This window comes from Gordonia effusa NBRC 100432, from assembly GCF_000241305.1.
GTDB classification, from domain to species: Bacteria; Actinomycetota; Actinomycetes; order Mycobacteriales; family Mycobacteriaceae; genus Gordonia; species Gordonia effusa.
Genome location: NZ_BAEH01000073.1, coordinates 57,672 through 104,275 on the forward strand (window position 1 = coordinate 57,672; position 46,604 = coordinate 104,275).

Genomic DNA, 46,604 nt, shown 5'->3' on the forward strand with positions numbered 1-46,604 from the left:
CGCCAAGATCTCCCAGTGGCTCAACGGTTCCCCGACGACAATCGCGAAACTGCGCGGCAAAGTCGTGCTGATCGACTTCTGGGCTTACTCGTGCATCAACTGCCAGCGCGAGCTCCCGCACGTCGAAGCGTGGTGGAAAGCCTACGCCCCCTTTGGGTTCCACGTCATCGGCGTGCACACACCCGAATACGCCTTTGAACACGACACCGGAAACATCGCCTCGGGAGCCGCGAAACTCGGCCTGACATTCCCGGTCGCGGTCGACAACGACTACGGCACCTGGACGGCGTATCAAAATGTGGCCTGGCCGGCTGGATACCTCATCGACGCGAAAGGAGTGATCCGGCATGTCAGCCTCGGCGAGGGCAAATATGACCGCAATGAGAAGTACATCCGCGACCTATTGACGACGGCCAACCCCAACGTCGAACTCCCCGCCGCCACCGACCTCGCCGACAAGACGCCGACCGACCGGCAACGCACTCCCGAGACATTCCTGGGGATCTCCAAAAAGCAGTCCTACAGCGGCACAGGCGTTTACGCATCCGGGCCACAATCATTCGCCGACGAAGGCACACCGGCTGCCAATACCTACCGACTTAGCGGGACCTGGACACTCGCCGACGACGACATCATGGCCGAGGCCGACGCGCAGATCACGCTGACCTACCGGGCGCGGGAGGTCTATCTCAACGTCGGCGGCACGGGCACACTAACGGTTACCGAGAATGGATCGACAAGGACAATCGGCGTATCCGGTCCACCCGACATTCGCACGGTCTCCGCCAATACCGCGTCGCAATCCGGAACTGTCACCATCGCATTGTCCCCGGGCTTACACGCCTACTCATTCACTTTCGGTTGATATGCCCAAGACTTTCGTGGGAGTTAATGCGACGGCGCGCCCACTAGAAAATCGCACTAACGTCAACATAGTTCCGCATAGTTATCTCGTGGCGCCACGCCATGTCGTCTCGAAAAAGTTTAGGTATACCTTCCTTCCTAATTCGGTTAGTGTTTGAACGTGCAATCACATCGCTCAGACTCCTCACAGGTTTCGCGCCGCACCTTCCTGCGCGGGGCCCTCGGCACATCAGCGATTGTCGCCGGCGCGGCTGCTGCGGGGTCGCTTGGCGCCACCCCCGCAGCAGCAGCTCCTGATGGCGCGACCGCCATTGTGATCGGCAGCGGGTTCGGCGGCGCTGTCGCCGCACTGCGCCTGGGCCAGGCAGGTATCAAAACCACCGTCTTCGAGCGCGGCCGCCGCTGGCCAATTCGTAAGGACGGCAACACTTTTGCCACCTTCGAGGCTCCTGACAAGCGCGCCGCGTGGTTTAGTCCCACCGCCGGTATTTCCAGCACGCTGCAAGTACCTGTCGAGCCGTACCCTGGCGTCCTCGACGCCATCAAAGGCAATGGAATCGAATCGGTCTACGGCGCAGGTGTCGGCGGTGGATCACTGGTCTTCGGCGCCTTCTCCGTTCAGCCCGACAAAGTCGACTTCAACGAGGTCTTCCCTGGGGGCACGGACTACGACCAACTCGCGAGCGTCTACTTCCCACTTGCTCGCAAGATGCTGAACGCGACGCACCTTCCCGACGACATCCTCGCCCATCCCAACTACACCGGCGCGCGCACTTGGCTGAATACCGTGGCTCGTTACGGCACCAAGCCGAAATTTGTTGACTACCAGATTGATTGGGACCTGGTACGCCGCGAACTCGCCGGCAAAGCGCGCCCCGGCGTCAGCGTCGGCGACCTGTCGTATGGTGTCAATAGTGGCGCCAAGAACTCTGTCGACCACAACTACCTGCCAGCAGCCGAAGCTACCGGCAATGTGACCATCAGACCGATGCACGAGGTCTTCGACATCCGGCCGCGCAGCCGAAAGAAGGGCTTCGTCGTACGGGCGCGGCTGATCGACGACAAACATCGCACTATTCGCACAGTCACCGCCGAAGCCGACTACCTGTTCATGGCAGCGGGCTCGTATCACACGACGTCCCTGCTGGTCCGTGCTCGCGCGCAGGGTGCATTGCCCAAACTCTCGGGCAAGATCGGCGACGGATTCGGCGGCAACGGCGACTTCCTCATCGTCCGAACCAACCTGCGCGATGCCCAGGGACCGCGCCAGGGTGGCCCCGGGTACGCGCGTATTCGCGACGATCGCCTGCCCGGCGGACCAGCGGCGATGATCTACCAGGCTAGCCCGTTCCCCGCGCCACTGGGCGGCGTGGCCACCACGCACCTGATCCAGGTACATACCGACGAGCGCGGCACCATCGATTACGTCCACGGCACCCGCGGAACCGAACTGAACTATCCGTTCGGTGAAGGCACCAGCACACTGGACCGACGTGCCAACGCATTCGCGAATCACTTCCACTACCAAACCGAAACCCGCCACGGAACGCCGAACAACGGAATCGTAATCTCTTCTCGCGCCGCCGGATTCGGCTCCGGTTCGACATTCCACGGACTCGGCGGCGCGGTAATCGGCAAGGCCGCCAACCCCGACGGCACTATCAAGGGCTACGACAACCTTTATGTCGTCGACGGTTCCTTCTGCCCCGGCGCGGTAGGACTTGTGAATCCGTCGCTGACCATCACCGCACTCGCCGAACGGACAATGGATCGATTCCTTGCCTCACGTGGCTGAGATCAGTTCCCCGGCACAGTGATTCACTCTGGATCAGTGCGCCAAAGCGAGCTGTCGACGTCGGGCGTAATTGGTGTTGTGCGGGTCCGACCCGGCATCGAGTGACGGAACGGGCCTGCGCCACTGTCATTTCCGCACCGAAGGGCTGCAATGAATACTCCATCTCCACGTACTGACCTCGACACGAACCCTCCGCTCGACGGCGTAATCCGAGTCGAAACCCACGGTCGCGCCGAAAATACCTACCGCGTCGTCGACATGATCCGGTCGGTCTATCCGCATAACCAGATCTACGGCGACTTCTGCACCGTCCAGGGATATGTCGACGCTCCGCCGCGCGAACTCTACGAATGGCTTTCTCACACACAGTCTCTCGAAGAATGGACGTACAGCACCCGCGGCCTGACCCCGGCCGACGAACCCGATCTGTGGGTCGGGTTTGACAAACTCAACCCCGATACAAAACTCTTCGTCCGCACCGTTGCCAATCCCGACGCAATGACCGTCGACTATCACTGCGCTTGGGATCAGGGCACCGACCTGTGGATGATCTATCTAATGCGCGTAGTCGACGCGCAGTTGGTACTCGGCAAGCCCGGTTCCGTTGTGCTGTGGACTAATTGCCATCACCCCTACTACGACGACAACCCATACCCGGAGGCCGCTCCCGCCGACCGTGAGGAATGGGTCGGCGACCTCTGGGACATGTTCTGGGCCGGGCACCAAATCGAACTCGACAACCTCGTGCGCATTGCCGAATACCGCAACCGCAACGATCTGCCGCTCACTCCCGATTGGATGCGCCGATGAATTCCGCTGCTACACCGGTTGTTTCGCTAGCCGATATCGCCACCTACCGACCCGCGAATAAAGTTCCGGCGTCGTATTTCGCCGACTTCGCGCAGGACGATGAACTTGCCGACAACGTAATGTTCCGTGCCCCCGCGTTCCGCCATCATGCCGCCGACGGAGAAACGTCCGCGGATATGATCCTGCGTGCGGCCACAACTCTCACCGAGCGGCATGGCTCCGACTACCTCAATGACGTCGACGTCGTGCTCACACACAGTCAATTGCCCGAGGTCCCGGTACGCGGGTGCGGCGGCGAGGTCGCCTACCGACTCGACCTGCGCCCATCGACGGTCCTCGATGTACACAACGGCGGTTGCGCGGCGTTCGCACACATGATTGACATCGCTGCCGGGCTCCTCGCCGGGAACGGCGGCCGCAAGGCCCTAATTGGATTGGCGCAGAACAGCGCTGGACAGATCTTCACTCAAGAGCAGGTTCGCGGCAAGCCGCAAGCGGCGATCCCAGGTGATGGTGCGGCAGTAGCGACCCTGACGTTAGGGCCCAGCGGCAATCCGGTGTTGACCACCGTCTGCCGCTCCCTCGGTGAATATGCCCCGGACATGACGGCCGTGTCCGAGCCGCCCCGCAAATACTGGGAGGCCGGCCCGGGTCAGATTCACGTGGGGTTCACCAACGCGAAAATCGCGAAGGTGCTCTCCCGAGGCAACCGACTCGTACCCGAAGTCGCATTAATAGCGGCCGAACGTATCGGTGTCGCACCCGCCGACCTGGACTGGTTCATCACAAATCAACCCAACCGCGTCTTTCTCCGCAATTGGCGTGAGGCACTTGAGCTTACCGCTGAACACCATCCCGACACTTTCGACGAATGCGGAAACCTCTTCGCCGTCGGAGTGCCGATGACGCTGGACGCGCTCATCGACTCCGGCCGACTGGAGTCAGGCCAGATCATCATGACGGCCGCGTTTGCACACGCGGGTGATTTTGCCGCAGCAGCAGCGATCAAGTGGAACGGCAGGGCATAGCGCTCAGCGCTGCGGAAATCCGCCCGCCCGACCCAACAGTGCCGGAACGTCCTTCTCCAGTGCGATGCCCAGCCAGTCGGCGGCCTTGACCAGGGCGTCCATGTCGACGCCTGTCGTCACCCCACTGCGATCGAGGGTGTACAGGAGGTCTTCTGATGCGATATTCCCCGTGGCCGCGGGCGCGAACGGACAGCCACCGAAGCCGCCGATGCTGGCGTCGAGTGCGCTCGCGCCGACGTCCAGGGCAGTCAGCGCATTCGCGTATCCGGTATTGCGCGTGTTGTGAAAATGCCAACGCTGCGGGATCCCCGGCGCGTTCGCGGCGGCAATTTCGGCCAGTGCACGCACCTGGGCGGGTACACCGACGCCGATGGTGTCGGCGAGGGCGATCTCGTCGGGCGCCGCACCGCCGACCAACTGCGCGATGATCTCGCCGATCCAGGTAGCGGCTACCTCTCCGCTGAATGGGCAGCCGAATGATGTCGCTATGGTCACCGTGCTGAACACGCCAGCGGCACGCGCGTCGCCGACGATGTCGATTGCCGCCGAAATCCCCTCTGCCACACTGCAACCCTGGTTTCGCTGACTGAACTCCTCGGTCGAGACGACTACCACGTTTACCTCGTCAACGTCGGCTGCTAATGCCCGCTCAAGTCCGCGTCGATTCAAGACAAGTCCGATGTAGGACACTTCTTCGCGGCGCGGCACTTGTGACATGACGTCCTCTGCCCCAGCCATCTGCGGCACTCGCTTTGGGTTGACGAAACTCACCGCCTCGATGCGGCTCACTCCGGCGTCGACGGCCCGTGAAATGAGTTCGACTTTGGCGTCAACACTGAGCGCCTTCTTCTCGTTCTGCAGGCCATCACGTGGACCAACTTCAACCAGTTGCACAGCGGACATTTCTCCATGCTGCCCGCTGACGGCGTTGGTGCGCAACGCTGAGCGAATCTGCCTTGGCGGTGTGGGTCATCGTCTCTCGCCTGCACATGGAACCGTTCGGCCACGCGCCGCGTCCAACCCCTATGACGTCCGACCACTCATCGACAGCCCGACAACTGGCCTTTCGTGGCCGCTATCTCGAACGCATCCCGCTGCGATGGAAACGGGATCTCGCCGAGGACATTCCATTGCCACCCTTTTCGAGTCCCCGCGAGTACGACAACTTTCTTCGTAGGCTGCGATGCCAGGCGAACGCTCAGGTCCGCACCACTGGGTCGCCGACCGCACAGGCAGTCACCGAGATGCTCGGAAATGGCCGCGATCGGCGCGATCCTCATGATCATCAGATTCAGTTGACGGCAACCGAACTCGCCGCCGCGTTCCTGACGCACCTACCCGCGCCGTGGACCGCTGACACCTTAGCTCCCGCGCTGAGCGCGGCCGGCATGTCAATGACCAGAGGGGCTCGCGGCCGCTGGATCGTCGACGGAGCATCTCGGTTCTCCGCACACTCACCAAACGGAAATAGCTGGCAGGTAACAGTTTTCGAGGAATGCACCAGGCACCGCGGTGTCATCGATGACGACGAATTCGTGCTGTTGCTGATGCAGCAGTTCCTCGCGAAGAATCAGGCTGGCCCGCCATGTCCGATGGGGTGGGCATTCGCCCCGAACGAATTACGTGCATTGATTCCTGGAGCGGTCGCCGTCGGGCTCAAGTACGCGGCGGACATCTTGGAACCAATACCGGCCACGTGGATTCGAGACCACGCGCTCGCCTATGCGCACGACCCGTCGTCACTCGCGCCCGAGGACCAGGCCGAACTCTGGCAGCTGCGATCACTGACCATCGCCCGGGCGCGAGATGAGTTGAGGGTCAAGACCGTTGCCCGACGCGGCGTCGGCGCACATCTCGCCAGATAACGTCAGTGCGCCAGCCATGCCTTCGCGATGTCGAGTCGCTGCCAACCACCGTCGTATCCGGTCTTGTCCAATGGATACCCCGCGGGCAGAGCGGTACGCGCCAGAAGTTGACGCAACTGCCCTGTCGACATATTGGGATGCGCGGCCCGAATGAGGTTCTCCGCACCCGCGGGCACCGCCAGGACGCGAGTGGTGTTACCTTCTGCGACAAAGGAATACGTCGCACGCTCGCGGTAAGACTTCAGCGCGTCGCCGGTCGATTGGTATGGCGTCTGACATGCGACGGCACGCGCGATCGGAGCACCCACGCGTGCGGTCAGTACCGCGCGAAGTTCCTTCTTTGCCTCCGCCAGCAGTCCAGCGAATGTCGAGTCGGAAAGCACCTGCGCCACAGTCGATTCGGCTTGCATGCGACCGCCGACTACGTCGAGAGGGTAATGCACGCCCAGCACCACTCGGTGGTAACCATATTCGGCTGCGCGGGCCAGCAACTGCGGACCGGCCTCGGGGATCATCGATGCGATCAGGAACGCCTGAGCGAATCCCCAGGTGGTGTGGCCTGATGGATAGGAACCAGTGCCACGGACTGCCTCGTAGAGATCTTTGCGGCCGTCGCCGTAGTGCCGAATCAGTTGCGGCGCAACCTCAAACGGGCGCGGGTTGTGGAAGTACTTCTTCTCCTTCGACGTACCTACGCGCTCACCGACGAGCGCGTCTTCGCCGAGTAACAACGCCGCAGTCTTGGGAAGTTGACCAGCACGCAAGGCGGCGTAGAAGGCCGGCGACAACTTGGACCCGAGAGCGTTGAATATCGCCGGTCCTTCGATGTCGTAGTTATCGTTCACGGCGTAGCGCGCAACTGCTGGCGACGACGTCACGTTGATCGCGATGGCATTTGCGAGATTCTGCTGTCGAACAGCCTCGGAGATTCGGCTGAAACCGTCGAGCACGCCAACATGATTGGCTGGAGCCGTTGTTGCGAACGGCGACGCCTTCTGCGCGGCGCTATAGCCGACACTCGTCGGCACCGCCGTCGGGGTAAACGAACATGCCGAGGGCGCGGCGGCGACATGTCCGGGGGCAAGCAGACCACCTGCGACGATCAATGCCGCTGCGACTGCTTTCAGAGAACTTCCGATGACCTTCACCGCACGGAAATTGCCAGAGACTCGTAAACCGAGTCAGTTAGCAAGGTGAACAATTGGGTGGTATCAGGTGACAGGTCTTGCCACCATGTCAGTATTGACTTCTATGACCGACTGGCAGACTCGAGCTGTGCACGTGGTCCTGCAGCCATCCTGTTCGGCACCGTCGCATATCCGTACTGTCGCATTGACATAGGCATCGACTCCCAGACAGGAGCATTATGACTTTCTCCGGTTTTCCCGAGGCAGCCTTCGACTTCTACGACGATCTCGAAAACGACAACAGCAAAGTGTTCTGGGATGCGCACAAGGATCTCTACCGCAGCGCGGTTGTCGAACCGATGACCGCACTCACCGAAGAGCTCGCGGATGAGTTCGGTCAGGCTAAAGTCTTCCGTCCGCATCGTGATATCCGATTCTCGAAGGATAAGACGCCATATAAGACTCATCAGGGAGCGTTCATTCCGGTTGGTCCGGCCACCGGCTACTACGCGCAGATCGCCGCTCCGGGTTTCACCGTCGCGGTTGGCTTCTACGATGCCAATGCCGAACGACTCGCCGCTTTCCGCAAAGCCATCGACCACCCGCGACACGGTCCGGAACTAGAGAAATGCATCGCGTCGCTGAAGCGGGCCGGATGGAAGGTCGGCGGCACCACACTCAAGACCGCGCCACGCGGATGGGACGTGGAACACCCCCGCATCGAACTACTCCGGCATAAATCATTGACCGTCTCTCGCGACTATGGATTCGACGAAGTCATCCACACACCCAAACTCATCAATCGAATTCGCACGCATTGGCGGCAAGCCACGCCGCTCATCGACTGGTTGCAACAACACGCATAGGCGGCGCACAAATGTGACGCGAGCCATCTCTGAGCTCTAATTCCGAAGAATCTCGTGTCCACAGGACATAATTCGGGAATGCGTTCTCAGGCTCCGACCACGGTTATCGCGGTCCTCATCACGTTATTCACGTGCGCAATCGCGTTTCTCGCCTACCTCATGTGGAACAGCAAGAACGACGCGCCTAGCGCGGCAAGTCCAACGACCACTGTGACCACCACCAGCGTGCTCACCGAAACCACCACCGAAACACCGTCGACCGTCACCGTGACGAGTTCGCCGTCGACATCCCGGCGCAGCTACGGCAGCTACGCCGCCGATGGCGAGCCGTGTACCTCAGACGAGGTGAACACGCAGGTCAGCATCGATGGTCGCACGCTGGTCTGCACCTACCAAGGTGAAGATTCGCCCAACGAATACGAGTGGGAGTACCTGACGAGCAGTTACTGACGCTTGCGCCGCATCCGACCGCGCCGGGCGAAGGTGGCGCGCACCGGAAGGAATAACCGCGCCGTCGGGACTCATTGAACCAACCATGGCATCAACACAGAGTTCGATCCCGTCCATCAATCTCAACAACGGCATTACCATTCCGCAGCTGGGCTTCGGCGTGTTTCAGATACCCGCCGCGGACACCAAAGCGGCGACGCTGACCGCACTCGAACTCGGCTATCGCCATATCGACACCGCGCAGATGTACGGAAACGAGGCGGAGGTCGGCCAGGCAGTCCGCGAATCAGGCATCCCCCGCGACGAGATCTTCGTGACCAGCAAGCTGAACAACAACGCCCACGCACCTGAGGCCGACACCGCGGCCGCCGCACAACGCACCGTCGACGCGCTCGATATCGGTCCGGTCGATTTGTACCTGATTCACTGGCCACTGCCCGAGGTCGGCGACTACGTCGCAACCTGGCGCATCCTCGAGGAGGCATATCAGGACGGCAAGTTCCGCTCCATCGGCGTGTCCAATTTCCACCAGCCACACCTAGAGCGCCTGCTGGCCGAAACCGATGTGGTTCCGGTCGTCAATCAAATCGAAGTACATCCGTACCTCTCGCAGAATCCCTTGCGGCAGTTCAACTCTGAGCATCAGATCCGCACCGAGGCGTGGTCGCCCATCGCGCAGGGTGATGTACTCGACGACCCAGCGCTCGCACCGATCGCCGCCGAGCTGGGCCGCTCGGTCGCACAGGTGGTGTTGCGCTGGCATATCCAGCGCGGCGACATTGTCTTCCCCAAGTCGGTGACGCGCGCTCGGATCGCCGAAAATCTCGAGCTGTTCGACTTCGAGTTGTCTGACGATCAGGTCTCCACAATTGATGCTCTCAATGCCGACCGACGTCGCGGCCCCAACCCGGATGAGTTCAACTGGGTGCCGTGATGACGCGCCCGGCGTGCCGGAACCGCAGGTCGGCACGTCTACTCTGGATTGGTGCAATACACGAGTACTGAGCCGGTGTCGATCGACTCACCCCGGCAATACTCAGTTCGTCGGTGGGTTGCGGCAGTCGCGATAGGTGTAGCGGGACTGTGCTATTCCTCGTGGGCCTTGGAACATTTGTGGGCCGGCGGCCTCGACCCGATGCGCACATTCCTGAGCGAACTCGACGCGGCGGGCCGGCCGCACCGAGGAATCTATGTTGCCGGCGACATCATTACCGCCGTCGCCGCGATGGTCGCGATGCTGGTCCTACTTCTACCAAGGCCGGCGGTTCGGGGTTATCAGTCGCTCGCCGCTGTCATCGCGTTCGGATGCTTCGGCGCGGCCACCCTCGCCGATGCACTCATGCCGATTGAGTGCATCCCTGGCGTCGACGTCGACTGCCCATGGGAACCGAGCGGTATCTTCCCTCAGTTGCATCACGTGCACGCGCTGACCAGTTCACTCGCGGTGATCAGCCTGTTCACCGCTATCGTCGCCGCGACCCTCGCGTCGTTTACGACCGGTCGGTGGAGATTGTTGCGGGTCGTCGGCTCCACCATTTTCGGAGTGATCATGGTGTCCACCGCCTGGATGCTGATCGCCGACAACCTCAGCGGCGACTATCGATTGGGTTTGGCGCAACGCATCCAGGTCGGAGCGATGTCGGTGTGGATGTTGGTCTGGGCGGTGGCGTTGGTTCGGGAAAGGCGGTCCCCGTGAGTCGGGCATATGCCCTGCTGGCATGTGCTCGCCCACGGGGACCAGTTTGCTAAGTTAGCCGAGATCTACCACTCCCGACGACGTCGCTCCTGAGTACAGTGCCTCGATCCGTTCGGCGTATTTGTCGGCAATTGGCTTGCGCCGCAACTTCATTGTCGGGGTCAGCTCGTCGCCTCCGGGGTCCCACGCTGCCGGCACAATCGCAAACCGTTTGATTTGCTCGACGCGGGACAGCTTGTCGTTGCCCTGCCGGATAGCGACAGTCACTTCGTCGATGACCGCCGAATGTCCCGACACAGTAGCGATATCGTCGTCGCTTAATTTGTGCAGATGCGCTCGGGCAGTCGCGGCGTCGGGATCAAGGACGACCAGCGCCGACACATACGGTCGCGCGTCACCTATCGCGACGACCTGACCTATCAACGACGACGCGGCCTTCATCGCGTTCTCAATGTTGGTCGGGGACATATTCTTTCCCGACTCGGAGATAATGAGTTCCTTCTTACGATCCACGATGGTCACATTGCCCGCCGCGTCGACCGTGGCGATGTCACCGGTAGCGAGCCACCCGTCCGCGTCGATCGTCTCGGCCGTCTTCTCTGGCTGACCGCGATACCCCTCCATGACGACCGGGCCGCGGATCAACAATTCGCCGTCGTCGGCAATCTTCACCTCAACGCCATGGACCGGTTTGCCGACCGTACCGATTTTCAAATTGTCCGCGGTAGTCATCGTCGAAACTCCGGTCGTCTCGGACATCCCCCATACCTCCAGCACCGGAATGCCAAGGCCGAGAAAGAATTCCAGCACTTCCGGAGGGATCGCCGCCGCACCAGACGCGGCAAAGGTGACCTGATCCATGCCAATCGCACCACGTACCTTCGACAACACCAGTTTGTCGGCGAGCGAGTGTTGCATCGCCTCGACTGCCCCCAAACTACGTCCGGCCAGTCGCGCCTTTGCCGCCGCTGCGCCAACGCCCAGCGCCCACGCGCCGAGTTTGGCTTTCACCGGGCTGGACTCCTCGGCGAGTTTCGCCTCGATACCCGCCTTGATCTTCTGCCACACGCGGGGTACCCCGAAAAAGAAGGTGGGGTGTACGTCGGGCAGAGCCGCCGCGATCTCACGCGGGTCCGGCACCGTCGTAATCTGTATTCCGCGAACGATATTCGCCGCGTGAGCCGATACCCGGTCGGCGATGTGGGCCGCTGGCAGATAAGAGACAATGCGATCGTCGAACCCGACGTCGACGTGTTCGGCCAGGGCCGCCAATTCCGCGATGATATTGCGATGGGAGATCTCGACGCCCTTGGGCGGACCGGTTGTACCCGAGGTATAGATCAGCGTGGCTAAGTCGGACGGACGCACCGCTCGCCACCTGGCGTCGAAGTCGAAATCGGGAGCTGGGCTATTTTCGACGTCGGCGAGAGAGAGCGTGCCATCGGGCGAACCATCAATCACCACAACAGTTTTCACTTCAGAATTTGCCGCGGAGATCACCGGCAGGAAAACCTGTTCGGTAACCACGACGGTATTGCCCGCATTGCCGAATAGATACTCCACCTGATCAGGTGAGCTGGTGTTGTAGATGGAGAACGGAACTGCGCCCAGATGCAGACATGCGGTGTCGACGAGGTGAAACTCGGGCCGGTTAGTCAACATAATTCCAACCCGATCACCATGTCGCACACCATGATTGGCTAGTCCAGCGGCGATCGCACGAACCCGTCGGGCATAGTCCGCCCAGGTGATCGACGTTGTCCCGCCTACTGTGCGCAACGCGACGGCGTCGGGTCTGATCTGGACTGTGTGCTGGAAGGCTTCGGGCAGCGTCGAAACTTGTGCGCCACTCTCGTGCGGAAAGGTGATCGGTGTATCAGACATGTGTGAACCTCGAAGGCGTCGATCGGTCATGTTGCACGTCACAGTAGCGAGATTAGGTCACCCCTGGTGTCCGAATTGCCGTTTATCTCTGCTAAGGACTTCCTGGTCCCGCTACCCTGGGATGCCATGCCCGCCGCGAATACGTCGAACTCGTTGTTGTGGATCAACGGCGCATTCGGCGCTGGAAAGACACATACTGCTTTCGAATTGCACCGACGCCTGCCAAACTCGTTCGTCTCCGACCCCGAACTGATCGGTTTCGGCATCCACCGCATGCTGCCGGAGGTCGCTCGCGATGATTTTCAAGATCGTCCGCAGTGGCGATCCGCGGTGGTTGCCACCCTGGCCGACGCTGTTGCCGCTTACGACGGACCTGTCATCGTGCCGATGACTCTGGTCGAACCCGACTACTTCGACGAGATAATGGATGGACTCGCCGACGCAGGTGTCGACGTGCGGCACTTCGCACTGACCGCGTCGCCTGAGACGCTACGAAAGCGACTGCGTCTTCGGCTCGGCTACGGCGTCGGAAAGCTGTTGGGCCACGATGAGACATGGGCGATGCAACAGATCGATCGCTGCACAACGGCGTTGTCCGACAAGCGATTTGATATCCACATCGGAACTGACGACCGCACTGTCCACGACGTCGTCGAGGAAATCGCCGACCAAGCCGGGCTGACGCTGATCAGACCCCGACTGAGCGCCGGGCGATATCAGCTACGGCGTATTCGGGTGGGCTTGGCTCATATCCGGTAGAGGGGCACTCCGGTCTCCCCAGCTCAGCTTCCCAGAATTCTGGACATAGTCCCGACGTCGGGGCAACTTGCCCTCGGCGGGGTTCCTGAATCCAGAATTTGAGGGGCGGCTATGAAATCATTCTCGCCATGAGTGACCGGACGTCGGGAAAATCGTCCGAATAGTTGGTCACCAAGGGCAATTTGCCCTTGGTGAGGAACTATTCGGACGATTTTCACCGGAGCGGGGCCATCGGCGGGCGTCCCGGGGCCTACGACGTCGGCTTCACCAAATCGGTCAACGTCCACTCGCCGTCGCCAACCAGTTGCAGCAACTTGGTGTGGTGCTGGTCGGTGGTACTGCGATGGCTTACCGAGACAATCACCATTTCTGGCAATTCGGTCCGCAGCAGCGAGTACAGCGTGTACTCAAGTCCCTCATCCACCGCCGACGTCGCTTCATCCATGAACACCGCCTTGGGTTTGGTCAGCAACACACGCGCGAACGCGATTCGTTGCTGCTCCCCCGGCGAAAGAACCTTCGACCAGTCCTCTTCCTCGTCGAGCCGTTCGGTCAAGTGGCCCAACATAACTCGCTCTAGAACGGCCTTGAGCACATCATCGGGGAAGGCGTCCGACTCGGACGGATATGCGACCGCCGTCCGCAGATCGCCGAGCGGAATATACGGCACCTGAGACAGGAATAGCGTGTCATTGCCTCCGGGACGAACGAACTCGCCGTCAATGAACGGCCACAACCCGGCGAGCCCTCGAAGAAGTGTTGTTTTGCCTGAACCGGACTGCCCTTTGATGACCAGCGCTTCACCGAGACCGAGCCCGAGGGTCAGGTCGTCGACGAGCTTACGCTCGTCAGGAGTCGCTATCTCGACCTTGTCCAGACCAATGACATCCGGCGAACCAGCCGAAGCCTCCTTCGTCAGCATCGTGGGAAGTGAGCGTGAGCGCACGTTGGCGTCTTCGAGGCCATCGAGACGGATGAGCGACGCTCGGTAGCCGGTGAACGTAACGTACGCATTCCTGAAGAACGAAAGCGAGTCGTGAAGCTCACCGAAGGCTGAAGCAGTCTGAGTCATGTCGCCGAGCTGAATCTGTCCGGCGAAGAACCTCGGTGCCTGTGCTACCAGCGGCACAACCACCGAAGCTTGCGTGATCGAGAAGTTCCACGACGTAAACTTCAACGTCCGGAAAACGATCCGCCAGAAATTGTTGACGATCTGCCCAAACCTACTGAGCAAGCCAACATGCTCGACGCGCTCACCGCGATAGAACGCGATGTTCTCGGCGCCGTCGCGAACTCGGATAAGCGCATAGCGGAAGTTGGCGGCCAGCCGCTCCTGCAAGAAGGTGAGGTGGATCAGCGGTCGACCGATCCAGAACGCTACGAGAGTCGCTATGAGGACGAATGTCATCACCAGAAAGACCATCGCGCGAGGTACTTCCGTCCCAAAGACGTTCATCGGCCCGGAGAGATCCCAAAGAATGATAGTGAACGAAACGATACTGACCGTCGCGGGAATCACACCATTACTGGACGATCCATTCGAACTGAACATCATCACCCGCGATTGCGTAGCAACCACTTGGATGTCTTCTTGGACACGCTGATCGGGGTTATCGACTCCGGCCTGCAAGAGTGAGTCGCCCGCGCCGGCCGCCTGGCCGACGAAACGGTTTCGATAGAAGGCCCGGTCACCCAGCCAGTCAGCGGTGACATGTTCAGTCATCCATGCGCGAAACCTGATCTCGAAGGCGCTGCCGACATAAATCTCGATGAGTGTCCTAATCACATGCATCGACGCGAGCAATACGAATAGCCAAATCGCCTTCCAGAACGACGACTTCGCCTCGTCGAGAGCTCCGTTGTCATGCTGGGCGAGGGCTTGAGCACCATATTGCAATGACGTGTAGAGATCGTTGCTCCAATAGGACAACAACACCGTCAATCGCACGCCGAGGACGGCAAGAAAGGTCAACGCGAACACCAGTCCCCAGGCCAGCACGCGCGTTGCCGGATCTGTGAAGAACCCGCCACCGATCCGCCAAAATTGCTTACCCCACACGGTAAAGCGGGCGATCAAATAGCCGATAATGAGCAAACTGACGAGGCATATCGCCACCACGATGGCGAGCCACTTCAACGACGCCCAGATCTCGTTACCCCAGTCGATACTGGTTTCCACGCACAAACTCCCACTCGCCGACGTTCTGCAGTCGCAGCAGTCTAACCGAGCGTGACCTGGGCCACCGAGTAGCCTCGATACCTATGTCCGAACTGGTGACCTACAACGTCGTCGGCGACGTCGCACACGTCGTGCTCAACCGTCCCGACAAACTCAACGCGCTTACCCTCGATATGCTCGACTACCTCGGTCGGTGCGCTCGCCGAGCCGCAAAAGACAAGTCACTGCGAGCTGTCCTGCTCTACGGCGCCGGGGATAGCTTCAGCGCCGGGCTCGACTTCGGCAGCACCTCCAAACAAGTTTCCCGTGTCGTGAGAACCTTTGTGCCGCAGATACTCTCGGGCAACGCGAACGGTTTCCAAAAGCCAGCGTGGATGTGGCGCTCGGTGCCGGTACCGGTTATCGCAGTCGTCACCGGCCACTGCTTCGGCGGCGGACTGCAAATCGCACTCGGAGCGGACTTCCGGATAGTCGCGCCGACCGCCGACTTTTCCATCATGGAAGCCAAGTGGGGTCTCATTCCCGATATGTCGGCGTCAGCGAGCCTTTCGCAGTTGGTCGGCATCGACGTCGCCAAGAAACTGACCATGACCGCAGAAGTTTTCGATGCCGCGTATGCGAAGGACATCGGGCTCGTCACCGAGGTTGCCGACGACCCACATACGGCCGCCGATGCCCTCATGGAGAAAATTTCGCAGCGCTCCCCGGACTCCGTAGCTTCCGCGAAGGCACTCTTCGAACGCACCTGGGAGCGCAACTCACGCTGGAGTTTCCCGATCGAACAGATGCTGCAGATGCGGTTGCTCCGCGGCAAGAACTCGACGATCGCGCGGGTGGCCGGATTAACGAGGTCAGTGCCGGAGTATGTTCAGCGCCAGTTCTAGTCGGTCAGAACGGGTGCAACACCACACCATCTCGTGACTTGAGGGCTTGGGCGGTCACAAATTGCGTAAAAGGCCCGACGCTCACGTCGTACCCGGCCTGATCCGCACGCACCTGCTCTACTTCGAACTCCGCATAGCACACCGGCGATCCGGACTCGGACTTGCCGACCTGCTTCGGTCCGAGTTTCGTCGTTCCCTCCAGGCGCCCGTCTTGCGCCCAGATTTCGACTTTGGTCCCGGTCTTGATCATGTCTTGAATCACCGAGCCGGATTGGCACGCGACGATGACGATGCCCTTAGCGGTGAACACCGAACTGTTCACCGACCCGACGAGCAGCGCGAACACCGCTATCACGGCCATCAACGCTCCGACAACGGAGCTTCCCACGATGACCGGCATCTTCCAGCGCTTACGCCACGTACTCTGCGTCAGATACGGGCCCGGGGGCATCCACATTTGCGCCGGTTCACTGGGAGGTGGCGGCATGACGCCATACGGCTGGGCCGCACCATAGGGTTGGGCCGCACCATAGGGTTGCGGCGCACTGTACGGCTGGGCCGCACCGTAGGGCTGATCACCGATGTACTGGGCTCCACCATGCTGCGGATCACCATACTGACCATCGAAATGCTGTGGCGCACTTTGATATTGCGGCGCACCCGAGTATTGGGGACCCGTCTCGTAGTTGCCTTGTGGATAGGCCGAGGGCGCCATCCACGGGTCAAACGGATGTGAAGACTGCGCCGGCTGAACCGTCTGATCGGACTCGGCCGCCTGCTCAGGCTCGGCTGCCTGCTCGGACTGTGGCTGCTGAGCACGCTCCCACGGCGCAAACTGTTGTGCCGCAGCAGGTTCGACCTCGGAGGCCGAACCGTCGGCCGTTGCATCAGCCGTCTCGTCGGTTTGCGGCTTCTCGTCGGGTCGATCCGATTCCATCTTCAGTCCTTCTTTTTCGGCGGGAAGTATTTGATCAACGCTTCTTGCACAACCGAAGTCGCCAACGTGCCGTCGCGATTGAAGAATCGCCCGGAGCCGATGCCGCGGGAACCGGCCGCCGTCGGCGACTCCGTCGCGTAGAGCATCCATTCATCGAACCGGAATTCACGATGAAACCACATCGAATGATTCACCGTGGCAGCGAATAATCGATCGATCCCCCACGACAACCCGTGCGTAGTGATGATCGAGTCGAGCACCGTCGTATCCGAGGCGTAGCACATCGCGCCCACATGCAAACTCGGATCGTCCGGCATCGTCCCATCGGTCTTCATCCATACCCGGTTGCTGGTAAGCGTTTCGCCGGCCTCGCGCATCTTCCAACTGGGGTCGTTGGCGAATCGAATGTCGATGGGGTGCAAGGCGTTTACGAACGCCGCTACGCGATCCTCGAACCCCTTGAAATGCTCGCCGAGAGGCGGCAACTCCTCGGGGTAGGGCACCTCGGGAATCTCGACGGCATGATCCAACCCAGCGGTGTTGTCCTGGAAGGCGACCAACATGGTGAAGATAACGTCGTCGCCCTGGACCGCGGTCACTTGCCGGTTAGCGAATGACTTACCGTCGCGATAGCGGTCAACCCGATATGTCATGGGCTGCTTCACATCACCACCGCGGATGAAGTGGGCATGTAGCGCGTGTATCGGCGGATTGCCACGGGTCAGGGTGCGTGACGCGGCGACAACCCCCTGCCCGAGTAACTGGCCGCCGAAGGTACGGGCGGTTACCTGCTCCGGGTGCTGGCCGACGAATTCATTCTCGTCGACCTGCGCGACGTCGAGCAGTGCGAGCAATTTGCCGAGGTCTTCTGACTCGGTCCGCGTATCAGTCACGTCAACCACAGTAGTGACGCGTTGGTGGTGGAGTCACACCCGGCTGGTGTGGCGTCGACGTTGGTCTCGATACACCCGACTCGGCTGGCGCCTCGCCGGGCACTCGACCAGCGACGTAGATACCGCGACTCGCGTTCGCCGGGCACTCGACCAGCGACGTAGATACCGCGACTCGCGTTCGCCGGGTACTCGACCAGCGACGTAGATACCGCGACTCGCGTTCGCCGAGCAACTCGACCAGCGACATAGGTAACTCGACTCGCGCCTCGCCGGGCAACTCGACTAGCGACATAGGTAACTCGACTCGTGTTCGCCGGGGACCAGCGAAGTAGGGCCCCAGCGACCCAGCGCTAACCTCAGTGGTCTTGCTCGCCGATCTTGTGGATGTGGATCAGGTTCGTCGAGCCGACGGTGGCTGGCGGAGCGCCTGCCACGATCACCACCGTGTCACCTACTTCTAGCCGCCCGATATCCAGCAACTGGTGATCCACCTGATCGATCATCTGGTCGGTGTCGGTGACCTTGTCGACGATGAATGTCTCAGTGCCCCAACTCAACGCGAGCTGACTGCGCACTTCCTGAATGGGGGTGAACGCCAGTAGCGGCAGCCGCGAATGCAGCCGCGCCAGCCGGCGCACCGTGTCACCCGACTGCGTGAACGCAACGAGAGCCTTCACGTCGAGCCGCTCACCGATTTCCCGGGCCGCGAACGATATGACGCCTCGTTTGGTACGCGGGACGTGGTCGAGCGGCGGTACCTCCCGTGACCCGCTCTCGACGGTTTTGGCGATGCGATCCATCGTCGCGACCGCTTCGATCGGGAATTTACCCACGGATGTCTCGCCTGACAGCATTACCGCGTCCGCACCGTCGAGGACCGCGTTGGCGACGTCGGATGCCTCGGCACGAGTCGGCCGCGAATTCTCGATCATCGACTCGAGCATCTGCGTAGCGACAATCACCGGTCGCGCGTTCTCACGCGCCATCTGAATAGCACGCTTCTGCACCAACGGAACCTCTTCGAGTGGCAGTTCCACACCGAGATCGCCGCGGGCGACCATAATCGCATCGAAGGCCAACACAATGGCCTCCAAGTTGTCGATCGCCTCCGGCTTCTCCAGCTTCGCGATCACCGGTATCCGACGTCCGACCCGATCCATCACCTCATGTACGAGTTCGATGTCGGCGGGGCTGCGCACGAACGATAACGCGATGAGGTCAACGCCGAGATCCAGTGCGAACTCGAGGTCGGCGAGGTCTTTCTCCGACATCGCCGGAACCGATACGTTCATGCCGGGCAACGAAATGCCCTTGTTGTTGCTGACCGGTCCCCCTTCGGTGACCACACACACGACGTCATCGCCATCAACCGCGGTCACCCTCAGGCCGACCTTGCCGTCGTCGACGAGGAGCCGGTCACCGGCCTTCGCATCTCGCGCGAGTTCTTTGTAGGTAGTCGAGACCCGATCGTGGGTACCGGCGACATCCTCGACGGTGATGCGGACCTCTTCGCCGTTCTCCCACACGGTACGGTCCTGGGCGAATCGACCCAGACGAATCTTCGGACCTTGAAGGTCGGCGAGAATGCCGACGGCCTTGCCGGTCGCATCACTTGCCCGACGCACCCGGCCATACATCTCGGCATGGTCGGCGTGCTCGCCGTGACTGAAGTTCAACCGGGCTACATTCATTCCGGCATCGACGAGTTCGCGCACTCGTTCATCGGTCGACGTCGCTGGGCCAAGGGTGCATACGATTTTTGTTCGACGAGTCACCTAGGCGAGCTTAGTCGTGTCGATACCCCGCGCGTGCACCCCCGCACCACTTGTCACTTCGACGTCATGTGCCGTTACTTGGCGTCAGGAGAATCGTCCGATTCGGACTTGGCGTCTGTCGCACCGGCATCGGCCCGTTTGACGATATTGGGCGTGATATTCGGGGTCTGTGCTTGCTCGGCGATGTCGTCGGACTGGGGCGATCCCGTCTCGGTCGTCCCCGTCTCGGTCGACTCGGTCTCGGTCGACTCAACCTCCGCCGACCCGGCTTCCTCGACCTCCGCCGTGGAAGTCCCGGTCGAATCGCCGTCGAGTTGCCCCTCGACCAACTCCGCGAGCCGATCGATCGACGCCCGCAGCTTGTCTTCGGTCGTCCATCGGGCACGCTCGAGTCGTTTGGGATCGTCGAGCCGCGTCCAGTCATAGGTATGCGTGACGATCGTATGGCCGTCGTCGGCCGCGGCGAGTTCCCAACGCCACAAATGCCCGGGCGGGGTGTCATCCGGTTGCGACGGCAACCAGGCGATCAACTTGTTCTCCTCGAACTCGACAACGTGATTGCGCCGGACTTGGCCACGCGTAATCGTTGTCTCGAAAACGTCTCCCACCTTGTGGATTCGCTGGCCGTCGGCCGCATGCGCCAGATTCCCGTTTCCATCCCAGCGGGGCTGCTGTGCCGGGTCGGCGATCAACTCGAAGATCGTCGCGGCCGACGCGGCGATCTCGCGTTTCGCGGACACAATGCGATCATCATCATCATCGTCATCGTGATCAGCAGCGGCCACAACGGGGACCGCTGCGGCCGCATCTGCGACCGAATCGTCGCCATCAGTTTCGTCGCCATCAGTTTCGTCGCCATCAGCTTCGTCGCCCACGGTATCGTCGCCGCTGGCGGTATCGCTGTCATCAGCGCCCGCCTCCTCGATCAGCTCGTCATCAACCGGTGCAAGCGACTCGGCGGGGTCGGTGTCGGTCAAGTCGCCGTCGAGGTTTTCCACTGGTTCCGACTCGGCGGCATCGACCTTCGTGAGCTGGGTGGTCGGCGCGTCGCCGACGCCGCCGGATTCGACAGCATCGAAACTCTCGGTCGCGGCGCCGTCGTCGAACTCGTTGTCATCTTCAGCGAAGGGATCGACGTAGCCCACGACCCCGGCGTGCTCAAGTTCGTCCGCGCGCCATGGCCGGTACATCGTCAACCCTAATTCGCGCCCCTTTGGCGCCAACGCGAAATAGGCAGCCGCACAGGCGAATACGATCGCTGCTGTGAACACGTTGATCCGTACGCCGAGAATTTCGGTTGCGTGGTCGGTGCGCATTAATTCGATGCCGAACCGCCCGAGGCAATAGCCGGCGACGTAAAGCGCGAACAGCCGACCGTGTCCGATACGCAAGTATCGATCGAGACCGATCAACACCAACACGACGAGCACATTCCACAGCAATTCGTAGAGAAATGTCGGGTGGACCGCTGGCAGCAAACCGCTGTTGACGTTTCCGGTAGACACGCCGTCGATGACGTTGGGTCCAACCTGTCCATAGGAGTTTCGGCGATCGAAGATCTCCAGACCCCACGGCAGCGTCGTCGTTCCGCCGAAGAGTTCCTGGTTGAAGTAGTTGCCGATCCGGCCGATCGCCTGTGCGAGGAGAATCGCCGGCGCGATGGCGTCACCGAACGGACCTAATTTGATGCCATGTCGGCGGCACCCGAGCCACGCACCCAACGCACCGAATGCCACCGCACCCCAAATGCCAAGTCCGCCTTCCCAGACCTTCAGCGCGTCAATCGGCGTCTTCTCGGCGTTGGAACCGAAGTAGGTCGACCAGTCGGTCATGACGTGATAGATCCGACCACCGATCAGACCGAACGGGACGGCCCACACCGCGACGTCGAGTACTTCGCCTTCCTGCCCGCCGCGCGCGATCCAACGGCGCGATCCCCACCAGCAGCCGACGATGATGCCAAGGATGATGAACAACGCGTAGGCGCGGATTGGGAGCGGCCCGAGATGCCATACACCCTGCGGTGGACTCGGAATATAGGCGAGAACCGTCGTGCTAGTCACGAACCCAACCCTAACGTGGCCGCCGCCGTCAGCAGCGCGATGAGGTCGCGTGTTGGGTGTTCAGTACTCCTTGCGAACGCCTTCGGCGAGTTCGCTGACCAAACCCGACAATTCGTCGAGACCTGCCGCGGCAGCGGTGACGAGTGCCGATCCGACGATCACGCCGTCGGCGTACTGTGCGATCTCGGCGGCCTGACGACCGTCACGGACACCAAGCCCGACGCCAATCGGGATGTCGGAGTAGTCGCGGACTCGTGCGCACAATTCGGGAGCCGCATTCGATACCGCGTTACGAGCGCCGGTGACGCCCATCGTCGATGCCGCGTAGACGAATCCACGGCAGGAGTCGACGGTCAGCGCGATACGTTCGGTGGTCGACGACGGCGCGACCAAGTAGATCCGGTCCAACCCGTACGCGTCGGACGCCTCGTGCCATGCCGTGCCCTCCTCTGGAATGAGGTTGGGCGTGATCAGCCCGGCGCCGCCCGCGGCGGCCAGGTCACGAGCGAAGTTCTCGACCCCGTAGGCAAGCACCGGATTCCAGTAACTCATCACAACCGCCTGCCCTCCGGCCGACGCGATGGCCTCGACGGCGGTGAACACGTCGCGCACCCGCACCCCATTGCGCAGCGCTTCGTCGGCGGCGTCCTGGATGGTCGGGCCGTCCATCACCGGATCGGAATACGGAACGCCGACTTCGATGATGTCGCAACCGGATTCGACCATCGTCTTGAACGAATCGATGGAGTTCTCAACCGTCGGATAGCCGACCGGAAGGTAGCCGATGAGGGCACTTCGATCCTCGCCGCGGCACTGCGCGAAAACCGACCCCAGCTTCGACGGTGCGGTCTTGACAGTCATTTGTCGTCACTCTCCGATTGCGGACGGTCGAACAGTCCGAACCAACGGCCGGCGGCGTCGACGTCCTTGTCCCCTCGACCGGACAGGCTGACCACGATGATCGCGTCCTTGCCCAGTTCTTGTCCGAGTTTCAGCGCACCCGCGACAGCATGTGCCGACTCGATCGCTGGAATGATCCCCTCGCGGCGACTGAGCAACCGCAGCGCATCCATCGCCTCGGTATCGGTGATTGGTTGATAGTCGGCGCGGCCGATATCCTTGAGATAGGCATGCTCGGGCCCGACGCCTGGATAGTCCAAACCCGCTGAGATGGAATGGCTTTCGATGGTCTGGCCGTCTTCGTCCTGCAACAGGTACGAATACGCACCCTGAAACGCACCTGGCGTTCCGCCGGTGAAAGTCGCTGCGTGCCGGCCGGATTCGACGCCGTCGCCGGCTGCCTCATAGCCGACCAGCTTGACCGACGCGTCGTCGATGAATGGATGGAAAATGCCGATCGCATTCGATCCACCGCCAACACAGGCCACCACGGCGTCGGGTAGTCGCCCGGACTGCTCTTGGATCTGGGCGCGTGCCTCAAGGCCGACGACGCGTTGCAGATCGCGGACCATCGTCGGGAAGGGATGCGGACCGGCCGCGGTACCGAAACAGTAATAAGTGTTGTGCGCGTTGGTGACCCAGTCACGCATAGCCTCGTTGATCGCGTCTTTGAGAGTGGCCGAGCCGTTGTCGACGGCGATCACGGTCGCGCCGAGAAGTCGCATCCGAGCGACATTGAGCGCCTGACGATCGGTGTCCACTCGTCCCATGTAAATGACACATTCGAGGCCGAGCAGCGCACACGCGGTGGCCGTCGCGACACCGTGCTGGCCAGCCCCGGTCTCGGCGATGACGCGCGGTTTGCCCATCCGAACGGCGAGCAACGCCTGGCCGAGCACATTGTTGATCTTATGCGAACCGGTGTGGTTGAGGTCTTCGCGCTTGAGGAAAATCCTTGCGCCACCGGCAAATTCGGAAAGCCGCTTCGCTTCGTACAGCGGTGACGGGCGCCCGGTGTAGTCGCGCTGTAATCGATCGAGTTCCGCCAAAAAGTCCGCGTCCGACCGCACCTTCTCATAGGTGGTGGCGACCTCGTCGATGACCGCCATCAACGCCTCCGGTACATGCCGGCCGCCATAGACCCCGAAGTGGCCGCCCTCGTCTGCCTCGAGTGACGTGCGAGTGGCCACTCCGGCGCTGGCCGGTGGATAGTTCACGGAAGTCGAGTCAGTACTCATGGATCCAATTATGTTGTCAGCGAACAGGTTTGGGACATGATGGATGCGTACCGGCGGTGACCAGTTCCGACACCGCGGCGCGCGGGTCGCCGCTGGTGACAAGCCCTTCGCCGACCAGAACGGCGTCAGCACCAGCGCCGGCGTACGCGAGCAGATCGGCCGTGCCACGCACCCCCGACTCGGCGATCCGGATAACCTCGGTCGGCAGTCCGGGGGCGATCCGACTGAAGCAATCACGATCAACGGTCAGGGTTTTGAGGTTTCGGGCGTTCACACCGACGACCTTGGCGCCGGCCGACAACGCACGATCGGCTTCTTCTTCGGTGTGAACCTCGACAAGAGCGGTCATGCCGAGCGATTCGGTCCGGTCGAGCAGCGACTCGAGAACCGTCTGTTCTAGCGCGGCGACAATAAGCAGGATGACGTCGGCGCCATGCGCACGGGCCTCGTGGATCTGATAGGGACCGACGATAAAGTCTTTGCGCAACACCGGAATATCGACAGCAGCCCGAACCGCGTCGAGGTCAGCAAGAGAGCCCCGGAAGCGTCGTTCTTCGGTCAGCACGCTGATGATGCGCGCACCTCCGGCCTCATAGGCCTTCGCCAATTCGGCCGGGTCGCCGATGCTCGCGAGATCACCTTTGGACGGACTGGCGCGCTTGACCTCTGCGATCACGCCAATGCCCGGCAACCGAAGAGCGGCCATCGCGTCGCGCGGTGCCGGGGCTTTCGCCGCCGCCGCCTTGACTGTCTCGTAGTCGACGACGGCCTCGCGTGCGGCCACATCAGCTTTTACTCCCTCGATAATCGAGTCGAGTACCGTCTGCGTGTTCGACACTGCGGCGCCCCTTCTGCTCAACCGTCGAAAACCTGTTCCGACCGATCCATTTGGTGCCGCCCGCTTCGGCGACGTCCGGTGGTGACTATCCGGTCGTATTGCCGGTTCTCCAAGGGTAGACCGGCCACCGGCGGGTCATTTCTCCGGGGCGTGGCTTACGCCACTGCCGCCACGGCAACCTATGCGCCGTCGGTGCGTTCGCGCTCTTCGTCAGTTGGATCTACGCCGGTATCCAGCGCATCCCAGAGCAGCCGTTCACTTTCCGGAGCCGAGGACTCCGGATCGGATGACTGCTCCCGCTGGCGCTCGCGGTATTCCCGGAAGGTCTTCTTCTCCAGTTCGGCGCGACGTGCCGCAGGCGACTCGTATTTCGACGACATCCGATCTCCGTTGGCCACGCGTAGGAGCAGGACGCCGCCGAGCACCGCTAGTGCCGCGGCGACAAGAACGACCACGCTGGCCCAGTCATTGGTACTGACCAGCAGCAGCCGGAACCGCGGAGACAGATCTATCGCCTTTGCGGCGTAGGAGTCGTTATCGCCGCCGATCAGTAACGACACCGCGGGCGACGCAGCGAGTACGCCACAAAGGGCGACCAGAATGGCGACGGCCCGCAGAGCCCAGCCACGCAACGCCGCACCCGCGGCAATCGCCGCCAGCAGAACCAGCGCCAGTGGCATCAGCCACGGACTCCAGTCCGAACCATGCACATCCATCGCTTGAACCGGCGAGAGGTCGTCGGTGACGGTAAGCGTGGCCCAGACCATGCGCGATGCGGCCCACAGGGTGGCAGCGCCCGCGATCAATGCAATCGCGGCAAACACCTGCCGGCGTCGGAGCACCGTTTTCGATGAGCTGCTTTCGACTTTGCTCACTCGCCCACCCGACGCATTGTCGACGCCGCCGCGATGGCGTTGAGCACGGCGGTAGCCTTATTTCGGGCCTCGTTGTACTCGTATTCGGCTTCGCTGTCGGCGACGACGCCGCCACCGGCCTGTACGAACGCCCGCGCCGACCGTCCGTCCTCGCCCGACCGCATCAACGCCGTGCGAATGGCGATCGCGGTGTCGGCATCGCCGGCGAAGTCGAGATAGCCGACGATGCCGCCATAGAGGCCGCGTCTAGTGATCTCGTGTTCGTCGATCAATTCCATCGCCCGCACCTTCGGCGCACCGGTCAGCGTGCCCGCGGGGAAACACGCGGCGACGGCATCGAGCGCCTGCTTGTCCTCACGCAACTCACCGGACACCGTCGAGACCAGGTGCATGACATGGCTATACCGCTCGATATGCCGATAGTCGCTCACGGTCACCGTGCCCGGTTTGCAGACGCGGCCCAGGTCGTTGCGGCCGAGGTCGACGAGCATCAGATGCTCGGAATTCTCTTTCTCATCGGCCAGCAGGCCTTTGCCGAGAAGTTGGTCCTCTTCCTCGGTTTTTCCGCGCCAGCGGGTGCCCGCGATCGGATGAGTGGTGGCGACGCGATCGCTAACGGTGACCAACGCTTCGGGGCTGGAGCCGACGATGGTGTACGCGGGGCGCTCATCGGTCTGCGGTACCCGCAACAGGTACATATAGGGGCTCGGATTCGATGCTCGCAGAACGCGATACACGTCGAATGGATCAGCGTCGGTATCCATTTCGAACCGCATCGACGGCACCACCTGGAACGCTTCACCCGCTTCGATCTCGCCGACCAGGCTGGTGACGATCTCTCGGTAGTCATCAAGGGTCCGTTGGGAGGTGTAATCGGGCGCGGGCCGATCGAATGCCGAGACAGTCGACGACGCCGGGGCGAGCAGCGCGGTCGTCATCTCGTCGAGCCGGGCAACCGCGTCGGCATACGCCTGCTCGGCGCGTTCGTCGCTGCCATCCCAATTGACCGCGTTGGCGATCAACGTGATGGTGCCCTCGTGATGATCGACGGCGGCGAGGTCGGTGGCCAACAGCATAAACAGATCCGGCAGATGCAAATCGTCGACGGTGTTCTCCGGCAGCCGTTCGAGCCGGCGCACCATGTCGTAGGCCATGAACCCCACGAATCCACCGGTCAGCGGTGGCATATCGGGCAGTCGATCGGTGGCGAGCAGTTCCAGCGACTTGGCAAGTGCCGCAAGCGGATCGCCGCCAACCGGAGCGCCGGCGGGAGTATGGCCCCACCAACTCGCTTCCCCGTCGGTGACGGTGAGAGCGGCGGGTGAACCGGCGCCTATGAACGACCAGCGCGACCAGGAACGCCCGTTCTCGGCCGACTCCAGCAAGAAGGTGCCGGGCCGATCACCAGCCAATTTGCGGTACGCCGACAACGGTGTCTCCGAGTCGGCGAGCACCTTACGGGTCACCGGAACGACACGGTGATCCTTAGCGAGGTCGAGAAAGGTCTCCAGGGTGGTAGTGGTCGCCGCGTCACTCATCCGAGGGGTTCTCCCCCGACTCCCCACTGCGAACGCGGCACTTCGGTGATAGTCACCCACACCGAATCCGGATTCTTGCCGGTGGCCTTGGCATATGCCTCGGTCACCGCCGCGATCGTCTCGCGCTTGACGCGCTCGGACAGACCGGGCGTCTGCGAGATCTGGATTAGGGGCATGTGGGTTCTCCTATTCGCCCGACGGGTTAGCTTGTGACGCAGCGTGATTGAGCGGCAACGCCTCGGTGTCGAAACAGCTGTGATTACCGGTGTGGCAGGCCGGGCCGATCTGATCGACGACCAGCAACACCGTATCGCCATCGCAATCCAGCCGCGCTTCGCGCACATATTGCTCGTGGCCACTGGTCTCGCCTTTGACCCAGTACTGCTGTCGGGACCGCGAGTAGTAGGTGGCCCGGCCGGTCGCCAGCGTACGAGCGAGAGCCGTGTCGTCCATCCACGCCTGCATAAGCACGATGCCCGTTTCACGCTCTTGAGCGACGGCCGCGAATAGCCCGTCGGCGTTACGTTTGAGCCGGGAAGCGATCCGCGGATCGAGAGTGTCACTCATGCGTCGACTCCTAAATTTCCCGTCGCTTCGCTCGCCCCGACATTTCCCGTCGCTTCGCTCGCCCCGGCCGTCCGGACCACGATGCCGTGTTGCGACATCGCCGCCTTCACCTCGCCGATGGTCAACTCGCCGAAATGGAATACCGACGCGGCCAACACGGCGTCGGCGCCGGCGTCGACCGCGGGCGGGAAGTCGCTGACTTTGCCGGCGCCGCCGCTGGCGATCACCGGCACGTCGACCGCGGCGCGTACCGCGGTGAGCATCGCGAGGTCGAAACCGGCTTTGGTGCCATCTGCATCCATCGAATTGAGCAGAATCTCGCCGACGCCGAGCTCTTGTCCGCGCCGCGCCCATTCGACAGCGTCGATGCCAGTACCTTTACGGCCACCGTGGGTGGTGACCTCCCAGCCCGACGGCGTCGGCGCGGAACCGGCCGGAACCGTTCGGGCGTCGACAGACAGGACGATGCACTGTGAGCCGAATCGCTTGCTCATCTCGTCAAGGACTTCGGGACGGGCGATGGCGGCAGTGTTGACGCTGACCTTGTCGGCGCCCGCACGAAGCATGACGTCGACATCGTCGGGGGTGCGGATGCCCCCGCCGACCGTCAACGGGATGAAAATTTGATCGGCGGTGCGCTTGACGACGTCGAGCATCGTCGCGCGGCCCGAACTGGATGCGGTGACGTCGAGAAAGGTGAGTTCGTCGGCGCCTTCGGCGTCGTAACGCGCGGCAAGTTCGACCGGGTCGCCAGCATCGCGCAAATTCTCGAAGTTGACGCCTTTGACCACTCGCCCGTTGTCCACGTCGAGACAAGGGATGACGCGGATCGCGACGGTCATAGAGAAGTCCTCCCGGTCGAGACGTCACAAACAACACCGTCGAGACAAGGGATGACGCGGATCGCGACGGTCATAGAGAAGTCCTCCCGGTCATGATTCTTCCTTCCAATTGCCGGCGATGATCTCTTCGATCAACGTCAGCACCTGCGCGTGTAGTCCAGGGCTTCCGGCGACAAGTGAGGGCGACGATACCGACCACGGGTTGCCGTCGACGTCGGAGACGATGCCGCCAGCCGACCGCACGAGCAACGCGCCAGCGGCGTTATCCCAGGGATGTCCGCCGAAGGTAATCGCGCCGCCGAACACGCCGGCCGCGGTGAAGGCGAGATCCACGCCGGTGCTGCCGAGCATTCTGATACGCGAAACCCGCGAACTCAGTTCGGTGAGCAGGTCAATCCGACGCGCACCGAAGTAGCGGCCTTTCGACTTCGCGTTGAAGGCGCCATACGCCAGCACCGACGACGACAGGTCCTCGTCGATTGGCAACCGCGGCAGCTCCTGGCCGTTGCAATACAGCGGCGAGCCGTCGTATGCCGCGTAGCGCCGGTCGAGTAACGGCAGCCACGTCAGCCCGATCAGCGGTTGTCCGTCGGCAACCAACGAAAGCAACATGCCGGTCAGTGGCATACCGGACGAATAGTTGAAGGTGCCATCGATCGGGTCGAGCACCCACACCGTCGAAGAGTCGACCGGTGGCCCACCGAATTCCTCACCGTGTACCGGCAGTCCGGTGCGATCGGCGAGTTGGTCGGAGATCAGACGCTCGAGGTCGAGATCAATCTGAGTGGCGAAGTCGTTGCGGCCCTTGGCAACCGCGCTGGGCGCGCCCAATCCGTCGGCGAAGACCGGCACGACGGAGTCGAGTACCGACGCGGCGGTACTCATCAATTCGGGCAGGTCCAGATTCACGCGGGTCGGTCGCCGTTCTGTTGAGCGACGGCGGCGAGAGCTTGCGGCAGGGTGAAGCGGCCGGCGTATAGCGCCTTTCCGACAATGGCACCCTCGACGCCGACATCCGTCAGGCCGGCGATGGCGACCAGATCGTCGACGGTCGATACGCCGCCCGAGGCGACGATCGGCGCGTCGGTAGCCGCGGCGACCTGCTCCAGCAATTCCAGATTCGGGCCGGCAAGGGTGCCATCTTTGGAAACGTCGGTAACCACATACCGGGCGCACCCGTCGTTATTGAGGCGTTCGAGCACCTCCCACAGATCGCCGCCGTCGGTGACCCAACCACGACCCCGTAGACGGTAGGAGTCGCCCTCCCGGATGACATCTAGCCCCACCGCGATGCGGTCCCCGTGCTCGGCTATCGCCCGACGGCACCATTCCGGGTTTTCCAACGCGGCGGTACCAAGATTGACGCGAGTACAGCCGGTAGCGAGTGCGGCGACCAGCGATTCGTCGTCCCGGATCCCGCCGGACAGTTCGATCTTCACGCTGGTCAGTTCTTCGACCACGCTCGCGAGTAACGCACGGTTGTCTCCGCGACCGAACGCGGCGTCGAGGTCGACCAGATGGATCCACTCGGCACCGTCGTTCTGCCAGGCCAGCGCGGCATCGCGCGGCGAGCCGTACGAGGTCTCCGACCCGGCGGCGCCTTGGACGAGGCGCACGGCCTGACCGTCGGCCACGTCGACCGCGGGCAGCAGTTCGAGGGTTCGGGGCAGTCGGGATGTTGCGGTCGTGTTGTCAGCCACCGTGGTTGTTTCTCTCTTGTTCTCGTTGTGCGATTTCATCTTTGAGTTGCTGCTCGGCCTGCCCGACGATCCGTTGCGAAACCAAGCCGATCGCGGCGATGATCGCGATGATGGCGACCAGGGCGGCGATCAGTCCGGCGGTGACCGACCATTGCGCCAGCAGCAGAATGATCGGAATGGAGACCACCAAGACGATCGCGCCGGCACCAAGGGCCAGCAACGCGAGGCGGACGAATGAAAAAGGTTGCGGTGCTTTATCTTTCGCCATCTACAGCGCCTCCAGCCAATTCTGTAGCAGTTGCGCGCCCGCGTCGCCGGACTTCTCCGGGTGGAACTGAGTCGCCGACAAGGGGCCATTTTCCACCGCGGCGAGAAACCGGTCGCCATGCGTTGACCACGTCAACTTCGCCGGTGGGAGTCGGGAATCCTCCGCCTTCCACGCCCAGGTCTGCGCCGCGTAGGAATGCACGAAGTAGAACCGCTCGTCGGCGTCAAACCCGTCGAAGAGAATCGAATCCTTCGGCGCCTCAACGGTATTCCAGCCCATATGGGGCAGCACCGGGGCATGCAACTGGCTGACCTCGCCGGGCCACTCGCCGCAGCCTTCGGTTTGCACGCCGAATTCGACGCCGCGCTCGAACAGGATCTGCATGCCGACGCAGATCCCCAGGACCGGTCGTCCGCCGGCCAGTCGCTGACCGATAGTGCGGTCGCCGCGTACCTGTTTGAGCCCGGCCATACATGCTTCGTAAGCACCGACGCCGGGGACGACAAGCCCGTCCGCGTTCAAAGCGGCATCCCGATCCGCAGTGACCGTGACGTCGGCGCCGACGCGTTCAAGTGCGCGCTGCGCGGAGCGCAAGTTGCCCGAGCCATAGTCGAGGATGGTGATTTTCTTGGTCACAGACTCCCCTTCGTGGAGGGGATTCCACTCACCCGAGGATCGGGCTCGACCGCAGCCCGCAATGCCCGCGCCACCGCTTTGTACTCTGCCTCGGTGATGTGGTGCTGGTCGCGGCCATAGAGCACACGTACGTGCAGCGCGATCCGCGCGTTAAGCGCGAAGGACTCGAAGACATGGCGGTTGATCACCGTGTTGTACGGCACCGACGGCTTACCGTTATCAGGTGTGCCGCCGCCTATCGCGGCGGTCAACAGGTGATCCGGCTCGCCGACATGCACGAAGTAGGGTCGGCCCGACACATCGACCACAGCCTGAGCCAAGGTCTCGTCCATCGGGATCCAGGCGTCGGCGAAGCGGCGAATGCCACGCTTATCCCCCAGCGCTTCGCCAAACGCCTGCCCTAACACGATGGCGGTGTCTTCGACGGTGTGGTGTGACTCGATCTCGACGTCCCCCTCGGCGCGCACCGTCAGATCGAAGCTTCCGTGCTGTCCGAACGCGGTGAGCATGTGGTCGTAGAACGCGACACCGGTGGAAATGTCGGTTTGGCCGGTGCCGTCGAGATTGATCTCGACGCTGATCGACGATTCGCGGGTGGTGCGTTCGATCTTCGCGATCCGATCGTTCGTCCCGCTGCTCGGTGTGGTCATTGCACCCTCACTCGGTACTCGTAATGGACTGGGCTCGCTCGCCGACGCTCCCGGCGCCCGATTCGGCCAATTTCTGGCTGACGGTCAAGAAGGCATCATTCTCCGGCGCCAACCCGATCGTGACACGTAGATGCCCACTGATGCCGACATCGCGGATCAACACGCCGTCGTCGAGATAACGTTGCCAGCTTGCCGCGGCGTCGACGAAGTCGCCGAAGAGCACGAAATTGGCGTCGGACTCGGCGACCCGATAACCCATCGCGGTGAGTTCGGCGACGACTCGCTTGCGTTCGGCGATGATCTTGGCGACACCCGCGAGGGTGTCGTCGGCGTGCCGCAATGCCGCCCGCGCGGCGGCCTGCGTGATCACCGAGAGGTGATACGGCAGGCGCACCAACATCACCGCGTCGATGACCGCCGGTGCGGCTGCGAAGTAGCCCAGCCGCCCGCCGGCGAAGGCGAATGCCTTACTCATCGTGCGGGATACGACGACCTTGGTCGGAAACTCGTCGATCAACTCGACAGCACTTGGCTGCTCGGAGAACTCTCCGTATGCCTCGTCGACGATGACGATTCCCGGCGCCGCTTCGACGATGGCGCGCAGGTCGTTATTCGGTATCGATGAGCCGGTGGGATTATTCGGCGACGTCACGAATACGACATCGGGTGTGCGCGAGGTGATTTCACTCAATGCGAAGTCGAGATCAATCGAGAAATCCCCGGCGCGTTTGGTTTCCAGCCAGGTGGTGTCGATACCCTCGGAAATGATCGGGTGCATCGAATAGGACGGCACAAATCCCAACGCGGTACGCCCCGGACCGCCGAAGGCCTGCAGCAGTTGCTGCAGAATCTCGTTAGACCCGTTGGCTGCCCAGAGATTCTCCGCGCTCAGCTCGACACCCGTTGCGGCACTGAGGTATTGCGCCAGCTCGGTACGCAAGGCCACGGCATCGCGGTCGGGATAGCGGTGCAGTTCACCTGCCGCGGCACGGATCGACTCGGCGACGTCGTCGATCAGTGCCTGCGACGGCGGGTGCGGATTCTCGTTGGTGTTGAGCTGGTAGGGCACATCGAGTTGCGGTGCGCCATAAGGGCTTTTGCCACGTAAGTTGTCACGCAGCGGAAGGTCAGCGAGGGTAATCCGCGCGCCCGGAATACGTACGTCATGCGCCGTCGCGCGCTCCGCCGCGGTCACGAGAGACCGAACTGCGCGGCGAACCGACGCTTTACCGCATCACCGTGTGCGGGCAGATCTTCCGCGTCCGCGAGCGTAATGACGGCTGCGGCAACGTCGTTCAGTGCGGCTTCGTCATAGTCGATGACGTGTACACCTTTGAGGAAGGTCTGCACCGAGAGTCCAGAAGCGTGCCGCGCCGACCCCGATGTCGGGAGGACGTGGTTGGATCCGGCACAGTAATCACCAAGGGACACAGGAGAATACGCACCGACGAAGATCGCGCCGGCGTTCGTGATTCGCTCTGCGACCGCCGCGGCGTCGCGGGTCTGGATCTCTAGGTGTTCAGCGGCGTAGGCGTCGACGACGGCGATGCCCGCGTCGAGGTCGTCGACGAGGACGATCCCCGACTGGGGCCCGGTGAGGGCTTCGGCCACTCGTTCGGAATGTTTGGTTGCCGCAGCCTGGTCGATGACCGCGGCATCGACGGCGTCGGCGAACGCCTCGCTGTCGGTGACCAGCACCGACGCGGCGATGACGTCATGTTCGGCCTGACTGATCAGGTCAGCCGCCACGTGCGCGGGATCGGCCGAATCGTCGGCGAGGATAGCGATCTCGGTGGGCCCGGCCTCCGAGTCGATACCGACGACGCTACGGACCAGGCGTTTCGCGGCGGTGACATAGATATTGCCCGGACCGGTGATGAGGTCGACCGGATCGAGTGTCGTCGCGTCGGTGTCTTCGCCGCCATAGGCGAGCAGCGCAATGCCCTGAGCACCGCCGACGGCCCACACCTCATCGACGCCGAGTAGCGCGCAGGCAGCCAGGATCGTCGGGTGCGGCCAGCCGTCGAAGGCGGCCTGCGGCGGCGAAGCGACAACGAGTGAGCTGACGCCCGCTTCTTGCGCGGGCACGACGTTCATCACCACGCTGGACGGGTACACGGCATTCCCACCGGGTACGTAGAGGCCGACGCGACGTACCGGAATCCACTTCTCGCTGACGGCGCCACCGGGTACTACCTGAGTGCGGGTGGTGCTGCGACGTTGATCCGCGTGGACCTTGCGGGCGCGGGCGATCGACTCACGCAGTGCATCGGCAATGTCGGGGGTGAGATTGCTCAGCGCTGCCGCGATGACATCGGCCGGAACTCGTACCGACTCCGGTCGGACGCGGTCGAACTTCTCGCCGTAGTCGAGCGCGGCGGACGACCCATGAGCGGCGATGTCTTCCACAACCGGCGTCACCGTGGGCAGCACGGAGTTGACATCGGTACCTCCGCGAGGCAGTGCACGCCGCAATTGCGCGAGCGTAGGCGTACTGCCTCGGAGGTCAGTGCGGGACAGCATCGCATCTCCTGAGGTTGGGCTGGGTGTTGACACAGACCTATTAAGGATATGCGGTCGGTCTAATCGTTTCGGAATCCGGTGCATCGTCGCTGGAAATGTCCCCGCTACGCGAGCAGGCGGCGATATAGCGCCTGCTCCCGTCAGGGGGACAGTTTCAGTCAGCCGACGTCGAAGGTGATAGTTCGCCGCTGGGTTGTCGCCGGGAGTTTCGCGGTGTCGAGGACCAGAATCTCGCCACTGTCCTGGGTTCCGTTGGGCAGAGTCTTCACCTTGAGTTTCATCGGCGGCTTCTCATCGGCGAGACCGTCGAGACCGAAGTCGCTGTCGTTAGATATCACGATCTTGGTACCACCGTCGAGGGACCACAGCCCTTCGATTTTGTCGTGACCGAAGAAGTCGCCATGCGGATTAATTTGTGCGACAAGCTTTCCCAGATCGACTTTGATCTCTTTGGTGACCGGGGTGATCCCGACTCCGCGTAGTTTCTCGATCGCCTGGCCGGTCGTAGTGGTACCAATGAGACTCTCTATTGGCTTAGTTCCGATCAGCAGTCCCCCCGCGGCGGCGTCGTAGCGGGCTCCGGCGACACTCGAACGCGGGCCGACGTCGGTAGCACCCGCGATGTCGACGGTGTAAATCTTCTTGTCACCCTTCGGCGCGGTCTTCCCATCGCGCTCATCAACGAGGAACTTCGTCGACGACAGAGCGGTGATTTCCGACACCGCGACGCCGGTGTCCTTCGGGTTGGCGAGCGGATAGAGGTATTCGTGGGTCTGCTTAGTAGCCAGATCGGCGGTGACGATGCGGCTCATCGGCACCTTCTTGGCGGAACCGTCCAGCCCCGGGGTGTCCAGCGCGCTTTGCATGATGCCGACGAGCGTCTTGCCGTCGGGTGTGATCGTGAGCCCTTCCATTCCCTGGTTCGGCGAGCGTAAGGCCAGCTCACGCGGCAGGCCGCCGTCGAATGGACTCAGCCGCTCGATCTCGCGACCGTCGGCGCCGAAGTGGACCAGAAAGGGTCCGTATTCATCGGAGATCCAGAACGTGCCGTCGGGTAGCGCAACCAACCCCTCGGTGTCGAGACCATGATCGCTCGCCGGCAGTACTTTGCCGTCGAGGTCGACGATGGTTTCGCCGGTCGTCGCCTGTGGATTGACCTGACCATTGAGCGGCTTACCGTCGCGGCCGGTCAGTTTGATGGTGGAGACGAGTTTCGCGACGCCATCGTGTAGCTGGAACCGACCGATCTGCGGCGTGAAATCCGCTATGGGCTCGACCTTTTCGTTCTTCTCGCGGCCGTCGACGTTGGGCCCGCGGTCGGTGAGTCCGTAATACTCGTCGGAACTGCCAGGCACCGCGACCCACGCCGACCCGTATGCGCTCGCCTGGATTGGCACGCCCCCTTTGGTGGTGAGCGGCGGAATGTCGGTGCTGTAGAGCTTGACGGCGTCGGTCGTCGTCACGGTGACCGAGTCAGATCCGGTGTACCCGGCTGCGGGTGTGTACGTCAGTGAGCCGTTCGCATTCAGGCGCACCGCGCCGTGCGCGGCGTCGGAGACTTTGACGGTCGCGGCGCCGTCGAATCTGTTGTAGAGGTCGGTCGCCGTGAGGGTCATGGGTTGGCCAGACTTGACGGCGACCGCCGCGACATCGTCGCCGGAGTTGGAGCAAGAGGTCACAATGATAGCGACCGATACAAGGGCTGTCGGCAGCCCAGCACGTAAACGCATTCGGCAAACATACGGATGCGAGGTGTCCGCACGGTGAGCCTGAGGTGAACCGGGAAAATCGTCCGAATACTTGCCCAGCGAGGGCATATTGCCCTCGCCACCGGGATATTCGGACGATTTTCACAAACCGGGTGGAGCCAGACGGGGTGGGGCGGGTCAGATCGGGATGTCCAGCCCGAGGTCGAGGACCGTCACCGAGTGGGTCAGCGCGCCGACCGCCAGGTAGTCGACGCCGGTCTTGGCATAGTCGCGGGCGACGTCGAGGCTTAGACCGCCCGACGATTCCAGCTTGGTCGAGGGCGACCGAGAATTGCGTCGCTGAACCGCGATCTGCGTTTGCCACAGGGGGAAGTTGTCGAGCAGCACCAGCTCGGGATTCAGAGTGAGCACCTCGTCGAACTGCTCGAGCGAATCCACTTCGACCTCAACCGGCAGATCGGGTGCCGCGGCCCGCACTGCCGACAGTGCCGCCGACACCGACCCTGCCGCCGCGACATGGTTGTCCTTGATCAACGCCTCGTCGCCGAGTCCCATCCGATGATTGACGCCGCCACCCGCGCGCACCGCGTACTTCTGCAGAGAACGCATGCCGGGCAACGTCTTTCGCGAATCGCGAATCGCCGCTCGGCTCCCGGCGACCTCGGCGACCCACGCGGCGGTCGCCGTAGCGATACCCGACAGGTGACACAGCAGATTAAGCGCGGTGCGCTCGGCAGTAAGCAGGGATCGTGCCGTCGCACTCACTTCCAGCACGACGGTGCCCGGCTCGACGACCGAACCGTCGTCGAGCGCGGACAACACGGTGTAACCGTCGGCGCCGATGACCTCGTCGAAGACGGCCAACACCACCGGCAACCCGGCGATCACACCGTGCTGCCGCGACGCGATGACCGCCTTGGTGACAACTCCTTCGGGCACGGTGGCGATCGAGGTGATATCCGGTCCGTATCGCAGGTCCTCATCCAGTGCCAGCCGGATCAGCGCCCGGATCTCGTCGGTGATCTCCAGGCTCAGCGACTCACTCACCGGAACCGGGATTTCCGATCTCGATCATCCGCTGAACGCTCTTGCGGGCGCGCTCGGCGACGTCGGGTGCGACGTCCACTTCGTCTTTGCCCTCGCGCAGGCAGCGCAGCAACGCGGCCGGGGTGATCATCTTCATATACGGGCACGACGCGCGATCGTTGACTGCTTGGAAGTCGACGCCGGGCGCGGCCTTTCGCAGTTGGTGCAGCATACCGACTTCGGTGGCCACTAGAACCTGCTTCGCACGGGTTTCCCGCGCGGCGTCGAGCATGCCGCCGGTCGACAGAATCTTCACCTTGTCGGCCGGTACCGCACCTTCACCCGCGAGGTACAGAGCCGAAGTGGCACAACCACATTCGGGGTGGATGAACAGATCGGCATCGGGATGCGACGACGCTTGGTCGGCAAGTTCATCGCCGTTGATTCCGGCGTGGACATGGCATTCGCCGGCCCAGATGTAGACATTGTCGCGACCGGTCTCCCGCTTGACATGCGCGCCAAGGAATTGGTCGGGAAGGAACAACACCTCGCGGTCGGGGTCGATCGACGCCACGACATCGACCGCATTCGACGACGTACAGCAGATGTCGGTCAGACCCTTCACTTCGGCGGTGGTGTTCACATAGGAGACCACCACGGCGTCGGGGTATTCAGCCTTCCATGCGCGCAGCTCGTCGGCGGTGATGGAATCGGCGAGGGAGCAGCCGGCACGCTCGTCGGGGATCATTACCCGCTTATCCGGGCTGAGGATCTTCGCGGTCTCGGCCATGAAGTGCACGCCGCAGAAAATGATCTCGTCGGAGTCGACTTCCGCCGCTATTCGAGACAGCGCCAGCGAATCGCCCACGTGGTGGGCGATGTCTTGGATGGCAGGCAGTTGGTAATTGTGCGCGAGGATCGTCGCATTGCGCTGTTTCGCCAGCGCCAACACCTCGTCGGCCCACTCCGCGGTGGGCTCGACCCCGGTGTACCCGCCGGGGCCGTCAAAGATCGTGACGTCGTTGATGTCGACGCTGGTACGCGCATCGGTGGTGATGCTCATAGTGCATTCCTTCCAATCGGCCCGTTCGGTGCGCTCCCCACGCCGGGCTGTCGATCTCGCGGGGCTGAGCGCGATCGCAATTATCGACTGTCGGTCGAAAACTACTGCCATGGTAACACCGGACACATTTCTGTCTATTCCCTCGTGCGCTGTGTCACATTCACGCCGGGCCGCCGCTACCCCACAGCAAAACCGGGGCTCGCGACAATAGTTGTCGCTAACGCCGGTTTGGCTGTGAGGTAGCTGGCGCACTTGCCCCTAGACTCGACGCCATGCCGGTGTCCACAATCGTCGAAGTTCTCAGCGCGGTCTTTCAGATCAGCCCGGCAGACGAATACACCGACAACGCCACCTTGCGCGTCCTGCTCCGACGTTCCGCCGATCGGTGGTGCCTCCCGGGCGGCGGCAGCGACGCCAACGAGAAGTTGTCCGACACCGCACGCCACCTTTTAGTCGCGCAGACTGACGAGCGATCGGTGCGCCATCTCGAGCAGCTCGCCGTGTTTTCTGATCCGGACCGCGTTTCCGGCGCGCGCACCATCGCCTCGACCTACCTCGGCCTGGTCCCCAGCGACGCCCCGCCGGCCACACCCAGCGCCGCGGCATGGCACGACGTAAATACCCTGCCGCAGTTGGCTTTTGACCATGCGAAGATCGTCGATGCCGCTCGCCACAGATTGGCGGCCAAGCTGTCGTATACCAATATCGCCTTCGCGTTGGCTCCCGCGGAGTTCCCGATGTCGGAACTCTCGGAGATCTACGGCGCCGCACTGGGTTATCCGGTCGACACCACCAATCTGCTCCGAATCCTCTCGCGGCGCGGAGTCATCGCAGCCACCGGCACGGTGCGGCGCAATGGGCGCGGCGGCGGGCGGCCACCCGCGCTTTACCGGTTCGTCGACGCCGAGTTGCGAGTCACCGACGAGTTCGCGACGCTCCGCCCACCGCTCTAAACCCATTCGCGCCCAACGAACTTCGCCGATCGCGCCTTAATCACCCGGGATCACGCGCCATTCACCGCGGCCGCGACGTCGGCTCGATCGGTGACGTCGAGTTTTGTACATGCGCGATACAGATGGCCTTCCACTGTCCGCACAGATACCACCAACCGCTCGGCGATCTGCTTATTCGACAGACCCGCGGCAACGAGATTCGCGACTTCCCGCTCGCGCGCGGTAAGCGGCAATGGATTCGATGCCAATGCCAGTGCCGGAGTCCGCACTCCCCCGCAACTGCGGGCATATCGGTCGGCGTCGGCCCCGGACTGCACGGCATCTCGTCGCTTGCCTGTTGCCTCGAATGCCACCGACGCTTGGGCTGATGCGTCAGCCGCCGACAACAGCGCGCCGATCCCCGCGAATTCTGCTGCCGCCGTTGCCAATCCAGCGCCATCGTGGTTGGCTAACGCCTGCGCGTGATGCGCGTAGCTGCGAATCAGCGGCCCGTCGAGTTGTTCGGCCAGTTCGGCCAGTCGGGCGGCCACATCGGCGTCGCCGAATCGGGCGGCAGCATGCAACGCCGCCGCCTCGACGCCGAATTGCCCACTCGTACGAGCATGTTCGGCCGCGCGGACTGCGACGTCGACCGCATCGACGATCGCGCCCTCAGCTGCGGCTACCCACGCACAGGACACCTCAAACTGCGGGAGATACACTGCCACATGGTTATTGGCGATATCAGCGAATCCGCGCACCGCGGCCTTCGCCTTATCCACCAGCCCAAGGGCCGCATACCCCTGAATCAGCGCTATGCGGGCGGGACAACTCCACGACCGCCCGACACCGGTGGCGAGCGCGGCGAGTGTTTCTTCCAACCGCGTCACGGCATCGACGAAACGCCCCTGCGCCACCGCAACGGTGCCCTGCAGGGAGTTCGCGAGTCCCCACGCCAAATACTGTCCCACCGAGGAGAATTCACTCATCTCATCGGCCCGACGTTGGGCCTGGCCGAAGTCGCCGAGCAACGTGAGCGCCGACACCTCGGCATGTCCCACCGGGAATCGCAGCAGCCCGTCGGTCTGGCTTTCCACCGCGTGTGCACGCGCGGCGATCTCACTCACCCTGGTACCGCGACCGCTTAACCCCAATGCCAATCCACCCGCATAGGCGGCCCATTCCACCGCCCAGGGCAGTGCCTGCGGGTCGGCCAACACTTCTTCGGCAATCCGTAGGCCGCTCTCCAGCCGGTTCTCGTGGACGGCGAGCGTGGCCGCCACCCCGTCGACCATCGGACGCAGGATCGGATTGTGCACGCGCTCAATAACTTTCGCAAGTTGCGCATCGGCTGCCTCGGCGTCACCTATGGCGAAGAAGGTATTGGCGACCTTGGTCAGCCCCCACCGCAAATATTCACCCTCGTCAAGCGACTGGGGGTCAAACCGATTGAGCACCTCATCGGTCTCGGCCGCTTGCCCTTGCCACAACAGCACTCGCGCCAGTACTTCCGACTCCGCCAGGCCGCCGCCGTTGCGCACCGCCGCGCGAGCGAATCGCTCGGCAAGCGGTACGTCGGCCAGCCCTACCGCGTCATTGGCCGCCGTCCGCAGCAACGAGAGATCCGCTGGCTGATCGCTGTCGAGTGTCAGCTCGGCCAGTCTGATCCGTTCGGGTGCCGACCGCAAATCACGATCGGCCATCGCGCGCACCAACTTTCCGCGCAACCGCCGCGACGCCGCTACCCCTACGCGGCGGCGCACGACCTCGCCGAACAATGGATGGTTGAAATGCACGCTGAGTCGGCCATCGTCTTCGACGACTCGGATCAGCCCGCGCCGCTCGGCTTCGTCGAGTGCGTCGTCGCCGGCGAAATCTGCCAGGATGTCGAATTCGAGCGGCTCGCAGAAGGTGAGGTAGCGCAGGGCGTTGAGTACGTCGTCGGATAGCTGATCAATCCGACTTTCCAGCAGCGACGCCAACTCGGAAGTGATGGCCGCGCGACCCCGCAGCTGCCACACGTCGCGAGACTGCGTGAGCGTGCCCGACTCCAGCGCACCTTCGACGAGATGCCGTAAGAACAAGGCGTTCCCGCCGGAGGCCTGCCACATCAGATCCGCAGACAAACCTTCCAGTCGACCGCCGATCACCGACTCGATGAAACTCACGCTCTGTTCTTTGGTGAACGGCTCGAGATCGAGGTGGACCAGGTGTCCGTCCTTCCACAGCGCGGTCACCGCGTCGGGAACGGCCTCGCCGCTGCGCACCGTCGCGACGATATGCACCGCCCGATCGATTGCCAGTTGATGCAGCAGCGTCGCCGACAGGTGATCGAGTAGATGCGCGTCATCGACGCCGATGATGATATGTCCTTGCGCCAGAAGGGATTCCCGCGCCGCGGACAGAAAGTTCACCGGATCGCGCGAGGTGGCCGACCCGACCAGGTGCGCGAAGACACCCAGCGGAATGCTGCGGGCTGACTCGGTGCCCGCCACCCACCGGACGTCGGAGTTCAACGACCGGGTGACTCGGCGTGCCAGTGTTGTCTTGCCGACCCCGGCATCACCGATGAGGACCACACCCCCGACAGCGCTGCCAGAATCCAGCGCTGCGCGAATGGTCCCTATTTCTGATGCGCGTTCGATCACCGGCCAGGTCCGGGTCATGGTCGTTGATTTTACCAATGCGCGACGTCTGCTGCTCGTATTCGGAGCCATCTGGAGGATCGTCACAGATAAATCGCCTCTTGACTATTTCAATAGTTCTTCGCAGGAATGATGCCAGTCAAGTACTTACGCAATTCATTGATCTTCTTGAGGTCGGATTCCGAATCGAGAACCGCGCGCAGACCAGCTTTCAGCGGCTCTGTCAGCTCAATGCCGCCATCGCCTTCCGCGACCATCTTCGGAGGCGGATTACCGATATTCTTCGCCGCGGCGTCGTCGAGTTGCCAGAGCAGACGCTCGACCGTATCCAGCCGCCCCCACAGATAGTCATTCTCGCGCCACGCCCGACTGAAGAAGCCGCCGAAGTGGAACGTCCCTGCTCCACGTAGTTTTCCCTTGGTGGCGTCGGGCGGTGGCACAGCCTTCGCGGTGAGCGGTGAGAACTGATCGACCGTGATCGGTGAGAACTGGGGAAGCTTCGAGAGCGCGATGATCGGATAGATCATGGCATCCCACAGCGGGAAGCCGAGATATCGCGTCAACAGCGAAAGTCGGGCTTCGGTCGGCCAATTCGCGGTGATCGGCACAAATCGATCCCACAAGACTCGGCTGTACTCGCCGGGTTGCCCACCGATATTCCCGCAAAACCCGTTAACGATGCGTTCGAAATTCGCGCTGTTATCCTTCGCGAAATCCTTAGGATTAGGAACGGAATCTGGATTCGGTACCGGCAAGAATGCGAACAGATTCTGGTTAGCCAATTCATTTACCGCATTGTCGCTGGCGGTGCAGATCTCGCCGAGCGCCTTCCAGGCGCCCTCTTTGAGCAGATCCAGGTCGGCTGCGGCGACCGGCTGTGCCGGATCGGCATAGAGGTCGTTGATCGCCATCAGAACAAACTGCAATCGGCGTACGCGGTACGGCATATCGAAATACACCAGTCGTTGCGCAAGGCCTTCCGGACTTATCGCTGCCCAGTCGTACGTGAATTTAACCCACTCGCGCAACGCCGCTTGCAGGAAGGTGGCCGCGTTAGACCCTTCCACATAGCCGATCTTTCGCGAGACCGCCGCGGAGAAGTAGTCGCTGGCCGAGGCGGCCTTGAGTCGCACATAAGTCGGGTAACCGGCACCGACCCGTCGCGCGACCGATCGGTTCATCGCAACCGCGGACTCGACGACCGGCGCCGGAACTTCTACTGTCTCAACCTCATTCGGCGCGATAGCGACAGCGCCCGCGTTAGTCGATCTGGCCACCGCTCTACCGTCGACCCTCGTCGGAGTAGCGGAGTCGCCGACATATTCGACGGATCCGGCGTCATTGCTGACCAGAATATGGTTCTGATCTATCCAGACGCCGGTACGTCCCAACGCGGCGCGCACCATCTCCTCTTGTGCCATCGTGATCGCGCTGATCTGCGCGATCTGATGGTTCATGTCGCGGATTCTGATCAACTCGGGCAAGAAGGAATGCGATCCTTTGGCCCCGAGTACCGCTTTGATGACGCCGTTGATCCATTTGGGCGGCTTGGTCTTTCCGCGCCAGCTGACGACAGGCGCGGCAAGCGGGATGCCCGGATCGGGTTCGATATATGCCAGCCGTCGAACCACCTGCGTCTGCGCCGAATTGCGGGCGATCGCGTTGATGGCGTGGTCGAATGGCGCGTTGTCTAGCAGCCCGCCGTCGACAAACCAGGCACCCTCGACACCCGATCCAGATTCCCGATAGTCATTGATGAACTTCACTGTGTTCGGCGCTACCTCTACTCTCGCCTCGCCGGCGAAACTGGCCAGACTGACCGGAGCGAAAGCACCGGGAAACGACGACGTCGCGCGGGCCGCGAAGGCGAGTGCCGGCGTCGAGCCCATCGCGAAGTCGCCGGGCGCACCGTTGGCGCCGAAGTGGATCGCGCGGGCGAAATCGGTGGCTCGCTGGGTAGTCCGACCCGCCCCATCGGTCATCAATGTCTGAGTGCCGTACAGATCAGTCGTGGTGACATACAGATCGAGGGAATCATTGGCGGTGAGCAACGTCCCGGTGGTGCCGGTGTCCATCGCCGACAACGCCCCGTATAGCTGCCGCGACATGAAATCTCCGGAGAGTGGGGATCTGCGGCCCCGGATAAGGACCATTTGCACAATCGCCGCCGTGAGAATCTTGGGCCACAGACCGGGTAATATCTTGGGCTTCAACAACTTTCGCAAGTCTGCGGCCGACAGCCACAGCTCCTTGAGTCCCTGTTGGTCGGCATTGCAGGCGATCGCCTTACCGAGTACAACGCCGTTGATGCCACCCGCGGATGTGCCAGTGATGACGTCGATGACAACGCGCAGTCGGGTGCCATTGCGCGCGTATGAGGACAGCACGTCGTAGTAGACGTGCGCGGTGTCATCCGGCGGGAATGGATTGGTGACGGCGGGGTTGTAACCGTCACTCTCCAGCCTTCGCGACGCCACGACGAGCTTGTGAAACTCTTTGGTCACCCCATGCATGTAGATGGCAAGGGCAACGCCGCCGTAGCACACGACGGCCAATCGCAACTCGATAGTTCGCGCTGATTTGTCGGCCATCTCCCAAGGGTGCGCCGAATCGGTCGCGAACACACGAGTAGTTGGCTACTCGAGTTTTGACACCGCTACGTCGGTGTGGGCAACGACGTCGATTCCGCGCTCGGAACGCCGGACTGCCCCAGATCCGCGCTCCGACTCATTAGCACGGCGCACAGATATACGAAGGCGCTCAGCAGTGGCGCGATTATCAGCAACAGGCCCGGTGCGCTCACCGCCCCTGTCACCTCCGCGTTAAACCAGATATTCGGTGCCACGTCGAAGGTGTCTCCCGCTCGCAGCCCGGAGCGGTCCGATAGCCGCAGGTCGAGCACCCAGGTGCCGATCCCGATCGCAAGGCCGCCAGCGAGGACCGCGGCGACGATCGCCGAGATCGCGCCCACCGGGCCGCGCCACGATCGCGCACCCCACCAGGACAGCAACCCGACGATCACCCCGACACCCAGCATCAGCATCGAAAACACCCCGACGCCGTCGAAGTAATGGTCTATCTGTGCGCCGGGTACCACCCCGGTCCCGTCGGCAAGCACCTGCGCCCGCGGTGTCGGTGTGAAGAACGCCCATCCCACACCGACGAGCGCGCCAAGCACCGCAGCACCGCCAACGACCCGCACCATCTCGGTGCGGCGCACCGACGTCGTCGCGTTGGTCATCGCTGGTACAGCTCAACCGAATCGATGTCACCGTGGCGAGAACAGCGTGCCCGCCATCCGTCGGGCCGTACCTGCACCACCATCCGGCGTCCGCACTGACCGCAGAACCTCGGCGGTTCCAAGCCAAGTTTGGCCGTAGCCGGAATGGCGTCGGCGCTCTGCGATTCGATCGCGATGCCGGTGTAGACGCCGAACCGGTGCGGTTGGGCCAACGGTCCGGGCACCGTTACCTCGGTGTTCGTGGGGGCCATCGGCGTCCTTTCGCAAACGGGCTCGTCGCACTCGACCAGTTAGAGCTCGCCGTCGTGCTAAATGCTGGAGTTGAGCGCCTTGATCGGCATCGACAGATCAACGAGCAAATCCAGATCTGCCTCGGCCGGGCGGCCGAGGGTCGTCAGGTAGTTGCCGACGATAACCGCGTTGATCCCACCGAGGATGCCTTGCTTAGCGCCCAGATCACCCAGCGTAATCTCCCGGCCGCCGGCGAATCGCAGGATGGTGCGCGGAAGAGCGAGACGGAAAGCCGCGACAGCTTTGAGCGCCTCGGAGGCGGGCAGCACCTCCAAGTCGCCGAATGGCGTTCCGGGCCGCGGGTTGAGGAAGTTCAACGGAACCTCGTCAGGTTCAAGCGCGGCGAGGTCGGCGGCGAATTCCGCACGCTGCTCCAACGTTTCACCCATGCCGAGAATGCCGCCGCAGCAAACTTCCATTCCTGCCTCGCGAACCATCCGCAGCGTCTCGAACCGCTCCTCCCACGTGTGAGTGGTGACGACATTGGTGAAGTGAGACTTCGCCGTCTCCAGGTTGTGGTTGTACCGGTGTACGCCCATATCCTTGAGCTGATCGACCTGCTCCTGGGTCAACATGCCGAGGCTGCAAGCGATTTGGATATCCACCTCGTTGCGGATGGCTTCGATACCCGCGGCGACCTGGCTCAGCAGCCGCTTGTCCGGACCGCGGACCGCCGCGACGATGCAGAATTCGGTCGCCCCCGTCTTCGCGGTCTGCTTGGCGGCCTCGACGAGCGAGGGAATATCGATCCAGGCGCTTCGGACCGGCGACTCGAAGAGTCCCGACTGCGAACAGAAGTGGCAATCCTCGGGGCAGCCACCGGTTTTCAGCGAGATGATGCCCTCGACCTCGACCTCCGGACCGTTCCACTTCATCCGGACGTCATGTGCCAGAGCGAGCAGTTCGGTGAGCCGGTCGTCGGACAGTTGCAGAACCGCCAGGGTCTGTTCCTGACTGAGACCTTCGCCGCGTTCGAGGACCTGCTCGCGCGCAATGGTCAAAATGTCATCGGGGTCCGCTACCGCGGAGTCGGTGTCGATCGTTGGTTCGACTGGTGCCTGGGTCACGTGAGTACTCCTTGGTCGGTGCTGTGAACTGTGTTGTGCGGGCTAAGTAGTGGTGTGCCGAACCAGTCGGGAGCGCGGGCGGTGAATTCCGCAGGCGCCAGTTTTCCGACTCCGGCCGGCACGATCCCGACGACCGGCACACCCGTAACGGCGGGCAGGTCGGCGAGGTTACACGTCATC

General features: G+C 62.5%; 43 protein-coding genes and 1 pseudogene (1 of these 44 only partly in view). 12 read left to right on the top strand and 32 right to left on the bottom strand.

The features are described from left to right. The 4 genes from GOEFS_RS12945 to GOEFS_RS12960 all read left to right on the top strand — a co-directional run. Positions 1 to 865, top strand: the 3' portion of a protein-coding gene (locus tag GOEFS_RS12945) for a cytochrome c biogenesis protein CcdA (RefSeq protein WP_007318369.1). Its footprint begins 839 nt before the window's first position; the window shows 865 of its 1,704 coding nt (coding positions 840-1,704); the start codon falls outside the window, past its left edge; the stop codon is at positions 863 to 865. 159 nt (positions 866 to 1,024) lie between these two features. Continuing rightward, positions 1,025 to 2,659, top strand: coding sequence for a GMC oxidoreductase (locus tag GOEFS_RS12950; protein WP_007318370.1), 1,635 nt, complete (start codon positions 1,025 to 1,027; stop codon positions 2,657 to 2,659). A gap of 150 nt (positions 2,660 to 2,809) precedes the next feature. Continuing rightward, on the top strand, positions 2,810 to 3,469 hold the full coding sequence (locus GOEFS_RS12955) for a hypothetical protein (RefSeq protein WP_007318371.1): 660 nt from the start codon (positions 2,810 to 2,812) through the stop codon (positions 3,467 to 3,469). After that, positions 3,466 to 4,497: a 3-oxoacyl-[acyl-carrier-protein] synthase III C-terminal domain-containing protein gene (locus GOEFS_RS12960; protein ID WP_007318372.1), complete on the top strand. Its 1,032-nt coding sequence runs from the start codon at positions 3,466 to 3,468 to the stop codon at positions 4,495 to 4,497. The genes GOEFS_RS12955 and GOEFS_RS12960 overlap by 4 nt, the downstream gene beginning before the upstream one ends. Before the next feature lie 3 nt (positions 4,498 to 4,500). Here GOEFS_RS12960 and GOEFS_RS12965 read toward each other — a convergent pair whose 3' ends face one another. Then, on the bottom strand, positions 4,501 to 5,400 hold the full coding sequence (locus tag GOEFS_RS12965) for a hydroxymethylglutaryl-CoA lyase (RefSeq protein ID WP_007318373.1): 900 nt from the start codon (positions 5,398 to 5,400) through the stop codon (positions 4,501 to 4,503). Positions 5,401 to 5,522: 122 nt separating this feature from the next. Between GOEFS_RS12965 and GOEFS_RS12970 the strand changes: the two genes are divergently transcribed. After that, complete coding sequence (locus GOEFS_RS12970) at positions 5,523 to 6,362, top strand: hypothetical protein (protein ID WP_040525076.1); 840 nt, start codon at positions 5,523 to 5,525, stop codon at positions 6,360 to 6,362. A 2-nt stretch (positions 6,363 to 6,364) separates the two neighbouring features. On the opposite strand, the gene GOEFS_RS12975 is transcribed toward GOEFS_RS12970, so the two are convergent. Continuing rightward, the gene (locus GOEFS_RS12975) at positions 6,365 to 7,510 is read right to left on the bottom strand and encodes an acid phosphatase (RefSeq protein ID WP_007318375.1); all 1,146 of its coding nucleotides are present in this window, start codon (positions 7,508 to 7,510) and stop codon (positions 6,365 to 6,367) included. Positions 7,511 to 7,728: 218 nt separating this feature from the next. Between GOEFS_RS12975 and GOEFS_RS12980 the strand changes: the two genes are divergently transcribed. The 4 genes from GOEFS_RS12980 (at position 7,729) to GOEFS_RS12995 (ending at position 10,501) form a co-directional block, all read left to right on the top strand. Then, complete coding sequence (locus GOEFS_RS12980; RefSeq protein WP_007318376.1) at positions 7,729 to 8,355, top strand: DUF2461 domain-containing protein; 627 nt, start codon at positions 7,729 to 7,731, stop codon at positions 8,353 to 8,355. 78 nt (positions 8,356 to 8,433) lie between these two features. Beyond that, positions 8,434 to 8,805, top strand: coding sequence for a hypothetical protein (locus GOEFS_RS12985; RefSeq protein ID WP_007318377.1), 372 nt, complete (start codon positions 8,434 to 8,436; stop codon positions 8,803 to 8,805). An 85-nt stretch (positions 8,806 to 8,890) separates the two neighbouring features. Next, positions 8,891 to 9,739 (top strand): aldo/keto reductase, encoded by an 849-nt coding sequence (locus tag GOEFS_RS12990; RefSeq protein WP_007318378.1) that lies wholly within the window; start codon positions 8,891 to 8,893, stop codon positions 9,737 to 9,739. A 51-nt stretch (positions 9,740 to 9,790) separates the two neighbouring features. After that, positions 9,791 to 10,501 carry a DUF998 domain-containing protein gene (locus GOEFS_RS12995; protein ID WP_245549839.1) on the top strand — a complete coding sequence of 237 codons (711 nt, stop codon included), beginning with the start codon at positions 9,791 to 9,793 and terminating at the stop codon, positions 10,499 to 10,501. Between the two features lie 54 nt (positions 10,502 to 10,555). On the opposite strand, the gene GOEFS_RS13000 is transcribed toward GOEFS_RS12995, so the two are convergent. Next, a complete protein-coding gene (locus GOEFS_RS13000) occupies positions 10,556 to 12,385 on the bottom strand; it encodes an AMP-dependent synthetase/ligase (protein ID WP_007318380.1) in 1,830 nt (609 codons plus the stop codon). A gap of 126 nt (positions 12,386 to 12,511) precedes the next feature. Here GOEFS_RS13000 and GOEFS_RS13005 point away from each other — a divergent pair, with 126 nt between their 5' ends. Next, the gene (locus GOEFS_RS13005) at positions 12,512 to 13,144 is read left to right on the top strand and encodes an AAA family ATPase (protein WP_040525101.1); all 633 of its coding nucleotides are present in this window, start codon (positions 12,512 to 12,514) and stop codon (positions 13,142 to 13,144) included. 250 nt (positions 13,145 to 13,394) lie between these two features. Here GOEFS_RS13005 and GOEFS_RS13010 read toward each other — a convergent pair whose 3' ends face one another. Then, positions 13,395 to 15,323: an ABC transporter ATP-binding protein/permease gene (locus GOEFS_RS13010; RefSeq protein WP_007318382.1), complete on the bottom strand. Its 1,929-nt coding sequence runs from the start codon at positions 15,321 to 15,323 to the stop codon at positions 13,395 to 13,397. An 83-nt stretch (positions 15,324 to 15,406) separates the two neighbouring features. On the opposite strand from GOEFS_RS13010, the gene GOEFS_RS13015 reads away from it, so the two are divergent. Further along, positions 15,407 to 16,207 carry a crotonase/enoyl-CoA hydratase family protein gene (locus GOEFS_RS13015; RefSeq protein WP_007318383.1) on the top strand — a complete coding sequence of 267 codons (801 nt, stop codon included), beginning with the start codon at positions 15,407 to 15,409 and terminating at the stop codon, positions 16,205 to 16,207. 4 nt (positions 16,208 to 16,211) lie between these two features. On the opposite strand, the gene GOEFS_RS13020 is transcribed toward GOEFS_RS13015, so the two are convergent. From GOEFS_RS13020 to nadA, 22 genes are all read right to left on the bottom strand, one after another. Next, the gene (locus GOEFS_RS13020) at positions 16,212 to 17,144 is read right to left on the bottom strand and encodes a hypothetical protein (protein ID WP_007318384.1); all 933 of its coding nucleotides are present in this window, start codon (positions 17,142 to 17,144) and stop codon (positions 16,212 to 16,214) included. Positions 17,145 to 17,146: 2 nt separating this feature from the next. Next, complete coding sequence (locus tag GOEFS_RS13025) at positions 17,147 to 18,046, bottom strand: acyl-CoA thioesterase (protein WP_007318385.1); 900 nt, start codon at positions 18,044 to 18,046, stop codon at positions 17,147 to 17,149. A gap of 347 nt (positions 18,047 to 18,393) precedes the next feature. After that, complete coding sequence (pyk, locus tag GOEFS_RS13035; protein WP_040525081.1) at positions 18,394 to 19,812, bottom strand: pyruvate kinase; 1,419 nt, start codon at positions 19,810 to 19,812, stop codon at positions 18,394 to 18,396. 74 nt (positions 19,813 to 19,886) lie between these two features. Further along, entirely contained in the window at positions 19,887 to 21,875 is a 1,989-nt protein-coding gene (gene lgt, locus GOEFS_RS13040) for a prolipoprotein diacylglyceryl transferase (protein ID WP_007318387.1), read from the bottom strand. Between the two features lie 60 nt (positions 21,876 to 21,935). After that, on the bottom strand, positions 21,936 to 22,736 hold the full coding sequence (gene trpA / locus GOEFS_RS13045; protein WP_007318388.1) for a tryptophan synthase subunit alpha: 801 nt from the start codon (positions 22,734 to 22,736) through the stop codon (positions 21,936 to 21,938). Continuing rightward, complete coding sequence (gene trpB, locus GOEFS_RS13050; RefSeq protein WP_007318389.1) at positions 22,733 to 24,013, bottom strand: tryptophan synthase subunit beta; 1,281 nt, start codon at positions 24,011 to 24,013, stop codon at positions 22,733 to 22,735. The genes trpA and trpB overlap by 4 nt, the downstream gene beginning before the upstream one ends. A 16-nt stretch (positions 24,014 to 24,029) precedes the next feature. After that, positions 24,030 to 24,851: an indole-3-glycerol phosphate synthase TrpC gene (gene trpC / locus GOEFS_RS13055; RefSeq protein WP_007318390.1), complete on the bottom strand. Its 822-nt coding sequence runs from the start codon at positions 24,849 to 24,851 to the stop codon at positions 24,030 to 24,032. Between the two features lie 179 nt (positions 24,852 to 25,030). Continuing rightward, positions 25,031 to 25,726, bottom strand: coding sequence for a TIGR02234 family membrane protein (locus tag GOEFS_RS13060; RefSeq protein WP_040525082.1), 696 nt, complete (start codon positions 25,724 to 25,726; stop codon positions 25,031 to 25,033). After that, the gene (locus tag GOEFS_RS13065) at positions 25,723 to 27,264 is read right to left on the bottom strand and encodes an anthranilate synthase component I (RefSeq protein ID WP_007318392.1); all 1,542 of its coding nucleotides are present in this window, start codon (positions 27,262 to 27,264) and stop codon (positions 25,723 to 25,725) included. The genes GOEFS_RS13060 and GOEFS_RS13065 overlap by 4 nt, the downstream gene beginning before the upstream one ends. Next, positions 27,261 to 27,440 (bottom strand): tautomerase family protein, encoded by a 180-nt coding sequence (locus GOEFS_RS13070; RefSeq protein ID WP_007318393.1) that lies wholly within the window; start codon positions 27,438 to 27,440, stop codon positions 27,261 to 27,263. Before GOEFS_RS13070 ends, GOEFS_RS13065 begins: the two co-directional genes overlap by 4 nt. A gap of 10 nt (positions 27,441 to 27,450) precedes the next feature. After that, the gene (gene hisI / locus GOEFS_RS13075; RefSeq protein ID WP_007318394.1) at positions 27,451 to 27,831 is read right to left on the bottom strand and encodes a phosphoribosyl-AMP cyclohydrolase; all 381 of its coding nucleotides are present in this window, start codon (positions 27,829 to 27,831) and stop codon (positions 27,451 to 27,453) included. Then, entirely contained in the window at positions 27,828 to 28,673 is an 846-nt protein-coding gene (gene hisF, locus GOEFS_RS13080) for an imidazole glycerol phosphate synthase subunit HisF (protein ID WP_007318395.1), read from the bottom strand. Before hisF ends, hisI begins: the two co-directional genes overlap by 4 nt. Before the next feature lie 90 nt (positions 28,674 to 28,763). After that, positions 28,764 to 29,582, bottom strand: coding sequence for an inositol monophosphatase family protein (locus GOEFS_RS13085; RefSeq protein ID WP_007318396.1), 819 nt, complete (start codon positions 29,580 to 29,582; stop codon positions 28,764 to 28,766). After that, a complete protein-coding gene (priA, locus tag GOEFS_RS13090) occupies positions 29,579 to 30,343 on the bottom strand; it encodes a bifunctional 1-(5-phosphoribosyl)-5-((5-phosphoribosylamino)methylideneamino)imidazole-4-carboxamide isomerase/phosphoribosylanthranilate isomerase PriA (protein ID WP_040525104.1) in 765 nt (254 codons plus the stop codon). Before priA ends, GOEFS_RS13085 begins: the two co-directional genes overlap by 4 nt. Positions 30,344 to 30,365: 22 nt before the next feature. Then, positions 30,366 to 30,641, bottom strand: coding sequence for a hypothetical protein (locus tag GOEFS_RS13095; RefSeq protein ID WP_007318398.1), 276 nt, complete (start codon positions 30,639 to 30,641; stop codon positions 30,366 to 30,368). Beyond that, positions 30,642 to 31,277, bottom strand: coding sequence for an imidazole glycerol phosphate synthase subunit HisH (gene hisH, locus GOEFS_RS13100; RefSeq protein ID WP_007318399.1), 636 nt, complete (start codon positions 31,275 to 31,277; stop codon positions 30,642 to 30,644). After that, positions 31,274 to 31,927 carry an imidazoleglycerol-phosphate dehydratase HisB gene (gene hisB, locus GOEFS_RS13105; protein WP_007318400.1) on the bottom strand — a complete coding sequence of 218 codons (654 nt, stop codon included), beginning with the start codon at positions 31,925 to 31,927 and terminating at the stop codon, positions 31,274 to 31,276. The genes hisH and hisB overlap by 4 nt, the downstream gene beginning before the upstream one ends. A gap of 7 nt (positions 31,928 to 31,934) precedes the next feature. Further along, positions 31,935 to 33,122 carry a histidinol-phosphate transaminase gene (locus GOEFS_RS13110; RefSeq protein WP_007318401.1) on the bottom strand — a complete coding sequence of 396 codons (1,188 nt, stop codon included), beginning with the start codon at positions 33,120 to 33,122 and terminating at the stop codon, positions 31,935 to 31,937. Beyond that, positions 33,119 to 34,450, bottom strand: coding sequence for a histidinol dehydrogenase (gene hisD / locus GOEFS_RS13115; RefSeq protein WP_007318402.1), 1,332 nt, complete (start codon positions 34,448 to 34,450; stop codon positions 33,119 to 33,121). The genes GOEFS_RS13110 and hisD overlap by 4 nt, the downstream gene beginning before the upstream one ends. Positions 34,451 to 34,608: 158 nt before the next feature. Beyond that, a complete protein-coding gene (locus tag GOEFS_RS13120; RefSeq protein WP_007318403.1) occupies positions 34,609 to 36,180 on the bottom strand; it encodes an esterase-like activity of phytase family protein in 1,572 nt (523 codons plus the stop codon). Positions 36,181 to 36,336: 156 nt separating this feature from the next. Further along, entirely contained in the window at positions 36,337 to 37,206 is an 870-nt protein-coding gene (gene nadC / locus GOEFS_RS13125) for a carboxylating nicotinate-nucleotide diphosphorylase (protein ID WP_007318404.1), read from the bottom strand. Continuing rightward, positions 37,199 to 38,248 (bottom strand): quinolinate synthase NadA, encoded by a 1,050-nt coding sequence (nadA, locus tag GOEFS_RS13130; protein WP_007318405.1) that lies wholly within the window; start codon positions 38,246 to 38,248, stop codon positions 37,199 to 37,201. Before nadA ends, nadC begins: the two co-directional genes overlap by 8 nt. Positions 38,249 to 38,520: 272 nt before the next feature. Between nadA and GOEFS_RS13135 the strand changes: the two genes are divergently transcribed. Next, complete coding sequence (locus tag GOEFS_RS13135; RefSeq protein WP_007318406.1) at positions 38,521 to 39,201, top strand: NUDIX hydrolase; 681 nt, start codon at positions 38,521 to 38,523, stop codon at positions 39,199 to 39,201. A 50-nt stretch (positions 39,202 to 39,251) separates the two neighbouring features. Here GOEFS_RS13135 and GOEFS_RS13140 read toward each other — a convergent pair whose 3' ends face one another. The 6 genes and pseudogenes from GOEFS_RS13140 to GOEFS_RS13165 form a co-directional block, all read right to left on the bottom strand. Further along, positions 39,252 to 41,846, bottom strand: a complete 2,595-nt coding sequence (locus GOEFS_RS13140) for a helix-turn-helix transcriptional regulator (protein ID WP_040525086.1) — start codon at positions 41,844 to 41,846, stop codon at positions 39,252 to 39,254. An 89-nt stretch (positions 41,847 to 41,935) separates the two neighbouring features. Next, positions 41,936 to 44,416 carry a patatin-like protein gene (locus GOEFS_RS13145; RefSeq protein WP_138918002.1) on the bottom strand — a complete coding sequence of 827 codons (2,481 nt, stop codon included), beginning with the start codon at positions 44,414 to 44,416 and terminating at the stop codon, positions 41,936 to 41,938. 65 nt (positions 44,417 to 44,481) lie between these two features. Beyond that, complete coding sequence (locus GOEFS_RS22515; protein WP_007318409.1) at positions 44,482 to 45,066, bottom strand: DUF2567 domain-containing protein; 585 nt, start codon at positions 45,064 to 45,066, stop codon at positions 44,482 to 44,484. After that, positions 45,063 to 45,317 (bottom strand): biotin synthase auxiliary protein BsaP, encoded by a 255-nt coding sequence (bsaP, locus tag GOEFS_RS13155; protein WP_007318410.1) that lies wholly within the window; start codon positions 45,315 to 45,317, stop codon positions 45,063 to 45,065. Before bsaP ends, GOEFS_RS22515 begins: the two co-directional genes overlap by 4 nt. A 57-nt stretch (positions 45,318 to 45,374) precedes the next feature. Next, the gene (gene bioB / locus GOEFS_RS13160; protein WP_007318411.1) at positions 45,375 to 46,424 is read right to left on the bottom strand and encodes a biotin synthase BioB; all 1,050 of its coding nucleotides are present in this window, start codon (positions 46,422 to 46,424) and stop codon (positions 45,375 to 45,377) included. Next, positions 46,421 to 46,604, bottom strand: a pseudogene (locus GOEFS_RS13165) (dethiobiotin synthase); the annotation flags it as partial. The pseudogene GOEFS_RS13165 and the gene bioB, both read right to left, overlap by 4 nt.

Coding starts and splice junctions, on each gene's coding strand:
- GOEFS_RS12955 (WP_007318371.1), top strand. CDS start 2,810: ATGAATACTCCATCTCCACGTACTGACCTCGACACGAACCCTCCGCTC.
- GOEFS_RS13015 (WP_007318383.1), top strand. CDS start 15,407: ATGTCCGAACTGGTGACCTACAACGTCGTCGGCGACGTCGCACACGTC.
- GOEFS_RS13020 (WP_007318384.1), bottom strand. CDS start 17,144: ATGGAATCGGATCGACCCGACGAGAAGCCGCAAACCGACGAGACGGCT.
- GOEFS_RS13005 (WP_040525101.1), top strand. CDS start 12,512: ATGCCCGCCGCGAATACGTCGAACTCGTTGTTGTGGATCAACGGCGCA.
- GOEFS_RS13145 (WP_138918002.1), bottom strand. CDS start 44,416: ATGGCCGACAAATCAGCGCGAACTATCGAGTTGCGATTGGCCGTCGTG.
- nadA (WP_007318405.1), bottom strand. CDS start 38,248: ATGAGCATCACCACCGATGCGCGTACCAGCGTCGACATCAACGACGTC.
- GOEFS_RS12965 (WP_007318373.1), bottom strand. CDS start 5,400: ATGTCCGCTGTGCAACTGGTTGAAGTTGGTCCACGTGATGGCCTGCAG.
- GOEFS_RS13140 (WP_040525086.1), bottom strand. CDS start 41,846: ATGACCCGGACCTGGCCGGTGATCGAACGCGCATCAGAAATAGGGACC.
- GOEFS_RS22515 (WP_007318409.1), bottom strand. CDS start 45,066: ATGACCAACGCGACGACGTCGGTGCGCCGCACCGAGATGGTGCGGGTC.
- bsaP (WP_007318410.1), bottom strand. CDS start 45,317: ATGGCCCCCACGAACACCGAGGTAACGGTGCCCGGACCGTTGGCCCAA.
- hisF (WP_007318395.1), bottom strand. CDS start 28,673: ATGACCGTCGCGATCCGCGTCATCCCTTGTCTCGACGTGGACAACGGG.
- GOEFS_RS13135 (WP_007318406.1), top strand. CDS start 38,521: ATGCCGGTGTCCACAATCGTCGAAGTTCTCAGCGCGGTCTTTCAGATC.
- GOEFS_RS13070 (WP_007318393.1), bottom strand. CDS start 27,440: ATGCCCCTAATCCAGATCTCGCAGACGCCCGGTCTGTCCGAGCGCGTC.
- GOEFS_RS13065 (WP_007318392.1), bottom strand. CDS start 27,264: ATGAGTGACGCGGCGACCACTACCACCCTGGAGACCTTTCTCGACCTC.
- hisI (WP_007318394.1), bottom strand. CDS start 27,831: ATGAGTGACACTCTCGATCCGCGGATCGCTTCCCGGCTCAAACGTAAC.
- hisB (WP_007318400.1), bottom strand. CDS start 31,927: ATGACCACACCGAGCAGCGGGACGAACGATCGGATCGCGAAGATCGAA.
- GOEFS_RS12985 (WP_007318377.1), top strand. CDS start 8,434: ATGCGTTCTCAGGCTCCGACCACGGTTATCGCGGTCCTCATCACGTTA.
- GOEFS_RS13000 (WP_007318380.1), bottom strand. CDS start 12,385: ATGTCTGATACACCGATCACCTTTCCGCACGAGAGTGGCGCACAAGTT.
- GOEFS_RS12990 (WP_007318378.1), top strand. CDS start 8,891: ATGGCATCAACACAGAGTTCGATCCCGTCCATCAATCTCAACAACGGC.
- GOEFS_RS13095 (WP_007318398.1), bottom strand. CDS start 30,641: ATGGCGAAAGATAAAGCACCGCAACCTTTTTCATTCGTCCGCCTCGCG.
- GOEFS_RS13120 (WP_007318403.1), bottom strand. CDS start 36,180: ATGCGTTTACGTGCTGGGCTGCCGACAGCCCTTGTATCGGTCGCTATC.
- hisD (WP_007318402.1), bottom strand. CDS start 34,450: ATGCTGTCCCGCACTGACCTCCGAGGCAGTACGCCTACGCTCGCGCAA.
- trpA (WP_007318388.1), bottom strand. CDS start 22,736: ATGACTGTCAAGACCGCACCGTCGAAGCTGGGGTCGGTTTTCGCGCAG.
- GOEFS_RS12960 (WP_007318372.1), top strand. CDS start 3,466: ATGAATTCCGCTGCTACACCGGTTGTTTCGCTAGCCGATATCGCCACC.
- GOEFS_RS12970 (WP_040525076.1), top strand. CDS start 5,523: ATGACGTCCGACCACTCATCGACAGCCCGACAACTGGCCTTTCGTGGC.
- GOEFS_RS12980 (WP_007318376.1), top strand. CDS start 7,729: ATGACTTTCTCCGGTTTTCCCGAGGCAGCCTTCGACTTCTACGACGAT.
- trpB (WP_007318389.1), bottom strand. CDS start 24,013: ATGAGTACTGACTCGACTTCCGTGAACTATCCACCGGCCAGCGCCGGA.